This window comes from Streptomyces sp. NBC_01166, from assembly GCF_045039765.1.
In the GTDB taxonomy this organism is placed as follows: domain Bacteria; phylum Actinomycetota; class Actinomycetes; order Streptomycetales; family Streptomycetaceae; genus Streptomyces.
Window position 1 is genome coordinate 6266296 of the sequence record NZ_CP108613.1, and the last position, 57671, is coordinate 6323966.

45 protein-coding genes and 1 pseudogene (1 of these 46 running past the window's edge) are annotated in these 57671 nt (G+C 70.1%); 27 read left to right on the forward strand and 19 right to left on the reverse strand.

The features are described 5' to 3' along the window. From OG379_RS28880 to OG379_RS28895, 4 genes are all read left to right on the forward strand, one after another. Positions 1-1387 carry the 3' portion of an ATP-binding protein gene (locus tag OG379_RS28880; protein WP_393762078.1) on the forward strand. It extends 1157 nt beyond the left edge of the window, so only the last 1387 of its 2544 coding nucleotides appear in the window; the start codon falls outside the window, past its left edge; its stop codon occupies positions 1385-1387. 55 nt (positions 1388-1442) lie between these two features. Beyond that, positions 1443-2150 (forward strand): response regulator, encoded by a 708-nt coding sequence (locus OG379_RS28885; RefSeq protein WP_405665887.1) that lies wholly within the window; start codon positions 1443-1445, stop codon positions 2148-2150. A 70-nt stretch (positions 2151-2220) separates the two neighbouring features. Beyond that, positions 2221-2637 carry an OB-fold nucleic acid binding domain-containing protein gene (locus OG379_RS28890; RefSeq protein ID WP_393762080.1) on the forward strand — a complete coding sequence of 139 codons (417 nt, stop codon included), beginning with the start codon at positions 2221-2223 and terminating at the stop codon, positions 2635-2637. Positions 2638-2640: 3 nt separating this feature from the next. After that, positions 2641-3486 carry a DUF3159 domain-containing protein gene (locus OG379_RS28895; protein ID WP_405665888.1) on the forward strand — a complete coding sequence of 282 codons (846 nt, stop codon included), beginning with the start codon at positions 2641-2643 and terminating at the stop codon, positions 3484-3486. A gap of 116 nt (positions 3487-3602) precedes the next feature. Here the strand turns inward: OG379_RS28895 and OG379_RS28900 are convergent, their stop codons facing one another. Together OG379_RS28900 and OG379_RS28905 are read right to left on the reverse strand one after the other, a co-directional pair. After that, entirely contained in the window at positions 3603-4280 is a 678-nt protein-coding gene (locus OG379_RS28900; protein ID WP_322983383.1) for a TrkA family potassium uptake protein, read from the reverse strand. Continuing rightward, positions 4280-4948 carry a TrkA family potassium uptake protein gene (locus OG379_RS28905; RefSeq protein WP_014153600.1) on the reverse strand — a complete coding sequence of 223 codons (669 nt, stop codon included), beginning with the start codon at positions 4946-4948 and terminating at the stop codon, positions 4280-4282. The genes OG379_RS28900 and OG379_RS28905 overlap by 1 nt, the downstream gene beginning before the upstream one ends. A gap of 367 nt (positions 4949-5315) precedes the next feature. Between OG379_RS28905 and OG379_RS28910 the strand changes: the two genes are divergently transcribed. Next, complete coding sequence (locus OG379_RS28910; RefSeq protein WP_405665890.1) at positions 5316-7364, forward strand: APC family permease; 2049 nt, start codon at positions 5316-5318, stop codon at positions 7362-7364. 112 nt (positions 7365-7476) lie between these two features. Next, positions 7477-8835: a class I SAM-dependent RNA methyltransferase gene (locus OG379_RS28915; RefSeq protein ID WP_393762087.1), complete on the forward strand. Its 1359-nt coding sequence runs from the start codon at positions 7477-7479 to the stop codon at positions 8833-8835. An 812-nt stretch (positions 8836-9647) separates the two neighbouring features. Here OG379_RS28915 and OG379_RS28920 read toward each other — a convergent pair. Continuing rightward, positions 9648-11078, reverse strand: a complete 1431-nt coding sequence (locus OG379_RS28920; RefSeq protein ID WP_405665891.1) for an endo-1,4-beta-xylanase — start codon at positions 11076-11078, stop codon at positions 9648-9650. A gap of 1265 nt (positions 11079-12343) precedes the next feature. Here OG379_RS28920 and OG379_RS28925 point away from each other — a divergent pair. Together OG379_RS28925 and OG379_RS28930 are read left to right on the forward strand one after the other, a co-directional pair. Beyond that, positions 12344-13768 carry a non-reducing end alpha-L-arabinofuranosidase family hydrolase gene (locus tag OG379_RS28925; RefSeq protein ID WP_405665892.1) on the forward strand — a complete coding sequence of 475 codons (1425 nt, stop codon included), beginning with the start codon at positions 12344-12346 and terminating at the stop codon, positions 13766-13768. A gap of 517 nt (positions 13769-14285) precedes the next feature. Beyond that, positions 14286-16430, forward strand: a complete 2145-nt coding sequence (locus tag OG379_RS28930) for a DUF2075 domain-containing protein (protein ID WP_405665893.1) — start codon at positions 14286-14288, stop codon at positions 16428-16430. A 54-nt stretch (positions 16431-16484) separates the two neighbouring features. Here the strand turns inward: OG379_RS28930 and OG379_RS28935 are convergent, their stop codons facing one another. Continuing rightward, on the reverse strand, positions 16485-16613 hold the full coding sequence (locus OG379_RS28935; RefSeq protein ID WP_405665894.1) for a DUF6408 family protein: 129 nt from the start codon (positions 16611-16613) through the stop codon (positions 16485-16487). A gap of 196 nt (positions 16614-16809) precedes the next feature. After that, positions 16810-18672 (reverse strand): DNA/RNA helicase domain-containing protein, encoded by a 1863-nt coding sequence (locus OG379_RS28940; RefSeq protein ID WP_405665895.1) that lies wholly within the window; start codon positions 18670-18672, stop codon positions 16810-16812. 330 nt (positions 18673-19002) lie between these two features. Between OG379_RS28940 and OG379_RS28945 the strand changes: the two genes are divergently transcribed. Together OG379_RS28945 and OG379_RS28950 are read left to right on the forward strand one after the other, a co-directional pair. Further along, positions 19003-20040: a beta family protein gene (locus tag OG379_RS28945; protein WP_405665896.1), complete on the forward strand. Its 1038-nt coding sequence runs from the start codon at positions 19003-19005 to the stop codon at positions 20038-20040. 293 nt (positions 20041-20333) lie between these two features. After that, positions 20334-20678: pseudogene (locus tag OG379_RS28950) on the forward strand (hypothetical protein); the annotation flags it as partial. A 109-nt stretch (positions 20679-20787) separates the two neighbouring features. Here the strand turns inward: OG379_RS28950 and OG379_RS28955 are convergent. Then, positions 20788-21774, reverse strand: coding sequence for an alpha/beta fold hydrolase (locus OG379_RS28955; protein WP_405665897.1), 987 nt, complete (start codon positions 21772-21774; stop codon positions 20788-20790). Between the two features lie 142 nt (positions 21775-21916). Here OG379_RS28955 and OG379_RS28960 point away from each other — a divergent pair, with 142 nt between their 5' ends. The 4 genes from OG379_RS28960 to OG379_RS28975 all read left to right on the forward strand — a co-directional run bounded on the left by OG379_RS28960 (position 21917) and on the right by OG379_RS28975 (position 26992). Beyond that, a complete protein-coding gene (locus OG379_RS28960; RefSeq protein WP_405665898.1) occupies positions 21917-22528 on the forward strand; it encodes a helix-turn-helix domain-containing protein in 612 nt (203 codons plus the stop codon). 205 nt (positions 22529-22733) lie between these two features. Continuing rightward, the gene (locus OG379_RS28965) at positions 22734-23417 is read left to right on the forward strand and encodes an alpha/beta fold hydrolase (RefSeq protein ID WP_405665899.1); all 684 of its coding nucleotides are present in this window, start codon (positions 22734-22736) and stop codon (positions 23415-23417) included. A 219-nt stretch (positions 23418-23636) separates the two neighbouring features. After that, on the forward strand, positions 23637-24368 hold the full coding sequence (locus OG379_RS28970) for a type 1 glutamine amidotransferase domain-containing protein (protein WP_405665900.1): 732 nt from the start codon (positions 23637-23639) through the stop codon (positions 24366-24368). A gap of 260 nt (positions 24369-24628) precedes the next feature. After that, the gene (locus OG379_RS28975) at positions 24629-26992 is read left to right on the forward strand and encodes a SpoIIE family protein phosphatase (RefSeq protein WP_405665901.1); all 2364 of its coding nucleotides are present in this window, start codon (positions 24629-24631) and stop codon (positions 26990-26992) included. A gap of 49 nt (positions 26993-27041) precedes the next feature. Here the strand turns inward: OG379_RS28975 and glpK are convergent, their stop codons facing one another. The 3 genes from glpK to OG379_RS28990 all read right to left on the reverse strand — a co-directional run bounded on the left by glpK (position 27042) and on the right by OG379_RS28990 (position 30468). Next, positions 27042-28559: a glycerol kinase GlpK gene (gene glpK / locus OG379_RS28980; RefSeq protein WP_393762107.1), complete on the reverse strand. Its 1518-nt coding sequence runs from the start codon at positions 28557-28559 to the stop codon at positions 27042-27044. A gap of 24 nt (positions 28560-28583) precedes the next feature. After that, positions 28584-29432: an MIP/aquaporin family protein gene (locus OG379_RS28985; RefSeq protein ID WP_393762109.1), complete on the reverse strand. Its 849-nt coding sequence runs from the start codon at positions 29430-29432 to the stop codon at positions 28584-28586. 373 nt (positions 29433-29805) lie between these two features. After that, positions 29806-30468 (reverse strand): TetR/AcrR family transcriptional regulator, encoded by a 663-nt coding sequence (locus OG379_RS28990; RefSeq protein WP_393762111.1) that lies wholly within the window; start codon positions 30466-30468, stop codon positions 29806-29808. 110 nt (positions 30469-30578) lie between these two features. Here OG379_RS28990 and OG379_RS28995 point away from each other — a divergent pair, with 110 nt between their 5' ends. From OG379_RS28995 to OG379_RS29025, 7 genes are all read left to right on the forward strand, one after another. Further along, positions 30579-31625 (forward strand): medium chain dehydrogenase/reductase family protein, encoded by a 1047-nt coding sequence (locus tag OG379_RS28995; RefSeq protein WP_405665902.1) that lies wholly within the window; start codon positions 30579-30581, stop codon positions 31623-31625. Between the two features lie 103 nt (positions 31626-31728). Beyond that, positions 31729-31905: a hypothetical protein gene (locus tag OG379_RS29000; RefSeq protein ID WP_405665903.1), complete on the forward strand. Its 177-nt coding sequence runs from the start codon at positions 31729-31731 to the stop codon at positions 31903-31905. 157 nt (positions 31906-32062) lie between these two features. After that, complete coding sequence (locus OG379_RS29005) at positions 32063-32308, forward strand: hypothetical protein (RefSeq protein WP_405668689.1); 246 nt, start codon at positions 32063-32065, stop codon at positions 32306-32308. A gap of 49 nt (positions 32309-32357) precedes the next feature. Beyond that, positions 32358-32966, forward strand: coding sequence for an ABC transporter permease (locus tag OG379_RS29010; RefSeq protein WP_405665904.1), 609 nt, complete (start codon positions 32358-32360; stop codon positions 32964-32966). Positions 32967-33102: 136 nt separating this feature from the next. Continuing rightward, the gene (locus tag OG379_RS29015; RefSeq protein WP_405665905.1) at positions 33103-34044 is read left to right on the forward strand and encodes an SDR family oxidoreductase; all 942 of its coding nucleotides are present in this window, start codon (positions 33103-33105) and stop codon (positions 34042-34044) included. Positions 34045-34818: 774 nt separating this feature from the next. After that, positions 34819-36318, forward strand: coding sequence for an NCS1 family nucleobase:cation symporter-1 (locus tag OG379_RS29020; RefSeq protein WP_405665906.1), 1500 nt, complete (start codon positions 34819-34821; stop codon positions 36316-36318). Positions 36319-36353: 35 nt separating this feature from the next. Beyond that, the gene (locus OG379_RS29025; RefSeq protein ID WP_393762121.1) at positions 36354-37079 is read left to right on the forward strand and encodes an aspartate/glutamate racemase family protein; all 726 of its coding nucleotides are present in this window, start codon (positions 36354-36356) and stop codon (positions 37077-37079) included. 339 nt (positions 37080-37418) lie between these two features. Here the strand turns inward: OG379_RS29025 and OG379_RS29030 are convergent, their stop codons facing one another. The 9 genes from OG379_RS29030 to OG379_RS29070 all read right to left on the reverse strand — a co-directional run bounded on the left by OG379_RS29030 (position 37419) and on the right by OG379_RS29070 (position 48127). Next, positions 37419-38690, reverse strand: coding sequence for a DUF2201 family putative metallopeptidase (locus OG379_RS29030; RefSeq protein WP_405665907.1), 1272 nt, complete (start codon positions 38688-38690; stop codon positions 37419-37421). After that, positions 38687-40018 (reverse strand): AAA family ATPase, encoded by a 1332-nt coding sequence (locus tag OG379_RS29035; protein ID WP_405668691.1) that lies wholly within the window; start codon positions 40016-40018, stop codon positions 38687-38689. Before OG379_RS29035 ends, OG379_RS29030 begins: the two co-directional genes overlap by 4 nt. 146 nt (positions 40019-40164) lie before the next feature. Continuing rightward, positions 40165-41553, reverse strand: a complete 1389-nt coding sequence (locus OG379_RS29040) for a hypothetical protein (protein WP_405665908.1) — start codon at positions 41551-41553, stop codon at positions 40165-40167. A 163-nt stretch (positions 41554-41716) separates the two neighbouring features. Continuing rightward, entirely contained in the window at positions 41717-42787 is a 1071-nt protein-coding gene (locus OG379_RS29045) for a glycoside hydrolase family 43 protein (RefSeq protein WP_405665909.1), read from the reverse strand. A gap of 177 nt (positions 42788-42964) precedes the next feature. Then, complete coding sequence (locus tag OG379_RS29050) at positions 42965-43756, reverse strand: HpcH/HpaI aldolase/citrate lyase family protein (RefSeq protein ID WP_405665910.1); 792 nt, start codon at positions 43754-43756, stop codon at positions 42965-42967. After that, positions 43753-44616: a hypothetical protein gene (locus OG379_RS29055; RefSeq protein WP_405665911.1), complete on the reverse strand. Its 864-nt coding sequence runs from the start codon at positions 44614-44616 to the stop codon at positions 43753-43755. Before OG379_RS29055 ends, OG379_RS29050 begins: the two co-directional genes overlap by 4 nt. A gap of 18 nt (positions 44617-44634) precedes the next feature. Further along, positions 44635-46017 carry an MFS transporter gene (locus OG379_RS29060; protein ID WP_405665912.1) on the reverse strand — a complete coding sequence of 461 codons (1383 nt, stop codon included), beginning with the start codon at positions 46015-46017 and terminating at the stop codon, positions 44635-44637. Positions 46018-46320: 303 nt separating this feature from the next. Continuing rightward, the gene (locus tag OG379_RS29065; RefSeq protein WP_405665913.1) at positions 46321-47118 is read right to left on the reverse strand and encodes an alpha/beta fold hydrolase; all 798 of its coding nucleotides are present in this window, start codon (positions 47116-47118) and stop codon (positions 46321-46323) included. A 55-nt stretch (positions 47119-47173) separates the two neighbouring features. After that, the gene (locus OG379_RS29070) at positions 47174-48127 is read right to left on the reverse strand and encodes a LysR family transcriptional regulator (RefSeq protein ID WP_405665914.1); all 954 of its coding nucleotides are present in this window, start codon (positions 48125-48127) and stop codon (positions 47174-47176) included. Positions 48128-48253: 126 nt separating this feature from the next. Between OG379_RS29070 and OG379_RS29075 the strand changes: the two genes are divergently transcribed. The 4 genes from OG379_RS29075 (at position 48254) to OG379_RS29090 (ending at position 53907) form a co-directional block, all read left to right on the forward strand. Further along, positions 48254-49462 (forward strand): CaiB/BaiF CoA transferase family protein, encoded by a 1209-nt coding sequence (locus OG379_RS29075; protein ID WP_405665915.1) that lies wholly within the window; start codon positions 48254-48256, stop codon positions 49460-49462. 45 nt (positions 49463-49507) lie between these two features. Next, positions 49508-50674 carry an acyl-CoA dehydrogenase family protein gene (locus tag OG379_RS29080; protein ID WP_405665917.1) on the forward strand — a complete coding sequence of 389 codons (1167 nt, stop codon included), beginning with the start codon at positions 49508-49510 and terminating at the stop codon, positions 50672-50674. Positions 50675-51069: 395 nt separating this feature from the next. Continuing rightward, complete coding sequence (locus OG379_RS29085; protein ID WP_405665918.1) at positions 51070-52632, forward strand: polysaccharide lyase family 1 protein; 1563 nt, start codon at positions 51070-51072, stop codon at positions 52630-52632. 459 nt (positions 52633-53091) lie between these two features. Further along, positions 53092-53907 (forward strand): hypothetical protein, encoded by an 816-nt coding sequence (locus OG379_RS29090; protein ID WP_405665919.1) that lies wholly within the window; start codon positions 53092-53094, stop codon positions 53905-53907. A gap of 88 nt (positions 53908-53995) precedes the next feature. Here OG379_RS29090 and OG379_RS29095 read toward each other — a convergent pair whose 3' ends face one another. Further along, complete coding sequence (locus OG379_RS29095) at positions 53996-54502, reverse strand: MarR family winged helix-turn-helix transcriptional regulator (RefSeq protein WP_405665920.1); 507 nt, start codon at positions 54500-54502, stop codon at positions 53996-53998. Between the two features lie 57 nt (positions 54503-54559). Between OG379_RS29095 and OG379_RS29100 the strand changes: the two genes are divergently transcribed. Next, positions 54560-55843 (forward strand): multidrug effflux MFS transporter, encoded by a 1284-nt coding sequence (locus OG379_RS29100; protein ID WP_405665921.1) that lies wholly within the window; start codon positions 54560-54562, stop codon positions 55841-55843. Positions 55844-55977: 134 nt separating this feature from the next. Beyond that, entirely contained in the window at positions 55978-57453 is a 1476-nt protein-coding gene (locus tag OG379_RS29105; protein ID WP_405665922.1) for an aldehyde dehydrogenase family protein, read from the forward strand. Positions 57454-57671 lie beyond the last annotated feature (218 nt).

Consider the following 57671-nt stretch of genomic DNA (forward strand, 5'->3'; position numbering starts at 1 on the left):
CGTCGGCGGACCGGCCCTCCTGACCCTGCTCCTGCACGGAATGGAGAACGGGCCGGGACTCGCCAACGACGTCCTGCTCTTCCTCTTCCTGACCGTCGCCGCCGCGCTGCTCGGAGGCCTGGCCCCCGCGCTCGCCTCCGCCGCGGCGGGCTCCCTGCTCCTGAACTACTGGTTCACACCGCCCACCCACACCCTGACCGTCCAGGACCCCGAGAACTTCGTCGCCATCGTGATCTTCTTCGCGGTGGCGGTGGCGGTCGCCTCAGTGGTCGACCTGGCGGCCCGGCGCACCCACCAGGCCGCACGGCTGCGCGCCGAGTCGGAGATCCTCTCCACGCTCGCCGGCAGCGTCCTGCGGGGCGAGACGGCCCTGGACGCCCTCCTCGACCGGGTCCGTGAGACCTTCGGCATGGAATCCGTCGCCCTCCTGGAGCGGCAGAGCGACGTCGAGCCCTGGACCTGCGCCGGATCCGTCGGGCCCGCGCCGGTGGCACGGCCCGACGACGCGGACGTGGACATGCCCGTCGGCGACCACATGGCGCTGGCGCTCTCCGGCCGCGTGCTGCCCGCGGAGGACCGCCGGGTCCTCGGCGCCTTCGCCGCGCAGGCAGCCGTGGTGCTCGACCGGCAGCGGCTGGTGGGGGAGGCGGAGGCCGCCAGACGGCTCGCCGAGGGCAACCGGATCAGGACCGCGCTGCTCGCCGCCGTCAGCCACGACCTGCGTACCCCGCTGGCCGCCATCAAGGCCGCGGTCAGCTCCCTGCGCTCCGACGACGTCTCCTGGTCCGACGCGGACGAGGCGGAGCTCCTCGCGGCCATCGAGGACGGCGCGGATCGCCTGGACCACCTGGTCGGCAATCTGCTCGACATGTCGCGCCTGCAGACCGGCACGGTGACCCCGCTGATCCGCGAGCTCGACCTCGACGAGGTCGTCCCGATGGCCCTCGGCGGCGTACCCGAGGGCAGCGTCGACCTGGACATCCCCGAGACGCTGCCCATGGTCGCCGTGGACCCCGGACTGCTCGAGCGGGCGGTCGCCAACATCGTCGAGAACGCCGTCAAGTACAGCCCCGGCCGGGAACGCGTCACCGTCGCCGCGAGCGCCCTGGGCGAACGCGTCGAGCTGCGGGTGGCCGACCGCGGCCGCGGAGTCCCGGACGAGGCCAAGGAACGCATATTCGAGCCGTTCCAGCGCTACGGTGACGCCCCGCGCGGGGCCGGGGTCGGCCTCGGGCTCGCCGTCGCCCGCGGATTCGTGGAGTCCATGGGCGGCACGCTGGACGCCGAGGACACCCCGGGCGGCGGCCTCACCATGGTCCTCACGCTCACCGCCGCGCCGGGTCAGGTGCGGGCCGGCCCCGTACCGCCCGTGCGCGTCGCCTCGTGAGATCCCCGCGGCGCACCCCCCTCCCGTACACGTATTCAGGAAAGGCAGGTCCGCGATGACCCGGGTGCTCGTGGTCGACGACGAGCCGCAGATCGTGCGCGCCCTCGTGATCAATCTGAAGGCGCGCAGGTACGAGGTGGACGCGGCGCCCGACGGGGCGACCGCCCTCCAGCTCGCGGCGGCACGGCACCCCGACGTCGTCGTCCTCGACCTCGGCCTGCCGGACATGGACGGCGTCGAGGTGATCAGGGGCCTGCGCGGCTGGACCCGGGTGCCGATCCTCGTGCTCTCCGCACGCCACACCTCCGACGAGAAGGTGGAGGCCCTGGACGCCGGTGCCGACGACTACGTCACCAAGCCGTTCGGCATGGACGAGCTCCTGGCCCGGCTGCGCGCCGCAGTGCGCCGGGCGGAACCGGTCGGCCAGGACGTCGGCGACGACCTGGTGGTCGTCGAGACCGAGGGGTTCACCGTCGACCTGTCGGCGAAGAAGGTGCACCGTGAGGGCCGCGACGTGCGGCTCACTCCCACCGAGTGGCACCTGCTGGAGGTCCTCGTCCGCAACGCCGGACGGCTCGTCAGCCAGAAGCAGTTGCTCCAGGAGGTCTGGGGGCCCTCGTACGGCACCGAGACCAACTATCTGCGGGTATACATGGCGCAGCTGCGCCGCAAGCTGGAGGCCGACCCCTCGCACCCCAGGCACTTCGTGACCGAGCCCGGCATGGGCTACCGCTTCGAGCGGGGGCGGCCCGTCCCCGAGTGATCGGCGTCACTCGTTCGGGTGGCATCCGTCCGGGCCAGCCCCTACCACAGGGGACCGGTACCCTTCGGGTATGAGCGCTGTTCCCCGATCCGAGAAGTCAGGCGGGACCTCGAGGCCGTCCGGCCGCTTCCGCCGCATGCTCGACCGGCTGTCCAGCTCCCAGGAGGACCTGGAGTCCGAGGAGCTGCGGGAGGACACGCACGCTTCGGGCTGCACGCGCATTTCCGAGTGCTCGGACCGCCAGATCGTCAAGGTCACTGGTACCTTGCGGACGGTCACCCTGCGTCCGCGTGCCGGAGTGCCCGCCCTGGAGGCGGAGCTCTTCGACGGCACCGCGCCGCTCGACGTGGTCTGGCTGGGCCGGCGTTCCATCGTCGGCATCGAGCCGGGCCGCAAGCTCATCGCGTCGGGCCGCGTAGCCATGAGTCATGGTCGCCGGGTGCTGTTCAATCCCAAATACGAACTCCGACCGCTCGGCAAGGAGTAGCCGGTGACGTCTCTCGACAAGCCGACGTCCGAAACGGACCAGCCCCACCGCACCGACCAGCAGGACGCCGACGCGAAGGCGGTCACGGAAGCCGCGCTCTTCGAGGCCTTCGGCGGCGTGCGCGGCATGGTGGAGACAGTCCTGCCCGGGCTGCTCTTCGTCACGATCTTCACCATCAACAAGGACCTCAAGGCGTCGGCCATCGCCGCGCTGGTGGTCTCCCTGGCCCTCGTCGCCGTGCGGCTGATCCGCAAGGACACCGTCAAGCACGCCTTCAGCGGCGTATTCGGTGTGGGCTTCGGCGTGGTCTTCGCGATGATGACGGGCAACGCCAAGGACTTCTATCTGCCGGGCATGATCTACACGCTCGGACTCGCCCTCGCGTACCTCGTCACGACGGTCGCCGGGGTGCCGCTGATCGGGCTGATCCTCGGCCCGGTCTTCAAGGAGAACCTCTCCTGGCGCACCAGGAACCCCGGCCGCAAGAAGGCGTACGCCAAGGCCAGCTACGCCTGGGGGCTGATCCTGCTCGCCAAGTGCGCGATCCTCTTCCCGCTGTACTGGTGGGCCGACACCGCTCAGCTCGGATGGGTGCTGGTCGCGCTCAAGATCCCGCCGTTCCTGCTCGCCGTGTATCTGACGTGGGTCTTCCTGGCCAAGGCCCCGCCGCCCATCGACGTCTTCGCGGAGATGGAGGCGGAGGAGCAGGCGGAGAAGGACCGCAAGGACCGCAAGGCGGTCGAGGACAGCCTGGCCCCCGGATTCGCACAGGCCGAACAGGACCTGACCACGGGCTTCGCCGGCCCGGAGCGCGACGCCGGTCCCGCCGGGCACCGCCGTACGGACTGAGTCGGGCCGGACCGGGGCCTTCTCCGTCGCCCGCAGGAAGGGGCCCGGACCGTACGTCATCGACGTACGGTCCGGGCCCCTTCCGTGTGCTCGGGACGCCCTGCCTCAGCCCTGCCTCAGTCCTCGGCGGGCTCGCGGCGGACCGACAACAGGTCCTCCAGCTGCTCCTCGCGGGCCTGGGCGGCCACGAACAGCAGCTCGTCACCGGCCTCCAGGGTCTCCTCGGGGCTCGGCGTCAGCACCCGGGTGCCGCGGATGATCGTGACGAGCGAGGTGTCCTCGGGCCAGGCCACAGCACTCACCCGGATGCCGGCCAGCGCCGACTCCGGGGGCAGCGTCAGCTCGACCAGGTTGGCGTCGCCGTGGCTGAAGCGCAGCAGCCGGACGAGATCGCCGACGCTCACCGCCTCCTCGACCAGGGCGGACATCAGACGAGGAGTGGAGACCGCGACGTCGACGCCCCAGGACTCGTTGAACAGCCACTCGTTCTTCGGGTTGTTCACCCGGGCCACGACCCGCGGGACGCCGTACTCGGTCTTCGCGAGCAGTGAGACGACCAGGTTGACCTTGTCGTCACCCGTCGAGGCGATCACGACGTTGCACCGCTGGAGCGCCGCTTCGTCGAGCGACGTGATCTCGCAGGCGTCCGCGAGGAGCCACTCGGCCATCGGGACGCGCTCCACCGAGATGGCGGTCGGCGCCTTGTCGATCAGCAGCACCTCGTGCCCGTTCTCCAGGAGCTCGGCCGCGATGGAACGGCCCACCGCACCGGCCCCGGCAATCGCGACGCGCATCAGTGACCGCCCTCCTCGGGACCTTCGGCAAAGGCCTCCTCGACCTTCGCGATCTCGTCCGTACGCATCATCACGTGGACCAGGTCGCCCTCCTGCAGAACCGTCTGCGACGTGGGCAGTATGGCCTCACCCAACCGGGTGAGGAAGGCGACGCGGACGCCCGTCTCCTCCTGCAGTGTGCTGATCTTGTGCCCGATCCAGGACGGCGTGGTGTGCACCTCCGCGAGCTGCACACCGCCGCTCGGATCGCGCCACAGCGGCTCCGCGCCCGACGGCAGCAGCCGGCGCAGCATCTGGTCCGCCGTCCAGCGGACCGTGGCCACCGTGGGGATGCCCAGACGCTGATAGACCTCGGCACGCCGCGGGTCGTAGATACGCGCCGCGACGTTCTCGATGCCGAACATCTCGCGGGCCACCCGGGCGGCGATGATGTTGGAGTTGTCGCCGCTGCTGACGGCCGCGAACGCTCCGGCCTCCTCGATCCCCGCCTCACGCAGTGTGTCCTGGTCGAAGCCGACTCCGCTGACCCGCCTGCCGCCGAAGCCGGAACCGAGCCGGCGGAACGCCGTGGGGTCCTGGTCGATCACGGCGACCGTGTGGCCCTGCTGCTCCAGGGTCTGCGCGAGAGCGGCTCCGACGCGCCCGCAGCCCATGATGACGATGTGCACCTTGCGCCTACCCCGCCGTCCTGGTCGTCCGGATGACCTGCGAAAACACCCTGCTCACACTTCTCTCTCAGCTTGCGGGGCAAACAATCGGGCAACCACCTTCGGCGTTGCCCGTGGATGAGCTTATGCGGCGACGCCCGGACCGCCTCATCCGAGTGTGCGTATCCCACGGGCCGATGAGCAAAGCGAGGCGGGCCGCCGGGCGGGAGGGGGGAGCCACCGAGGGCCGCGGCCGGTCCGCACCGCAAGGATTTCGTTAAGGATTCCATGGACTTTTCCGGTGAGGGCGGGTAATTATGAAGGTTTTCCGGGTGCCGAGGGGGTGGTGCTTCGGCGGCGTGTCCCAGCAGCGCTTACGATCCTCACCGTGTCCAAACTGACCGACGTGCCCAAACGGATCCTGATCGGCCGGGCGCTGCGCAGCGACAAGCTGGGGGAGACGCTCCTCCCCAAGCGCATCGCGCTCCCCGTCTTCGCATCCGACCCGCTGTCCTCCGTTGCATACGCACCCGGAGAAGTCCTCCTCGTGCTGTCCATCGCGGGCGTGTCGGCATACCACTTCAGCCCGTGGATCGCGGTCGCGGTCGTGGTCCTGATGTTCACTGTCGTCGCCTCGTACCGGCAGAACGTCCGCGCCTACCCGAGCGGGGGAGGCGACTACGAGGTCGCCAACACCAACCTCGGCCCCAAGGCCGGGCTGACCGTCGCCAGCGCCCTCCTCGTGGACTACGTCCTCACCGTCGCCGTGTCGATCTCCTCGGGTGTGGAGAACCTCGGTTCCGCCATCCCCTTCGTCATCGAGCACAAGACGTTCTGCGCCATCGGCGCCATCGTGCTGCTGACGCTGATGAACCTCCGGGGCGTCAAGGAGTCGGGCAAGCTCTTCGCCATCCCGACCTACCTGTTCGTGGCCGGGGTCTTCGTGATGATCCTCTGGGGCGCCTTCCGCGGGCTGGCCCTCGGCGACACCATGCACGCGCCCACCTCGGACTACGAGATCAAGCCCGAGCACCAGGGGCTCGCGGGCTTCGCCCTCGTCTTCCTGCTCCTGCGCGCCTTCTCCTCCGGATGCGCGGCTCTCACCGGCGTCGAGGCGATCAGCAACGGCGTCCCCGCCTTCCGCAAGCCGAAGAGCAAGAACGCCGCGACCACCCTCGCGGCGATGGGCCTGCTGGCCGTCACCATGTTCTGCGGCATCATCGGCCTGGCCATGGCCACCGACGTGAAGATGGCGGAGAACCCCGCGAAGGACCTGCTCCACAACGGTGTCGCGGTCGGTGCGGGCTTCACCCAGGACCCGGTCATCTCCCAGGTCGCCGCGGCGGTCTTCGGTGACGGGACGTTCTTCTTCGTCTTCCTCGCGGCGGCCACCGCCCTCGTGCTCTTCCTCGCCGCGAACACCGCGTACAACGGCTTCCCGCTCCTCGGCTCGATCCTCGCCCAGGACCGCTACCTGCCCCGCCAGCTGCACACCCGCGGTGACCGGCTCGCCTTCTCCAACGGCATCGTGCTGCTCGCCGGGGCCGCGATCCTGCTCGTCTGGATCTACGGGGCCGACTCGACCCGGCTGATCCAGCTCTACATCGTCGGTGTCTTCGTCTCCTTCACGCTCAGCCAGACCGGCATGGTGCGGCACTGGAACCGCCATCTGCGTACCGAGAAGGACCCGGCCGCGCGCCGGCACATGGTCCGCTCCCGGGCGATCAACACCTTCGGCGCGTTCTTCACCGGACTGGTCCTGGTCGTCGTCCTGGCCACCAAGTTCACCCACGGTGCCTGGGTCGCGCTGCTCGGCATGGTGATCTTCTTCGGCACGATGACCGCGATCCGCAAGCACTACGACCGGGTCGCCGAGGAGATCGCCGCGTCCGACACCCCGTCCGACGACACCATGAGGCCTTCGCGGGTCCACTCGATCGTCCTGGTCTCCAAACTCCACCGGCCCACGCTGCGTGCACTCGCGTACGCCAAGCTGGTGCGCTCGGACCATCTGGAGGCGCTGTCCATCAGCGTCGACCCGGACGAGACGAAGGCACTCAGGAACGACTGGGAGCGGCGAGGCATCGACATCCCGTTGAAGATCCTGGACTCGCCCTACCGAGAGGTGACCCGGCCGGTCATCGACTACGTCAAGAGCCTGCGCAAGGACCGCCCGCGCGACGTGATCAGCGTCTACATCCCCGAGTACGTGGTCGGCCACTGGTACGAGCACCTGCTGCACAACCAGAGCGCGCTGCGGCTCAAGGGCAGGCTCCTCTTCACGCCGGGCGTGATGGTGACCTCGGTGCCCTACCAGCTGGAGTCCTCCGAGGCCGCGAAGGTGCGGGCCAGGAGGCGTGCGGACTGGATCGCCCCCGGATCGGTGCGTCGCGGTCCCGTGGAGCGGCGTCACAAGGATCCGAGTCATAAGGGCTGACTCCACGCTCCGCCTGTGGTAAGCGGCCGGCTTCCGCCCACGTAGACTGGTGGGCTGTTGTCCGGCCGTTTTGCCGTTTTCCTTTTTTCCTGACCTCTGGAGCCACCCCCTCATGCAGAACGAATCAACGTCGTCGCAGGCCGGGGAGTCACAGGCCGGGGAGGATCTGATCGGTCGGGAGTACGAGGTCGAGGTCGGCCCCGTCGCCCACGGCGGCCACTGCATCGCCCGTACGTCCGAGGGACAGGTGCTCTTCGTGCGCCACACCCTCCCCGGCGAGAAGGTCGTCGCCCGGGTGACCGAGGGCGGGAGCGACTCCCGTTTCCTGCGCGCCGACGCGGTCACGGTCATCGAGGCCTCCAAGGACCGGGTCGAGGCCCCCTGTCCGTACGCGGGGCCCGGCAAGTGCGGCGGCTGCGACTGGCAGCACGCCAAGCCCGGCGCCCAGCGCCGCCTCAAGGGCGAAGTGATCGCCGAGCAGCTCCAGCGCCTCGCGGGCCTCACGCCCGAGGAGGCCGGCTGGGACGGCACGGTCATGCCGGCCGAGGGCGACAAGCTCCCGCCGGGCGAGGTCCCCGCGTGGCGCACCCGCGTGCAGTACGCCGTCGACGCGGACGGCTTGGTCGGACTGCGCAAGCACCGTTCGCACGAGGTCCAGCCGATCGACCACTGCCTGATCGCCGCTCCCGGCGTCTCCGAGCTCGGCATCGAGAAGCAGGACTGGCCGCAGATGGCCACGGTGGAGGCCATCTCCGCCACGGGCTCCCACGACCGCCAGGTCATCCTGACCCCCCGCGAGGGCGGCCGCCTCCCGCTCGTCGAGCTCGACAAGCCCGTCTCCGTGCTCCGTGTCGACGAGAAGGACGGCGGCGTCCACCGTGTCCACGGCCGCGCCTTCGTCCGCGAGCGCGCCGACGACCGTACGTACCGCGTCGGCTCGGGCGGCTTCTGGCAGGTGCACCCGCAGGCGGCCGACACGCTGGTCCGCGCGGTCATGCAGGGCCTGCTGCCGCGCAAGAACGACATGGCCCTGGACCTCTACTGCGGTGTCGGCCTGTTCGCCGGCGCCATCGGCCAGCGCATCGGCGAGAAGGGTGCGGTGCTGGGCATCGAGTCCGGCAAGCGCGCCGTCGAGGACGCCCGCCACAACCTGAAGGACCTGGACCGGGTCCGCATCGAACACGGCAAGGTCGACCAGGTGCTGCCGCGCACGGGCATCACCGAGTGCGACCTGATCGTCCTGGACCCGCCGCGCGCGGGCGCGGGCAAGGCCACGGTCAAGCACCTGGCGTCGCTGGGCGCGCGCAAGATCGCGTACGTGGCGTGCGACCCGGCGGCGCTGGCGCGGGACATCGCGTACTTCCGGGACGGGGGGTACAAGGTGCGTACGCTGCGGGCGTTCGACCTGTTCCCGATGACTTCGCACGTGGAGTGCGTGGCGATTCTGGAGCCTGCGCAAAAGGACTCATGACCCGCGGTTTCGCTGCCTGAGTGGTTCGCTCGACCTGTTTGCGGCCATCCAACAGGTCGAGTGGACGGATTGGCTGCTGGAGGTGCTTTGGCCCGCGCGGAGCGGTGGTGATCTTCCGTCGCCCAGCCGGCCACCTCCCGCGCCGTGAGATCGATACAGGTCGCCGGATACAACTTCCCTTGCGGTGAAGTCCCGGCCGATCGGGTCAAGGGGGAACACCGCGCGGTTCGCCTGTCGGGTCAGGCCCTGGCGCCGACGCCGGGTGATTCCGACGATCCGGTGCTGCGCGTCAGCCGCTCGGCTTCTTGGAGTTCACCGTCCGCCCGGCCTGCCGTAGGGCAGCGCGGATCCTCGGCGTCCCGTAGGCGCCGCCCGATCCGGCGTGGATCACCCGGTCTCCGCCCACCATCACCTCCTCGACCCGCTCCCGCGCCGTCCGGGCCGGCCGCGACGCCCTGTGCGCGCCATAGGTGCACAATCACCGCGCCGTGGCCATCTACCGACGTTGACGGTGGAGGCGCTCTGCGCCTCCACCGCCTTGTTGCTGGTGCGGTTGATCAGCCGGGTGTGGCCTGCGTCGGGGTCGGCCGAGCGGAACCGCTGGTTGGACACGTGGTGGTCGGCCCAATTCTGGTGTCCACCGTCGCAGCCTCGACGGGCGCCGGATTCAGCGCGGCGAGGATGCCCGATCGCGAGGGTCGCCGCCACCGCTGTGGCGCCCCGGGACCGTCAACGATGTCGTCCTGGAGGGGCAGGGGAAGCCGCACTGTCGGCCCTCAATCGTTTCGCCCTTTTGTCGGTGGCAGGCCCCATCAGGTGCGGGTCCAGCGTTGGTTGCTGCCGTTCGAGCAGGAGTAGAGCTGGATCAGGGTTCCGTTGGCGGTGCCGTTGCCGACGGCGTCGAGGCAGAGGCCGGACTGGACGCCGACGATGGATCCGTCGGAGTTGAGGCGCCATTTCTGGTTGTCGCCGCCCCAGCAGCTGTAGATCTGGACTTTGGCCCCGTTGCCGGTCCCCGCGGCGTCCAGGCACTTGCTGCCGTAGACCTTGAGCTCACCGGCGTCGGTGTACGCCCACTGCTGGTTGGTGCTGCTGTTGCAGTCCCGCAGCTGCAGCTGGGTGCCGTCGGTGGTGCTGCTGCTTGGCACGTCCAGGCAGCGGCCCGACCCGACGCCCTTGATCTGTCCGGAACCCGAAGGGGGCGTGGTGGAGCCGCCGTTGAGTGCGTTGAGGACCGCGGTGTAGGCGGGCTTCTTGCTGCCGTCGCCGTTGAACAGCAGCGGCGTGTCCTGCGAGCGCCAGGAGTCGGTGTCGCGCACGCCCCAGACGGTGATGCCGAGGCAGCGAGAGACGGCCAGGCAGTCGTTGGTCACGCTGGCGTAGGTCGAGGCCGGGGCGCCCTGGATGTCGAGTTCGGTGATGGCCACGTCGACGCCGAGGGCGGCGAAGTTCTGCAGAGTGGTGCGAAAGTTGCTGTTGTAGGGACTGCCGCTGTTGAAGTGCGACTGGAAGCCGACGCAGTCGATGGGCACGCCGCGCTGCTTGAAGTCCCGGACCATGGCGTACATGGCCTGGGTCTTGGCCCAGGTCCAGTCCTCGACGTTGTAGTCGTTGTAGCAGAGCTTGGCCGCCGGGTCGGCGGCGCGCGCGGTGCGGAAGGCGACCTCGATCCAGTCGTTGCCGGAGCGCTGCAGGTTGGAGTCCCGCCGGGCTCCCGAGCTGCCGTCGGCGAAGGCCTCGTTCACGACGTCCCACTGGGTGATCTTGCCCTTGTAGTGGGCCATCACGCCGTTGATGTGGTCATTCATCGCCTGGCGCAGTGTGCTGCCGCTGAGGCTCTGCATCCAGCCGGGCTGCTGGGAGTGCCAGGCCAGGGTGTGGCCGCGCACCTGCTTGCCGTTCTGCACCGCCCAGTTGTAGACGCGATCAGCGGAGGTGAAGTTGAACTGGCCCCGCTGCGGTTCGGTGGCGTCGATCTTCATCTCGTTCTCGGCCGTCACCGAGTTGAACTCACGGCCGGCGATCGTCGTGTACGCCGAGTCGCCCAGCTTGCCCGAGGCGATGGCGGTGCCGAAGTACCGGCCGCTCTGCGCCGCCGCGGCGCCGAGCGTGCTCTCGGCGGCGTGTGCGGTCGGCGGGGCCACCAGTGTGGCGACCGCACCGAGGACTCCGACGACCAGCGCCAACAGCAGGCTGCGGATCTTCCGGCGGACAACGGGTCTGGGAAGGGCATACGAGCCCATGGCTGTGCCTCCAAGGTAGAAATCACGGAAGGGCTGAAGCGCAGGGGTTGCGTCCTCCGCGCCCAGTCGGCGGACGGACTGACTGACAGGGGGGGAAGGCCGGGCGGCACGGAATGACCGGACACCGCGGTCATGGGACGGGACGATCTTCGACACAGGCACGGGGGTACTCCATCGCGGCTCAGTCGGGGGACCACCACGCGGCGTCGCGTACCTCTCCAACTGCGTGAAGAGCCAGGATGCGCTGGTGCCAACCGCGCCGGAAAGAAAGGGTGGCGCAGGTGCTCCGCTGCTCGGATCTGATGTGCGGCACGGATTCCCCAAGGCCGGTGCGGTCGGAGTGTCGAGCTGCGGCCGGTTTCCCAGACACGAATGATTGGGGTGTTGACGGCGCATCGTCAATACTTCCGGCAGGAAAAGTTTCAGTACTCTGTTCGAAAGTTTCGAAACCTCCAGTGAGTTGAGCGGCGCCACTGTCGGCGGATGTCGTAGGGCTGAGGCCGGGGCGAGCGTGGGGGCGGCCGTCGAGCGGTGGATCCCGCCAGGCCTGCGTGGTGCGGCCGTTGGGCCGACAGGCCATGCGTCGGCCGTCGATCAGCGGATCCGCGATGCCGCCGCGGCTGGGTGAGCTCGTAGCTGCGGCGACGCGGCAGCGTGGTGTCGGAGGTCTGCTCGCCGACTTACCGCTTCGGCGCCGGCGTGAACCCTTTGGCGTCCGGGTCGCACCGTGTCACCTCCACTCCGGAGCTGCGTGGGGTGCGGCTCGGTCATTGGGCGGTGCGACGTGTGGCGTTTCGTGCACGGGGTTCATAAATGTTTCGGATTAGATGGCGACACATGCGAGAGGTATTGACGTCGTTTACTGGCTCCCTATCATTGAGCTCGCTCGACACTTCGACCCTTGTTCGATATCGCGAACATGTCGAGTCGCTCCATTCGTATACCAGGGCAACTCGAGGCCGCGTCACCGGAGGTGGGGCCGCAAGAGGTCATGTCGATATGTGTCATGACCTCATCAAACTCTTGTCGTTGCTCTTCGACCGTGCCACCCGGGCGCTCGGCCGTCCAAGCCTCCGCCCCCGGACGTCCATGCCGCCCGAAGGCGCCGAGCGCCACCGGTCCTTCCCGAGGTCGCGAAGGGCTGGGAAGTCACAAGCGGTACGCCGTGGTGCTCATGGAGCGCTGCACACCGCACCACACCGACAGCCCGGCCGACCTCTGGCGAGGTCGGCCGGAACCGTCCACTCGAGGTTGAGGAAGTCCCCATGTACGGAGGAAAATTCAGCCGCAGGCATCCGTCTGCGGTGCTCGCCACCGTGGTCGCGGCCCTCGCCGCTCTGGCGGCGATGCTCGTCGCCACCCCGGCTCAGGCGGCTGCCAGTGGCGCCTTGCGCGGTGTCGGTTCGGGTCGGTGCCTCGATGTCGCGGGTGCCGTCCAGACAGACGGCGCGTCCCTGCAGATCTACGACTGCTGGAACGGAACCAACCAGCAGTGGACGTTGACGGACGCCAACCAGCTGACCGTATACGGCAACAAGTGCCTGGATGTTCCGGGCCACGCCACCACGGCCGGTACCAAAGTGCAGATCTGGAGCTGTTCCGGCGGTGCGAACCAGCAGTGGCGGGTGAACTCCGAGGGCGCGGTCGTCGGCGTGGAGTCCGGGCTGTGCCTGGAGGTCGCGGGCGCCGGTACGGCCAACAGTACGGCGGTGCAGCTGGGGGCGTGCAACGGCGGCAGCAGCCAGAAGTGGACCGGCCTGACGGGGACGCCGCCGACAGGCGGCACGTGCTCTCTTCCGTCGACGTATCGCTGGACATCGACGGGTGTGCTGGCGCAGCCGGCGAACGGCTGGGCCGCGGTGAAGGACTTCACCACCGTGACGCACAACGGCAGGCACCTGGTCTACGCGTCGAACGTGTCGGGATCGTCGTACGGCTCGATGATGTTCAGTCCCTTCACGAACTGGTCGGACATGGCCACGGCCGGCCAGAGCGGGATGAACCAGGCCGCGGTGGCGCCCACGCTGTTCTACTTCGCGCCCAAGAACATCTGGGTGCTGGCGTACCAATGGGGTGCGTGGCCCTTCATCTACCGCACGTCGAGCGACCCCACCAACCCCAACGGCTGGTCCTCCCCGCAACCGCTGTTCACCGGGAGCATCTCAGGCTCCGACACCGGCCCGATCGATCAGACCCTGATCTCCGACGGCCAGAACATGCATCTGTTCTTCGGGGGTGACAACGGCAAGATCTACCGGGCGAGCATGCCGATCGGGGACTTCCCGGGCAACTTCGGATCGTCGTACACGACGATCATGAGCGACACGAAGGCCAACCTCTTCGAGGGCGTGCAGGTCTACAAGGTCCAGGGCCAGAGCCAGTACCTCATGATCGTCGAGGCGATGGGCGCGAACGGGCGCTACTTCCGCTCCTTCACGGCCTCCAGTCTGAACGGGGCGTGGACCCCGCAGGCAGCCAGTGAGAGCAACCCCTTCGCGGGCAAGGCCAACAGCGGCGCCGCCTGGACCAACGACATCAGCCACGGTGACCTCGTCCGCAACAACCCCGACCAGACCATGACCATCGACCCCTGCAACCTGCAGTTCCTCTATCAGGGCAAGGACCCCAACGCGGGCGGCGAATACAACCGACTGCCGTGGCGGCCGGGCGTCCTCACCCTGCAACGCTGACCTTCCCGATTCACGGCGGTCGGTTCCACTTGCCGGTCGACACCACCGCATCGAGGAACCCCAGCCGTTCGCAGGCCGGGGTTCCTCTCACCTCCCGGTGCGGGCTGGCGGGAGTGCCACTCGAAGCGGTTCGTGACCGGGCAGCCGGCGTACTCGATCCTGGTCCGCGACATCGAGGAGGCCATGCCGTCCACCGTGCGCCGCCACGACGTCGGCACCCTCACGTGTAGCCCGCTCTCCGGTCGCTACCGCGAGAACACCACTGAGGGCCCGCATTCGCGGTGCGCCCCGGGACCGCTTCGACGGGGGAGAGAGGGACGGACCAGGGAGGGGAGTTGCGGGTAGCAGTCGTGTGATCCGGCCACTCTGTCCACGGTTTCGGCCGCGGGCCGGGGTGGCGTTCTCGGTCGCCACGGCCTTGTTTAAGATCACTGCAACCGATTGCGGCCCGACGGGCTTCCCCACGAGGACATGCCCCCACCCGCACGAGCTACTCGTGCCCTGGGGGAACCACCTCGTGTCCTTGCTCCTGCTGAAACTTTCGGCGCAGGATCTGCTCACCTTGCATGCGCGCCGTCACATGGTGCCGCACCTTGCTGCGCGCTGGAAGCATTTCCGAGGCTCGGACGCCTCAGTCACCGAGCGCTCCGCATGGGCGGAGAGCTTGATCAGCCTTGCGAACGATCTGGTCGCCGCCGACCGCGGGAACGTGGAGATGGTGGTCGAGTGCGCGGCCACCATGGACGAGTCCAACCGCTCGGACCCCCGGCTCATCGACGTCGTGCTGGTCGGCCGCCATCGGCACGAGAACCGGCCATCCATTCAGCTCGTCGAATTGAAGCGCTGGTCCACAGTGACCAGGATCGAGCGAGCAACTGCGGAACTGGTGCATGTGCCGGGGTTAGGTGCCAAGAAGCATCCTGCGCTGCAGTTACGCGAGTACTACGAGGCGTTCACGAGCGAGAGGGGGCCCTTCGAGAACGAAGAATTCGAGTGCGGCGGGTTCGCCTACCTCCACAACGCCACGGAGGACTCCGTACGTCCGCTGCTGGGTGTGGACGCGCCCACGGGCGCGTACGCCCGGGTCTACACGGCCGACCGACGGGCCCAGTTCCTCGACGGCCTCAGGGAGAGCTTCGCTCCAGAGGGCGGTGCCTCCGAGGCCGCGACCATGTTGCGGACCATGGGGCTGAGCAATACACCGCTGCTCGACGCCATGAACTGGTCCCGGGGCGACGACACCGTCTTCCTCCTCCGCGGGCGCCAGCAGATGGTCGCGGAGCAGATCCTTGAAGCGGCTTCCAAGGTGCTTCCCGACCCGGAGCGTCCCGCGCTGGTTCCGGATGAGATGCGTGTGATCTTCCTGGTCACAGGTGGCGCCGGTACCGGCAAGAGTGCTATCGGCCTGCAGGTCAAGGCGCAACTCGAGGCGCAGGGGCGAACCGTGAAGTACGCCAGTGGGAGCAGGGCTTTCAACGCGGCCATTCAGGAGCATGTTGGTTACGGGGACGCACAGTTCAGGGAGACGTTCACGTACTTCAGTAACTTTGTCGACACCTCGGTTCCCCCGGTGGACGTTCTGATCTGCGACGAGGCACATCGCCTGCGCGATCGTTCGACGAATCGGTTCTGGACACCGGAGCAGCGGGCGAAGTGGGGGAAGGGAGCGCAGGTGGATGAGCTTCTCGACGCGTCACGCCTGACGGTGTTCTTCCTGGACGAGGGCCAATCCGTGCGGCCGAAGGAGGTCGGTACGGTCGAGCTGATCAAAGATGCAGCCGAGCGCCGCGGCGCCGACCTGGTCGAGTATGGCCTGCGCGAGCAGTTCCGCTGTGGAGGCAGTGGCTCCTACATCCGCTGGGTACGCGCCCTCCTGGGCATGACGTACGAGGAAGCGAAGCCTTGGCGGTCGGACGAGGAGCCGCAGTCCTGGAGGGCGGACGGGCTGATGCACGTCGAGGTGGCGGAGGCTCCGGAGGAGCTTGAACGGATCATTCGGACGGAGGCCGCGGCCGGAGCGTCTGCACGCATGGTCGCGGGGTACTGCTGGCCGTGGACGGAACCCGTGGGCGAGGAGAAGCGCCTGGAAGCTGATGTTCGCATCGGAGACTGGCACAAGCCGTGGAACGCGAAGAGCGAGACCTACTGCGCGGACGGGGTTCCACCGTCGGACATCTGGTCTGTCCACCCCAACGGCCTCGGTCAGATCGGCTGTGTCTACACGGCGCAGGGCCTGGAATGGGACTGGTGCGGGGTGATCATGGGCGACGACATGGTGCGTCGTGGCGATCAGTGGGTTTTCCAGCGCGGCAAGGAGCGCAAGGAAGGCCCGAATTCGGACATCAAGCGCGTAGATCTGCCCGGTTCGCTCGATCCGAAGGTCAGCTCGTCCAGCGTGGACGACGACGACTTCGCGCGGTTGGTCCGGCAGGCTTACCACGTGTTGTTGACCCGTGCGAGCCGTGCAATGGTGCTGTACTCGACGGACGAGGAGACCCGAATCTACCTGAAAAAGCTGGTTGGTCCGGTGGAGATTCACGGGCTTCGGCCCACCTGGCTGAACCTTCCGAAGGAGGCTCGCAACGCGCACCTGCCGCGGGCCAATGGGAGACGCAAGCGCAAGCGGGGCAGGTCGTCGGGCCCTGACCTGCGGCTCTTCTGATTCCGGGTGCCGGGCAGTGGAGTGGCGGGCTCTCCGGGCCCGCCACGTACCTGCTCAGAAGAACAGGTTTGCCACCGCGGTCAGCGCCGTCACCAGAAGACTGGAAACGACTCCGGCAGCGACGTCGATCAGGATTCCGAGAATCCGCTCACGACGTGCAGACTTGTATTCGACGGGGTTCATACGGCCACTCCAGGCTGTGAGTTCGGAATGGCAGGGGGCGCCCTACCGGGCAGCCACGCTCACGCCGTGTGTTGCCATACGACGGGCACAACCATTCCTCATTCACGGCCTGTTCGGCCTTGCGCATGAACTCTGTCTCGTACCCTCCGGGAAGGTGCGCAGCGAGATCATGGTAGTCGTCGACCGGGGTCGTGGCTCAGGGAATCAGCGAGCGGAGCTTCTCGCGGGTCTCAGGGTCCGTCGAGTAGATGGCCGTTCCGATCATGCCGCGGGACAGGAGCACCTTGTACGTGTTGCGGATAAGACGGTCGACATCGTCGTCCGGCGTCGCCTTCGTGAAGGAAGGATCCTTCGAGTTGGTGCGGTCGGCTACCCAGCGGTCGGTTCGCCAGACCAGGTCCGGTCCCATGATCACGCCCGACCAGTCGTACTCGAAGCCCTGGGCGGTGTAGACACAGCCGACCTGTCCGAAGCCTGCGGGATCAGTGGCCCACAGTGGTGCCGGCGGCGCGCCCAGAAGGGATCGGTCGCCGTACAGGTTCCACGGCCTTGACCAGTCGCCGATGACTACGTCTGGGGGCAGCGAGGTCATCGACGGAGTGATCTTCGTGGTCCACTTCCAGCAGTAGCCGGCGGAAAGCCGGGCGCCGTACGTCTGTGCACGCTTGTCGTTGAGGAGGTCCTCCAACTCCTGCGGGCTGTCCACCGCCAGCAGCTCTACCTTGCCGTCCGGCTCCCATTCGATCGGGCCCTCGCCCTCCAGGCCTAGGAGAGCGGTCACCCAACGCAGGTAGGCGTCACTGCCTCCGCACCGGAACTGACTGTCCAGCTCCACCAGCGCGAAGTCCACTTCTTGTTCGGCCGCAGCCTGCCTGATCTGCTCGACAGTTCCCATCTCGCCGGGACGTACCACCTGGTGTTGGTCGAGCAGGAACACCGGGACCCGGGCTGCGTCGATCAGCTCCGCCACCTGTGGACGTCCGGTGCGCAAGGTGGCCTTGGTGTAGCGGTTGGCGGAGGTTTTGCGGAGCCGGTGGGCTTCGTCGCAGACGAGCACGTCGATGTCGTTGGGCTCGGCCTCCATGAAGCTGTTGAAGTAGCGGAACAGGCGCTGGACCTCGGGTTTGCGGGCGCCCGCGACCTTACGCATGGTCTTCGTGAACGACTGCGATCCGGTGGCATGGAGGGCCGGTACCCCACGCCGGTACAGGTCGCCGAGCACGGACAGGGCGATCACGCTCTTGCCGGACCCGGGCCCGCCTGTCACGACGACCACCTGCTTGCGGTTGGAGCGACGGGCCTTGCGGACGGCGGCCATCACCGTCTCGTAGGCGAGCCTCTGCTCGTCCAGCAGTACGAACTGCTCCCGTTCGCGGACCTCGTCGGCGGCCACGGCCATCAACTGCTTGGACGGGCGCACCTTGGCCTGCAGGAGGTCGTCGGCGGCGGTAGCACCCGGCTTAGCGGCCAGCCTCGAGCGCAGGTAGTCAAGGAACGCACCGCGCTGCTCGGCGCTGAACAGGCGTCCGCGTCGATCCTCTTCGACTTCGCGCAGCCCGGCGACCCCGAACTCCGTCGCGTTGTGCAGGAAGGCCACTCCGGAGATCGAATCAGGGTTCTGCTCTAGAGCCCCGTTGAAGGAGACCATGTAGTCGCAGTAGCCCCGTACCTGCTCGATGGGGTTCAGCACGGGCTCGAGATAAGAGGAAACGATGCATCGCAGTGGATCTCCGTCCACGGGATGAGCCTCGCTCCACTGCTTGAGTTCCACGACGACGTAAGACGGTTCGCCGGAAACCGGATGCACCCCGGCCAGCACCACGTCCGCGCGCTTGCTCGTCAGCGGCAGCCCGTACTCCAGCAGCATCTCGACCTCACCCAGACCCGCTTCGACGAGGACGTGGGTGAGCGCGGGAATGCTCCGTTCCCAGGAGCGAACCTCGGCAGCGTGTGGCTTGTGACCATGCCGGTGAAGGAAGTTCTCGCTGAGAAGCTCCGCCAACCGTCCCTCCAGGGCAGTGCGGTTGGCCAAGGACGTGGCGGACTCACGGAACAGCAAGAAATCGCCCCCAGGCAGCACGGAGTAACTCGTGCGGGTGGGGGCATGTCCTTCGGTTCCACGGGACGTGGAGCGGAAGCCCGGCGGGCCGCTGAGATTGTCTTCGTCATCTTATGGCAGTACGCGAATCACGCCGCCAGGCGGTGAATCACGATCCGATGCGAGGGGCTTCGGCACTGTTCGCTGCAAGTGCAGGGCGGCACGGCGGTGCAGGCACTTGCGCGGAAGCCCGGATGGTGGCCGAAAGGGCACTCTTTCCCAGGTCGTCACAGCTGCCCACCCTGGTGCTAGAGGGGTAGCTCGCGTACAGCGCCACAGGGAGAGACCGCCATGACCGGACCGCTGTACGTTCCTGTCCTGCCGACCCGGCCGCACGCGGTCGCCGCCTACTCCCGACTCCAGCCGGACGCCCAGAACATGCTGGCGCCTGTTTGGAACCTGCCGCCGCGCCCAGGACTCCCGCCGACGGAACTTGCCGCGCAGGTCACCCGGGATCTGGCCGCGGTGTCCAAGGTTCAGCGGTACCGTGCGGCATGGGTGGATGCCCCCTTCGCGGGCGCTGAGGAGTTACCTGTACTCGCAGAGCTGATGCGGGAAGCCAGCTCCTTTGGACTGCTACGCCCGGTAACCGGGCCAGGAAGGCCCGAGGCGCAGAAGGCCATGGCACTGGAGACGGCCCGGACGAGCGGTGGCGGGTTGGGGATACGCGTTCGGGTTCTGGGAGAGTGGGACAGCCGTACCAGCGATGACGTCCGCGAACTGCTCGAGCGATCAGACCCGGCAGACCGAGTGGACCTCCTGCTGGACCTGGGCGCCGTAAGCGCCGACAGGCCTGACGCAGCAAAGGAGGCACTGCGTGCTTTGGATTCCCTCGTACCTCTCGCACCCTGGCGAACCGCCGCAGTCCTCAGCGGCGGATTCCCCAACGTCTCAGCCGATATGCTGGACCACGGATTGTGTGAAGTTCCCCGCGCGGATTGGCACGTGTGGCACGAGATAGGTGCCAGCGCTCGTTCCTACCGCAGACTGCTCAGCTACGGTGACTACGGGACGCAGCCCGCCATAGCCATCAGCCGGGTCCCCCGCTCAGGTGGTGGACCATCCTGGGGTTTTCTGCGCTACACACTGGACGATACTTTCGTGCTCGGCAGGATGCTGGCGTCGGGCAATGGCCGGACCGCCCACAACCGTGCAATTGCCGCTGAGTACCTCGCGCTTCCGGGCTTCCGGGGCCCGGCCGCCAGCAGCGGCGAAAGTTGGCTGCGTGACTGCACGCTGGGTGTAGGTCGAGGGGGGACGGGCAACTTCAGTACATGGCTGTGGGTCGGGAACGTACAGCACATGACCTATGCCGTGCGGCAAGTGTGACTGTAAAGCCCCGCGCCAACGCGCAGGACATCGATCTGCTCACGGGGGATCACCCGTAGGCGCGGCCGAGAAGCGCAAATAGGCTGCGGAGCACGGTGGAGATTGGGCAGAGAGCGCTGCGGCTGGACGGTATGCGAACCGCGGCCCGATCCTGAGGGGGGTTGTAGCCGGTGATGGTCGACCGCCGTCAAACTGCGTTTGTGGTTCTGGGCGGTGCGCAGGCTGGTCATTTAGTTGGTGAACTCGTACTTCAGCGTCAATGGTCCCAGGGACGTGGCCGTCACCCTCGGGGCGCCGGGGTCGAGCATCTAGTGTCCTTCCCGGAGGAGGGCGCCGCGCTGGACGGTGCCGCCGTGGCCAGGGACGTGCACACGATCATTGGCCTGGCGGCCTGGCGGCCTGGCGGCCTGGCGGCCTGGCGGCCTGCGGAGTAGGCGTGGGCCTCCGGCCCTCTCGCATGCGGTCGGCCGCGACCAGGGATCCGGTTCTGCGAGGTGTTCCCTAAGGTGAATCTGCCTGACCTGGCCCTGTCCTTCGCCGACCGGGACCGCTCCCCGGCGTTGGGCGCTTTCCTCGACACCGTCCGCAGATCCTGCCCCGACGTCGGTACCGCCCTTGACCGGCGCCTGGGCCACGCATCAGTACTGCACCGGTTGTCCTCAGGCGTGACGGTGCACCCAAGCGTGTGGGAACGCCGCATCGCTCATGTGAGGGGGTGTCCGGGACCGGGTGCCCGGCGTGTCCGGTTCAGTCCTGGAGGGTGATGAGCCAGTCGGTCAGCAGGCGGTTGACCTCAGCGGGGCGTTCCTGCTGGATCCAGTGACCGCAGCCTTCCAGCAGGTGGGAGGCGAACAGGGCGGGGAGGGTGGTGGGGTAGGCGGCGATGGCGTCGGCCATCCAGGTGGTGGAGGCGTCGAGGGCGCCGCCGATGAACAGGGACGGCTGCTTGATCGGGGCTCCGCGATGAGGGGCGAGGTCTTCCCAGTCGCGGTCCATGTTGCGGTAGCGGTTGAGAGCGCCGGTCAGGCCGGTGCGCTCGAACTCAGCGGCGTAGACGTCGAGGTCGTCCTCGCTCAGCCAGGCAGGGAGCCTGCCTGCGGGGAAGCGGTCGCGCAGCCGGCCGCCGTGGGTGACGAAGTGCGGGTCGGGGTCGCCCTGGGCGGGCATGGTGTCGGCGGACAGCGCCGCGTAGAAGCCGGCGAGCCAGCCCCGGACGTCGGGCTCGATCTCCGCTTCGGCGCGCCCGGGCTCCTGGAAGTAGGAGACGTAGAACTCCTGCTCAGGGCCGCCGATCTGGCCGAAGATGTCGGTGGGGCGGGGACCGCCCGGCGGTGCGTAGGGGACGCTCAGCAGGCCGACGGCGCGGAAGACTTCGGGGTGGAGCAGGGCGGAGGAAGCAGCGATGTCGGCTCCCCAGTCGTGGCCGATGACCACCGCGCTCTCCTCCCCGAGGGCGTGCACCGCGGCCACGTTGTCCTGCACCAGGTCGAGCATCCGGTAGGCGTCGGTCGCGGCGGGCTTGGAGGAGCGGCCGTAGCCGCGCACGTCGATCGCCACCGCCCGGTAGCCGGCGGCGGCGAGGGCCGGGAGCTGCCGGCGCCAGGAGTACCAGGACTCGGGGAAGCCGTGAACGAGCAGGACCAGCGGGCCGGTGCCCTGCTCGACCAGGTGCAGGCGCCCGGCCGGGGTCTCGACGGTGCGGTGGCGGAGCTCGGCGGTCGGTTCGGGCTGCATGGCCTTCTCCTCGGTTCGCGGGTCGGACGCGGTTACCTGTCGATCATGCGCTGCGGCGGCCCCACGACGCGATCAGCATTGCCATTCTGGCAAGCTCGCAGTTCAGGGCGGTTGAGCGCTGAGGCTGGGAGGAGCGGGAACGGTGGCAGGCGACGACCTGGACGGCACTACGGCGGCGATGGGACCCAGACTGCGAGCCGCGCGCGAGCAGCGCGGCGCCACGCTCGCCGGTATCAGCCGTGCGACCGGCATCTCGCCGAGCACGCTGTCGCGGATCGAGACCGGTCGGCGCAAGCCCACCCTGGAGGTCGTGTTGCAGCTGGCGAAGGAGTACGGCGTCTCCCTGGACGAGCTCGCCGGTACCTCTCCCGCCCCCGCGGTCGCGCGCCGCACCACGGCGCCACACAGTTTCGGGGACGACAAGGCGGTGCTGCCGCTCACCCGGTACGTGGGCGGCCTGCACGCCCACAAGCATGTGCTGCCCGCCGTCGAGGAATTGCCCGCGCGGCCCCGGCAGGTCTCCCACGAGGGCTACGAGTGGCTGTGCGTTCTGTACGGGCGACTGTGGCTCGCGCTCGGCGACCAAGATCTGGTCCTGGCCGCCGGGGACGTCACCGAGTTCGACACCCGCACCCTGCACGGGGTGGCGAACGCGGGCCCCGGCGAGCCGGTCGAGTACCTGATCCTGTTCGGGCCGCAGGGCGAACGACTGCGGCCGCGGACCCCGCCGGCCCCCGGCCGCCGGGCGTGGTAACGCGCGGCCCCCGCGGCCTGAAGCGCATTGCGTGGCGGCATCCCCGCTGAGCGGCTCCTGGTGTTGTGCAGCGTAGGTCCGCCGGGTGGGGCCGGGTTGGGGCGAGTCGCCGTTCTCGAGAACCCCATTCCGGCCGGAGCCCGGTGTCAGAGCCTCCCGGTAGCGTGACGGCAACCAGATGCGACTCCACTGCGGGAGAACCACCATGGACATTCTGCTCATCGGCGGCTTGTGGCTCGACGGATCCGCCTGGGACGAGGTCGTGCCCGAACTCACCGCGCTCGGCCACCATCCCGTGCCGCTCACCCTCCCGGGCCAGGGCGACGGCGTCGTATCCGCGACGTTCGACGACCAGCTGAAAGCAGTTGTCGCCGCAGTTGACGCGGCCCCCGGACCGCCCTTGGTGGTAGGGCACTCCGCAGCATCGACCCTGGCCTGGCTGGCCGCCGACGCACGACCGGAGAAGGTGGCCAAGGTCGCCCTGGTCGGCGGCTTCCCCGCCGACGACGGGCGGGCCTACGCCGATCACTTCGCGATCGAGGGCGGCGCCATGCCCTTCCCCGGCTGGGATCCCTTCGAGGGCGCGGACGCCGCCGACCTGGACCAGCACACCCGGGACCGCTTCGCGGCCGCCGCCGTCCCCGTCCCCGAGGCGGTCGCCAGGGGAGTCGTACGCCTGACCGACGAGCGCCGCTTCGACGTACCCGTTGTCGTTGTCTGCCCTGAATTCACGCCTGCCCAGGCCGAGGAGTGGATCGCCGCCGGTGAGAGCCCTGAGCTCGCCCGCGTCACCCACCTCGAGTACGTGGACCTCGACTCCGGCCATTGGCCGATGGTCACCCGCCCCCACGAACTCGCCCGCGTCCTCGGAGCGGTCGCCAACTCCTAGATTCCGCGGTGCCGGCGGGCGTCACGGTTCCGGGGCCCGGACCATGCGGTGCACGGTGCCGATCGTTCCCATTCGGAGTTCCGATGGCCCGGATCGATAACACTGTTGGTACTCCCACGGCGTACGGGTCTAACGTCGTGGGAGTCGCCACGGTGCTGCCCGGCGACGGCCTCCGTCGCGGCAGGTGACCACGCGGAGCGGAACCCTTCCAGGAGAGACATGGCGAAGATTCTTTTTGTGATGACCGGTGCTGACCAGCGGACGCTGGCCGACGGTGGCAAGAAGCGCACCGGTTTCTGGGCCGACGAGGCGGTCATCCCGTACGAGGCGTTCAAGGCCGCGGGCCACGAGATCACCGTGGCCACTCCGGGCGGAGTGGTGCCGCCGGTGGACCCGGCCAGTCTCAGCGCCGGGGCCAACGGCAGTGACGAGAACGCCGCTGCGGTCCGGGCCGTGGTGGAAGGCGCTGCGGAGTTCGGTAACCCGTCGGCGCTCTCAGAGGTGCGGGTGGGGGACTTCGACGCGGTGTACGTTCCCGGCGGGCAGGGCCCGATGGAGGACCTGGCGGTCGACGCCGACTCCGGCCGCATCCTCACCCAGGCGATGGAGTCCGGCCTTCCGGTCGGCGTGGTGTGCCACGGTCCGGCCGCGCTGCTGGCCGCAGTCAAGGAGGACGGGACGAACGCCTACGCCGGCTACCGGATCACAGCCTTCAGCAACACCGAGGAGCGGCTGGCCGGAAACGCCGACACCGCGAGGTGGCTGCTGCAGGACCGGCTCACCGAAGCGGGTCTGAAGGTCGAGGTGGGCGAGCCGTGGGCGCCGCACGTCCAGGTCGACCGCAACGTCGTCACCGGCCAGAACCCCGCCTCATCCGGTTCGCTCGCCGCCGAGTTGCTCAAGAAACTCGCCGCTCCGGCGTCGGTGACCCCGTCAGGGCCGGGCAGCTGAGAGACGCGCTGACCTCCCGGCGCGCGTGGCCGGCGGGAGGTCGGCGCGTCTTCACGGGTGGGCTCGCCGAAAGGCGGACACGCAGGGGCTGCGGAACAATGACCGGGGAGAGCCGGCAGGGGCTGCGCGCGCACGGTCCCGGGAGAGATGCCGATACGCAGGTGACGCAGCCGGTGTGACCGCAGCCCGGGAGTGATCGACGAGTGAGCGGAAGCGACCAGACTCCAGGCCCGGACCCCGGGTGCCCGGAGGACACCGCCGTGCTCGTGATCGACCAGGACGGGACGATCCAGGGGTGCACAGCCGATGCCGCGGCACTGATCGGGGTCGTTGCCGAAGAGCTGCGCGGCGCCAGTGCCGACGGCCTCTTCGCCGAGCCGGGCGTCTGGGAAATGTTGCGCGAGCGCGCGACGGGGCGGTCCTGCGTCTCCGTGCGGGCCGAGTTCCGGCGCGGGTCCGGGGAGTCGCCGGCCGTGCGTCTGGACCTGCTTCCGTTGGAAGCCTCGCCACGGCCGGCCTTCCTCGTACGGGTCATGTCGCTGGCCGTCGCCGATCGTCGTGACGAGGACGAAGCACTGTTGCGGGCCATGTTCACCCAGAGCGGTATGGGCATCGCCATTCATGACGCCGACCTCCGTATGACCAGGGCCAATCCCGTCCCGGGCGAGCCCGGCCCGGTGCTTTCGCAGGCGGACGGGGGTCCGCTGGGGCAGAGCCTGAGGAGTCTGCTCGTACCCGAGGACGGTGCCCGTATCGAAGGACGCCTGCGCCGGGTCGTCGAAACCGGCGAAGCACTCACCGACTTCGTGAGCAGTGCCCGGCTCGCCGAGAGTCCCCACCGTGAGCGGAGCGTGTCCGTCTCGGCGCTGCCGCTGCGGGGCAGGGACGGGACGTTGCACGGTGTCGTGGTCACGTTCACCGACGTGACGGAGCAGGAGCGCTCACGCCGGCACTCGGCTCTGGTGGCGGCAGCCTCCTCCAGCCTCGGTCAGTCCCTGGACGTCCGGCGCAACGCGGAGGTGCTGGCCGACCTGCTCGTCCCCGAGTTCGCGGATTTCGCCGCGGTGGACGTGACGGAGACGGTCCTGGTGGGCAAGGAGCCGGGCGATCTGCTGGCCGGCTCGCCGCTGCTGCGTGTGGCGGCGGCCGCGCGTGACGGTCACTGGCCCCCTGCGCTGTATCCCCTCGACTCGGTCGTCCGGGTCCAGGAGACGGAGAGCGAGATGCTGCGCGCGGGCTCCGCGCGCTTCGCCCGGGACATCTCCGAGCTCAGGGAGCGGATCGGGGACGACGAGAGCCGCAAGCGGCTGCTGCTGGCTCCGGGTGCCACCTCGTTCATGGTCGTGCCCCTGCACGCCAGGGGCCGGGTGCTCGGTGCGGTCGCGCTCTGGCGCACGGGGGAGCGGGCGCCGTTCGACGACGAGGCCGCGGTGCTCGCCGAGGACATCGGTTCCCGGGCGGGCCTGGCGATCGACAACGCCCGCCGCTACACCCGGGAGCGCCGCATGGCCGAGGCACTGCAGCGCAGCCTTCTCCCGCAGCCGGTGCTGGCGGTGACCGCGGCGGACACCGCGGGCTTCTACGTACCGGGGCGCACGGCGGCCGGTACCGGCGGGAGCTGGTTCGACGTCATCACCCTGTCCTCCACCCAGGTGGCGTTCGTGGTCGGCACCGTCGTCGGTCATGGACTGAACGCCGCCGCTGCCATGGGGCGCCTCCAGACCGCCGTACGTACCCTCGCCGACCTCGACCCCGCCCCCGACGAGCTGCTGACTCTCCTCGACGACCTGGTCGTACGGCTCGCCGACCAGCAGCTGCCGGAAGCGAAGGACGGCTCCGTGCGCGGCGCCACCTGCCTGTACGCGGTGTACGACCCCGTCGGTGGCCGCTGCTCCATGGCGAGCGCCGGGCATCCGGCCCCGCTGCTGGCACCCGCGGACGGCGGTGCAGCCGAAACGGTGAAGCTCCCCGCGGGGGCTGCCCTGGGGCTCGGTGGTGCTCCGTTCGAACCCGTAGAACTGGACATCGCACCCGGAGACGTCCTCGCGTTCCTGGCCGGCTCGCTCGCCCAGGACGGTGCGCGTGAGGCTGTCGCCGAGCGGTTCGGGACCGGGCCGGCGCCCGGTGGGCGGCACCCGCTGCCGGTGCAGGATCTGGGGCAGGCCCTCCTCGCACCCTTCCTCGGCGAGCCGCCGGACGACGACGCGGCGCTGCTGGTGGCGCGCGTACGGGCTTCGGCCGGAGGGGCGGTGGCCGCGTGGGAGTTTCCCGCGGACATGGAGCGGGTCGCGGATGCCCGGGCCGAGACGGCCGGCCAGCTGACCCGGTGGGGGCTCGACGAGCTCGTGTTCACCACGGAACTGATCGTCAGTGAACTCGTCACCAACGCCATGCGCTACGCCGGTGGTCCGGTGCTGCTCCGTCTCATCAAGGACCGAAGGCTGATCTGCGAGGTGTCCGACACCAGCCAGACGCAGCCCCATCTGCGCAGGGCCCGTCTCACCGACGAGGGCGGCCGCGGGCTGTTCCTCGTCGCCCAGCTCACCCACCGCTGGGGCAGCCGGTACACAGCTTCAGGCAAGACCATCTGGACGGAGCAGCTCATCGAGGGCCCGGAAGAATGACCATCAGGGACGACCGGGCCCTCCGCACATCTCTCGGCTGCGCCGACGCTCAGGGGACCTTCACCCAGTCCAGAGTGCGTTCCACGGCCCTCTTCCAGCCCGCGTAACCGTCCGCGCGCTGTTCGTCGGACCACTGGGGCTCCCACCGTTCGGACTCGTGCCAGTGGGTGCGCAGTTCGTCGGTGTCCCGCCAGAAGCCCGTTGCCAGTCCGGCCGCGTAGGCGGCACCGAGTGCTGTCGTCTCCGCGACGGCGGGACGGCTGACGGGGACGCCGAGGACGTCTGCCTGGATCTGCATGCAGAGGTTGTTGGCGGTGACACCGCCGTCGACCCTGAGCACATCGAGGTGGACGCCGGAGTCCTGTTCCATGGCCTCGACCACATCGCGGCTCTGGTAACAGATGGCTTCCAGGGTGGCTCGTGCCAGGTGCGCGTTGTCGTTGTACCTGGCCAGGCCGACGATCGCTCCCCGGGCATCGGAGCGCCAGTAGGGGGCGAACAGGCCCGAGAACGCGGGGACGAAGTACATTCCGCCGTTGTCGTCGACCATACGGGCGAGGTCCTCGCTCTCGGCCGCGGTCTTGATGATCTTCATCTGGTCGCGCAGCCACTGCACCGCGGAGCCGGTCACCGCGATGGAACCTTCCAGCGCGTAGACCACGGGGCTGTCCCCGAACTGGTAGGCCACGGTGGTGAGGAGACCGTGCTGGGAGCGGACCAGCTCCGTGCCGGTGTTGAGCAACAGGAAGTTGCCCGTGCCGTAGGTGTTCTTGGCCTCGCCGGGGGAGAAACAGACCTGTCCGACCGTCGCCGCCTGCTGGTCGCCGAGGACCCCGCCGATGGGGACGGCGGCGCGCAGCGGCCGGGAGGTGCGTGTGGCGCCGAAGGCTTCCGGGTGCGACGAGGGGTTGATCGTGGGCAGCATCGCCCGGGGGATGCCGAAGAAGCCCAGGAGTTCGTCGTCCCAGTCGAGGGTTTCCAGGTTCATCAGCATGGTGCGGCTCGCGTTGGTCACGTCGGTGGCGTGGATGCCGCCGTCGGGGCCGCCCGTCAGGTTCCACAGGACCCAGGCGTCCGTGTTGCCGAAGAGGGCGTGGCCCGCCTCCGCCGCTTCCCGTACACCGTCGACGTTCTCCAGGATCCACTGGATCTTGCCGGCGGAGAAGTAGGTGGCCGGGGGCAGCCCGGCCTTACGGCGGATGACCTCGCCCTGGCCCGTGCGTTCGAGATTCGCCGCGATGGCGTCGGTCCGGGTGTCCTGCCAGACGATCGCGTTGTAGTAGGGCCGCCCGTTGCGCGGGTCCCAGACCACCGTGGTCTCACGCTGGTTGGTGATTCCGATGGCCGCCAGGTCCTGGGGGGACAGGCCGCCGTAGCGCAGGGCGTTCTGCATCACCGAGTTGGTGCGCTCCCAGATCTCCACCGGGTCGTGCTCCACCCAGCCGGAGCGGGGGAGGATCTGGGCGTGCTCCAGCTGGTGCTTGGCGACTTCGTTGCCGCCGTGGTCGAAGATCATGAATCGGGTGCTGGTGGTTCCTTGATCCACCGCGCCGATGAAGTCCGCCATGATGTGCCACCTCTCCGGCCGGTGTTATCGGTCTTCGCTCGCCGGGACCCGTCCCGGCGGTTCGGGCTCGGCGGTCGGCAGGAACCGGCCGACGAAGCCCTTGTACAGCCCCGCGCCGAGCAGCCCGCCGACCAGGGGGCCGACGATGGGTACCCAGAAGTAGAGATTGCCGTACTGGTCCCGCCAGGCTCCGTTGTACCCGGTGATGAAGCTCGCCAGCCGGGGGCCGAAGTCACGGGCAGGGTTGATCGCGTAGCCCGCGTTGGTCCCCCACGCCATTCCGATCGCGACCACGACCAAGCCGATGACGAACGGGGCCAGATTCGCACCCGGCGGGGTGTTCAGCATGTCGGTGATGGCCATGATCAGCAGCAGCAGGATGGCGGTGCCGATGACCTGGTCGCGGAAGGCGCCCCATTCGTGAACCGGCAGGGCGGGGTTGCCGTTGGCCGGGAGAGTGGAGAACACGGTCTGCGTCTTGACGGTGTGTCCGGGGTCGGCCTTCGCCAGCGCCTCGCTGTAGTTCCAGCGCACGAGGAGGGCGGCCACGAATGCTCCGGCCGTCTGGGCCAGCGCGTACGGAGCCACCTTGCTCCACGGGAAGCCCTTGAACGCGGCAAGTGAGACAGTCACCGCGGGATTGAGATGGGCCCCGCTCAGCCGCGCCGCGACGTAGACGCCCAAAGTGACTCCCAGGCCCCAGGCCCAGGCGATGCTGTCGTGGTCCCCGAGTCCGCCGGGCGGATCGGTCAGTGCGCCGCCCGCCGCCACTTGGGCCACCACACCGCATCCGAAGAGGATGAGGATCATCGTTCCTGCGAACTCTGCTGACAACTCACCCAGCAAACCGGACCCTGCACGGCGCTCAGCCATGGAAGCTCGCCCTCCGCCGGCCGGACCGGCTGTCGATTATCACCCGGCAATATGAGCAGGCTAAGACGTCTCGCACGAAGGTGCATATCGGGATGAATGCACCCCGTCGCATTCCGTGGCGGTGAGTGCGGCGGCTCCACCGTCGAGCGGGGAGTGCAGGGCGGTACCCCGGGGTGATGGCGCGGAACGGCTGCGGAGCCGATGTGCTGGATCGACTGCGGCGGCTGTGGGCCTTCTGCCGGTATCCAGCCCTCTCGCCGGCGCTCGCGAGGGGTACTGCGGCGGCCTCGCGTCGAGGGGGTCCGCGCTCGGCAGCGGGACGGCGGCTCGGAGGAGCCGGTGGAGGGTGCCGCCCTGCCCGCTGCGGCCGGGCTCATGCGTCGGCGGTGTCCAGGTGCGCGAGTGTGGTGATGATGCGGTCCTCGATGTCTTCCGGCCAGGGGAAGGCGCGGGTCACGGCGCGCTGGTGGGCGAGTCCGTGCAGGCCCAGCCAGAGCGCGACGGCGTCGGCGGAGGGGTCTGTGCTGGTGGAGTAACCGCCGGCGACGCAGTCGCCGAGGGTGTCGACCAGGATCTGCATGGTCTCCATGCCGAGGGTGGCCAGATCCTGCTTGGTCAGCGAGCTGTCGCCCAGGTCCGGCACCCAGAGGCCGCCGAACATCGTGCGGTAGCGCTCGGGGTGGAGCCGGGCGAATTCGAGATAGGTGTTGCACACGGCGTACAGGCGCTGCCGTGGGTCGTCCTCGGTCTCGCCCAGTATGGAGCGCAGCTTGTTCTCCAGTCCGGTGAACTCCTGGCGCACGACGGCGAGCATGATGGCCGGCTGGTCGGGGAAGTGCGGGTAGATCGACGGGGCGGCGATCCCCACCTTGCGTGCGACCGACCGCAGGGTGATGGCGCGTTCGTCGCCGGCCTCGTCGAGCAGCTCCACCGCGGCGGCGATGATGTCGTCGCGCAGGCGGCCGCCCTCGCCGCGGCGGTTGCGCGCGCGTGCCGGTCCAGGCGTGGATGAGGCGGCTGTTCCAGTGTGTTCCATGCTGTCACCTTACACAGTGAAGTTTATTGCGGCAGCCCCTTGCGGGCATCGGCTGACGCTTGTAGGTTTACGGCTGTAAGCAAACAGGCGAAGCGTCAGGAAGCCCCGCGATGACCAGCACAGCCATCACCCGTGCCACTGAAATTGTCCTGCCCGGCACCGTCGGGCCGGAGGGCCTCGAGCTCCGCACCCGTGACCTTCCGGCCCCCGCCGAAGGTCAGGTCCTCCTGGAGATGAACGCGACCGGCGTCGCGTTCGCCGAGCAGCAGATGCGGCGCGGGAAGTACTACGACCAGCCGCCGTTCCCCTTCGTGCCCGGCTACGACCTCGTGGGGACGGTCACCGCCACCGGTCCAGGCGTGGAAACGGAGCTGACGGGGCGCCGATTCGCCGCGGTGACCAAGACGGGAGCATGGGCCAGTCACCTCCTCATCGACGTGACGGAGTTGCTGCCGGTGCCGGACGGAGTGGACGCGGCCGCCGCCGCGACCCTGGTCGTCAACGGCATCACCGCCTGGCAGATGTTGCACCGGATCGCCAAGACCCCTACAGGCGGGACCATCGTGGTCCTGGGCGCCAACGGCGGGGTCGGCTCCACGCTCGTGCAACTGGCCAGCCATGCCGGCATCACGGTGATCGGTACGGCCTCGAAGCGTCACCACGAAACCGTGCGCGAGCTGGGTGCGGCCCCTGTCGACTACCACGACCCCGACCTGTACGGCCGAATCCGGCAGCACGCGCCGGACGGGGTGGACGCCGTCTTCGACCATGTCGGAGGTGACGGACTGGAGCAGTCCTGGCAGTTGCTGCGCCGCGGCGGAACGCTGGTTTCGTACGGCACCGCCGCGACCAAGGACGAGGAGGGCAACTCCCAACTACCGGTCCTGAAGCTGTTCGGCCGGATAGCCGCCTGGAACACCCTGCCCAACGGCAGGAGTGCACACTTCTACAACTTCTGGGCGGGCCGCCGGCTCCGCCGGGCCGCCTGGCACGGCCGCCTCAGTGAGGACCTCACCCACGTGCTGCGACTGCTGGCCGACGGCTCCCTCGCCCCGCAGATCGCTGCCCGATTCCCCCTGACCGACACCGCCTCGGCACTTGCCCTCGCCGAATCCCGCACCGTCATCGGCAAGGTCGTCATCCTCCCGGATGCCTGACGGCATGGGCACTCCGGCTCATGCGGCGCGGTCCCGGCGGGCTGTCCGCCCGCGCAGCCGCCGAGGCGAGGGTGACCATCTGCGCACCGAGATCCTTGTTTCCGTGGCCGACCTGCTCGATCACGGCGACGAACGGACGGCGACCCTGCGCGCCGTGGCGCGGGCGGCTGGGACCGCCGCTCCCTCGAACTACCCGCTCTTCTCCGACTCGCAGGTCATCATGCTCGCCGTCGTCCGTGAAGCCTTCGCCGACCTGACGGGCCGGCTCGAGTCGCTGTGAAAGGCGCCGACGGCGCCGAACGGGGCCTCTAGGCCGCCTGCCACACCTGTCTCGGTTTCGCCGCTGCCCACCAGGACCGCTACCGCGCCATGTTCGGTGGACTCCGGAACCCGTCGTCGCCGACGACCTGGCCCGCCTCGGCGCGGAAACCCCACGGATCCTCGCCGGTGTCCTGGCCGACTGCGTCATCGCCGGTCGCTCGACCGGCGCCGCCCCCTGCGCCGACGCGGTCGCCCTCTGGCTGGGGCTGCACGGACTCGCTCACCAGCGTGCTGTTTCCCGCGCCTTCCCCTGGCCCGCCGATTTCGTGCGGCGCTGCGTTGCCCCGCTGTCCCACACCGCCCCGACCCGGGCCCGAACCCGCCCGAACGACGCACTCGAGCACGGTAGTTGCTCGGCGTGAGCTCCGTGCGCTTCTGATGCCCCAGCCCACACTCTCGGAGGAATCGACCATGTCCATCGCCGCCCCTGTCCCGCCGGCCACTGCTCACCGCCCCGCCCTCGCGCCTCTCCCGGGGGACGTGGACAACCGGGCCACCTACATCAGCTTCGGCCTCGCCTACGTACTCGGGCACGGCTCGGCCGCGGTCTCCCAGGGGGCCACCCCCTTATTGGAGCTGCCCGGCTGGCTGCCCATGACGTTCCTTGGGGCCGGGCTTGCGGCCGGTACCCTCCAGGCCACGGCCGCCGCCATGCGGGCGCAGCGCGCCGCCGAGAAGCCTGATGACATCCTCTCCGGCAAGCTGCTCGGTGTCGCCTGGGTGACTGCCTTCACCGGCCTCTTCCTCGCCATAACCGGCCTGGCTTCCACCCTTGACGCGCCCGACCTGCAGTCCATGCTCTGGCCCACCGGTTCAGGCTTCGTCGTCGGCCTGCTCTATGTCGCGGAAGGAGCCGTCCGCCGCAACCTGCTGCACTACGGCCTCGGCACCTGGCTGGCGCTGACCTCCACCGCGGCCCTCCTGCTCGGCAGCCCCGGCCTGTACTGGGCGCTGACCGTGGCCGGCGGTGGCGCCTACGCCCTCGCCGCGACGCTCGAACGCCGCCGTCTCGTGCGGTGACGGCCGGCCGTCGGCGGGCGAGCCAGTGCATGCGATGACAGGTGCTGTCATCAACTGCTACGCTGATGTCAGTCACTGACATTGCTGGATTTTCGTACCGCCCGTAATACAAGGCGGTACAAGGAGGTCGTTTCACATGCGTGTTTTCGTCACCGGCGCATCCGGCTGGATCGGCTCCGCTGTCGTCCCCGACCTGATCGGGGCAGGGCATCAGGTCGTCGGACTCGCCCGTTCGGACGCCTCCGCCGACGCTCTGACCGCGGCCGGGGTCACCGTGGTCCGCGGCAGCCTCGACGATCTGGAGGTCCTGAGCAGCGCGTCCGCAGCCGCGGACGGCGTGATCCACCTCGCGTTCGACCACGAAGTCGCCTTTCTGGGAGGGGACTTCAAGGGGGCGGCCGACAGGGACCGGCGCGCGGTCGAGGCGATGGGAGAGGCGCTGACCGGTTCGGACAAGCCGTTCGTCCTCGCTTCCGGCACGCCCGCGGTGCCCGGATCGGTGGCGACGGAGCTCGACGGGCACGAGATTCCCCCGGGCGCCGCCGATGATCCGGTGCTCGCGGGCCCGATGGCCCGGATGGCCACCGCCGAGTGGGTGCTCTCACTCGCCTCCCGCGGCGTACGTTCGTCCGTCGTGCGCCTGCCGCGGACCAATCACGGAGAGGGGGACCAAGGCTTCGTCGCGACTCTGGTCCGCACGGCCCGTGAGAAGGGTGTGGCGGGCTACTACGGCGATGGGGGCAACCGCTGGCCCGCTGTCCATCGCCTGGATTCCGCGGACATGTTCCGCATCGCGCTGGAGAAGGCCCCGGCGGCGTCTACGTTGCACGCCGTCTCCGACGAGGGCGTGTCCCTCCGCGACATCGCCGAGGTCATCGGCCGGCACCTGGACGTGCCGGTGGCCTCCGTGCCGCGGGAGGAGGCCGAAGAGCACTTCGGCTGGCTCGCCATGGTGCTCTCCACCGACCAGCCGGCTTCCAGTGCGGTGACACGCGAGCTGACGGGGTGGCTGCCGACGCAGCCGGGGCTCATCGATGATCTCGACAAGGGCCACTACTTCCGCACCCCGTCCGTCTGAGTCGCCGCTGGTACGAAGCCCCGCCCGTCCGGTACGAAATGTTGTGGGCCGCGGGGTAGGGGTGGCTCTCCGGGTGCTGGCATCCCTGGAGACGCCGCCCTCAGCTTGCGGCCGGGCCCCGGCTCGCCGTACAGGGTCTGCTTGGTCGGCCGGCGGATGATGCCGAGGCTTTCGCGCCCGGTCGTGTCCTCAATCCGCTGCGCGTCCGTCATGCCGGATGTCTTCGCTGCCGCCGTCCGCCGTCCGCGGTCCGCCGTCCGCCGTCCGCCGTCCGCGGTCCGCCATCCGCGCACGCGTCCCCGGGCGTTGTTCGCCTGTGGACGGGGGTGTCGAGCAGCCGGGGCGGCAGCGAGTCTCACGTGCCTCTACCCGTGAGCGACTCCGCCAGGCGGTCAGGAACGCCTGGTCATCCTCGTGAGCGAACGCCCCGCGCCCCCGCGTAAGTGCGCCCCCATCCGGTCACGAGGGCCCTCGCAACTGTCCCTTCCGCGGCCGCACATGGCCTGTGCTGCCTGGCGAGGTCGGTCGTGTGAGCGCTCCCCGCGTCCGTGCTGTCGGCAGTCTCGCTCACTCCGCGTCGAAGTCACCTGCCCGTAACTCTTGACGCTGCGCTTTGGTGAAAACTACGTTTTGGTTTGCGGAAATCAACTTCCACTTGGTGGAAACCTCTGAAACCTCTCTCGGTCGCCAGGGCCCGTGGTGCGCAGCCTTCTTCTGAAGTAGGCCATCGACAGGCCTCGTTGCGACCCCTAGCGAATACTCGAGGGTCGATCGATGACTGCTGTGGAGGACCGGCCGCCCGAGACGGCCACCGGGGACACCGGGGAGGCCGGTGTAGCCAGCTCCGTCCTGTACACCTACGACCTGGCCCCGACGAAGAAGCAGGGGCGTCGTTGGGGCGCGTACAACGTCTTCACGCTCTGGGCCAACGACGTCCACAGCCTCGGCAACTACGCTTTCGCGATCGGCCTCTTCGCTCTGGGGCTGAACGTGTGGGGCATCCTGGCGGCCTTCGCGCTCGCGTCGGTGCTGCTCTTCCTGCTGCTGACACTGTCAGGGTTCATGGGGCACAAGACGGGTGTCCCCTTCCCTGTCATGAGCCGCATCGCGTTCGGCATCAGGGGCGCGAAAATACCGGCTGCCGTCCGTGGCGTCGTCGCCATCGCCTGGTTCGGCATCCAGACCTACCTCGCCTCGGCGGTCCTGAGCACGTTGCTGATCGCGCTGTTCCCCGGACTTCGCGGTCTGGACTCGAATTCCTTCCTCGGGCAGTCGACCCTCGGCTGGATCTCCTTCCTCTTCCTGTGGGCCCTGCAACTCCTCATCGTGAGTTACGGCATGCAGATGATCCGGAGGTACATGGCCTTCGCGGCGCCCACGACCCTGATCACCATGCTCGCCCTCGCGATCTGGATGTTCGTACGGGCTGACGGTTCCATCTCCCTGTCCGTCGACGCGCCGCTCACCGGTGGAGAGATGTGGCTGCAGATCCTGCAGGCCGCCGCACTGTGGGTGGTGATCTACGGGACGTTCGTACTGAACTTCTGCGACTTCACCCGGTCCGCCAGGAGCCGTGGCTCCATCGTCCGCGGCAACGTGATCGGGATCCCGCTCAACATGCTCTTCTTCGCCGTGATCGTGGTGGTCCTGAGCGGAGCGCAGTTCAAGCTCGACGGGCGCGTCATCACAAGCCCCACGGACATCGTCCGGACCATCCCGAACATGTTCCTCCTGGCGACGGCCTCGCTCGCCCTCATCGCGCTGACCGTCGCGGTGAACCTGCTGGCCAACTTCGTCGCGCCGATCTACGCCCTCATCGACCTCTTCCCGCGCCGGCTGAACTTCCGCCGGGCAGGCGTGGTCAGCGCGGTCGCCGGGCTGGTGATCCTGCCGTGGAATCTCTACAACAGCCCGGTGATCGTGAACTACTTCCTCGGCGGGCTCGGCGCCCTCCTCGGACCGCTCTTCGGCGTGATCATGGCGGACTACTGGCTGCTGCGGAAGTCCAGGATCAACGTGCCCGATCTCTACAGCGAGGACCCGCAGGGCGAGTACCACTACAGCCGCGGCTTCAACCCCCGCGCCGTGGCGGCCTTCGTCCCCAGTGCCGCTGTCGCCGTCGTCGTGGCCCTCGTGCCCTTCTTCCACGCCGCGGCCGGATTCTCCTGGTTCGTGGGCGCCTTCCTCGCCGCCGGGCTGTACGCGATCGTCGCGGACCGCGGCGCGCAGATCCGGGACGTGGACGGCGAGGCCATCGCCGTCGCCGCCGAATGAACCACCGAACGATCCGCCGAACCGAAGGCCGTGACATGCGCATCCTCGTCGTCAACGTCAACACCACGCAGTCGATCACCGACTCGATCGGCAGGCAGGCAGCCGGTGCGGCGGCGCTCGGTACCGAGATCGTCCCGCTGACCCCCTCCTTCGGGGCGGAGTCCGTCGAGGGCAACTACGAGAGCTACCTCGCCGCGATCGCCGTGATGGAAGCGGTCCGTGCCTACCCGGAACCGTTCGACGCCGTGATTCAGGCCGGCTACGGCGAGCACGGCCGGGAAGGTCTGCAGGAACTGCTCGACGTACCCGTCGTCGACATCACCGAGGCGGCTGCGAGCACCGCACAGTTCCTCGGCCGCAGTTACTCCGTCGTCACGAGCCTCGACCGCACGGTCCCGCTGATCGAAGAACGTCTCCACACCGCGGGTCTCAGTGCGCGCTGTGCCTCCGTGCGGGCCAGCGGTCTCGCGGTGCTCGATCTGGAACGGGACGAGAAGGCGGCTGTCGACGCCATCGTGGAGCAGGCCGCCCAGGCCGTGGAGGTCGACCGGGCGGAGGTGATCTGCCTGGGATGCGGCGGCATGTCCGGTCTCACCGAACGCGTCGTCGAACGCACCGGGGTCCCCGTCGTCGACGGTGTGAGCGCCGCGGTGACCATCGCCGAGTCCCTCGTCCGCCTCGGACTGACCACCTCGAAGGTGCGCACGTACGCGCCGCCGCGCCCCAAGAGGATCGTCAACTGGCCCCCGTCGGCACACTGACGCGGATCAGGCGGGGGCGTGGAGTCGCACCCCTCACCGACGCCCCCGCCCCCCGGCTCCCTCATGCCGGGCGTGGCGGCCGACTGGGACACGTTGGTGCTGTGGCTGTTCGAGAAGGATCCCGGCCGGACGGCACCGGAGTGCCGCGGAACTCGCAGCGGCGCTGGGGCAACTGGCCCGCACCCTGAACGGCCTGGTGCACGCAGAGATCTACGGCTTCGCGCTCCGCATCGTGCTGATCCTGCCGGCGATCGTGGCCGTCGGCATCACGGTCCGCGCCGCCCTTCCGCCGGGTGGCCCCCGCCGACCGGCCTGAATCACGGCCGGCGGCCTTCGCCCTCATCCGATGGCCACCACCCGCGCCCACGCGGGTGGCCCGTCCGGGACGTATTCGGGATCGGACTCGTTGTAGGACGAGCGGCGGTTGTCGCGGCCGAACAGGCCCACCACGGTCCGGCACGGCGGGCGTCGGGACGGCCACGGGGTCTGGCCGTCCGTCAGCATCACCACGACGTCCGGGCGTGGACGGGACTCCAGGGCGCGGGCGAAGCCCGTACGCAGGTCGGTCCCGCCGCCGCCGAGCAGCTCGACGCCCTCCGTGCCGCCGCACAGGGGGCGGACCCGGCCGGCCGCCGCGTCGCACGGCAGTACGCCGACGAGGTCGCGGCGGCCGCCCACGGCCCGGGAGATCGCCGCCACCTCCAGCAGCGCGCTGCCCAGCTCCGCGTCGCTGACCGAGCCCGAGGTGTCGATCACCACGACGACCCGCGTCGGCCTGCGCCGCAGGCTCGGCAGGATCGCGCCGGGGACCGCCGCCGACCGGCGCGCCGGCCTGCCGTACACATAGTCCTCGCCCGTGCCCGGTGCGGTGGCTGCCGACCGCACAGCTGCTCCGAGCAACTCCCGCCACGGCTGCGGCGGGTGGAACGCCTCCTCCGCCCACCGCCGCCACCCCGCAGGCGCGCTCCCCGGACGGCCGACGATGCCCTGCGCCACCCGGAAGCGGACCGCGTCCCGTTCCTGCGTGCTGAGTCCGCGCGCCCCGTCCGGCCCCAGATCCCACGGGCGCGGCAGGCCGTCCGCGCCGCTGCCGCACTCCAGCCACGCCAGGTGGGCGGTGTGCGGACCGAGCCGGAACTGGCGGAGGTAGTCCTCCATCAGCTCCCCGTCCTTCAGTCCGAGTGACCCCGGACGGACGGCTCCTTCGGGCCCCACCAGCCCCTCGCCGAAGATGTCGTCATTGATCTCGCAGTCGGCCGCGATGTTCATCCGCAACCGCTCCGCCGGGCCGCTCAGCCGGTGGCGATCCGCATAGCGGTCGCTGCGCCCGTGGTGGTCGCGCAGCAGGTGCGACACCTCGTGCACCCAGACACCGGCCAGCTCCTCCACCGGTGTGCGGTCGACGAAGGCGGGTGACACGTAGCACCGCCAGTACGGATCGACCGCCATCGTCGGTACGTCGCGGGACTCCACAGGGTGCAGGGCGAACAGTGCCGTCGCCAGGTACGGCCGCACCCGGGCCGCCTGAAGGCGGGCCGCGAAGAGCTTCCCGGTGTCCAGCCCGCTCTCGGGGACGTGGCAGGCCGGCCGGCCGGGGGCGGACGCGTTCACCGGCCCACCCGTGTGACGTCGAGGGCACGGACCTTCGCCCGGTCGGCCCGCTGCGACACGGACACCGCCCCGGCGAGCCCCTCGATCGACACCGGCACCTCCCAGTCGTCGCGGCGCAAGGTCGCGAGCGTCGTCGCCGGAACGACCAGCAGGTCCGGAGCGCCGGTCTCCGCCGCCCTCGCCAACAGAGCCCAGGCGGCATCCCACCGGGCCCGCTCGGGACGCGTGCGGACCGCGGCGACCACCGCGTCCAGCGTCGCCTGTCGCAGGTCCCCGCGCTCCGGCAGCTCCGCACTTCCCGGATCGGCCAGCAGGTCTTCCGGATCAGGCAGGTCCATCCTGTCCAGGTAGGCCAGGAACTCCAGCCCGGGACCATCCCCGACCGTGCCCCTGACCAGCATCGACAGGACATCGCGCGAGGCACCGGCGGCGGTCGCGAAGGCGGTCAGGCACAGCGCCATGTCCCAGCTGCGCGGTGAGGGCCACGCACCGCCGCGCCCGGCCTCGCCCGAGGGCAGCCGGTGCACCAGGGCGGGCCGGGCGCCCAGCAGCCCGCACACCGCGCGGCGGGCGAACGCCACGGACTCGGGCAGCCTGCCGGCATCGAGCACCGGCAGCGTGGCCCGGGGCCAGACTCCGCCGAGGCCCCGCACCACCACGTCGGTGTCGTGGACCCACTGCAGGTGGACGAAGCGGTTGGCGAGCGGCGGACTCAGCTCCCAGCCGTCGGCGGCGGAGGACCGGGGATTGGCGGCGGCCACGATCCGTACGCCCGGCGGCAGGCGCAGGGCGCCGACCCGGCGTTCGAGTACGAGGCGCAGGAGCGCCGCCTGCACGGCGGGCGGGGCGGTGGACAGTTCGTCGAGGAACAGCAGGCCGCGGCCCGCCCGCACCAGCCGTACCGCCCAGTCCGGCGGTGCCATCGGGACCCCGTTCTCAGCCGGGTCGTCCCCGATGACGGGGAGGCCGGAGAAGTCCGAGGGTTCATGGACGCTGGCGATCACCGTGGTCAGCGGCAGGTCCAGGGTGGTGGCGAGCTGGGTGAGCGCAGCCGTCTTGCCGATGCCGGGCTCACCCCACAGCAGCACCGGAAGATCCGCTGACACGGCCAGGGTGAGCGCCTCCAGCTGGGGGTCCGGCCGGGGCGCGGTGGTCGTGTCACGCAGCAGAGCCAGGAGCTCGCCGGACAGGTCGAGGCGGGAGGCCTGGGCGGAGGGGGCCAGGGCGTCGGACGGGTCCGGCGTTCGCAGGGTCTCGGAAATCAGGGTCTCGGAAAGCAGGGTCTCGGAAGGCGCGGTCACGGAAGGCGGGGTCTCGGCGAGCGGCATCTCGGAAGGCGCGGTCTCGGCGAGCGGAGCGTACGTGGACATGAGGCATCACCTGTGGGGTCGTCGAAGGCGGTCGGTGCCCGGTGGCGCGGGCGCGCGAGGGCACGGCGGGAAGGGCGGCGGCCCTGCCGAACCGCCGCATGAGGTCAGAGAGAGGCCGCTTGCCGTGTTCGGGAGCGGTGGGGCGCGGGCCGGGAAGGCTTCTGCCCGGGTGGTTCCCGCCCGGGGCCGGTGAGACCGGCTCTGAACAAGCCATGGGTCACCCGCTGTCGGGCGGCCTCGTGCAGGACGTCGCGGAGGTCCCCGTCCCTCAGATGCGCCCCGGCGCCGAGCACGCTCTCGATACGGGCCAGGGCACCTGCCGCGTCCCCGTGGGCCAGCCGGTCACGGACGTCGGTGAGGCAGTCCGGCCGGCGATGCGCAACGTCGATGACCTGGAGACAGGGGAGGGGCGTGCCGGTGAGTGCGGCGAGCAGTTCCTCCCGCCGGATCTCGGCGGGATCGTGGTCCAGCGGGACCAGCACCCCGTCGACCAGGCCGATCCGGTGCCGGGCGCCCCGGCAGTCCACCAGCCTCGGCGCGGCCCGTCCGTCCCCGTCCGCGGAGGGGCGGGCGGTGGAGCGCCGTGGTGTTCCGGGCTCCAGGGCCGCCGCCACCAGTGGATGCAGCCGCTCGGCCGGGATCCAGCCACCGCGCAGCAGTTCGAGATCGGGCAGGACCCATGTGGCGGCGTCGGGCAGGACCGGAAGTCCCGCGCAGGCACCGGCTCGTGCGAACACGGCGGACCGCACCTCGGCCGTCCTGTCGCCCTCCTCCGAGGCCGCCGCGGAGGTTCCCACGTCCAGGAGGAGACGTCTCCGGGCGCCGAGGCGGACCGCGACACGGCCCCCTCCCGGTCGCCTGTCCGCCCTCAGCAACAGGGCCGCCTCGGCTGCCCACCTGCCCGACGCGAACCGCTCCGTGCCCGGCAAGGACGAGGCCCACCGCGGTGCCGGCCCACCGGCCACAGAACGCGCGTGCAGTTCACCGCTGCGGCTCGCGTCCCACAGATGGCGGTGCAGATCCAGACGGAACCGCCGGTCGGGGGGCCGGTAGCCGGGCGGTCCGGGCGACGCGGGGCCGTCCCACAGCGCCAGGCTGATCCGCTGTCCGGCATCCGCCCACGCGGGCGCGGTACGCGCGACGAGGTGGACCGGGCGTGCGCGCCCGGGATCGTCGTACCGGACGAGCGTGAGAGTCGTACCGGGCCGCAGGAAACCGTCAGGTGCGGTCCTAGGCATGTGCCACCGCAGCAGATCGGGTGCGAGCCGGCGCAGGTCAGCCCGGAGCAGGGCGGCCATTTCGCTGCCATGGAGGCGTCTGACGGTACGCAGGTCGAGGTCGACGTCGAATCCGGCGGCGGCACACGCCCCCGCCCAGTCGCCGGCGTCACGCCGGGCCGTCGCGGTCTCGATCACGGAGGGCGGCACGGCGATCTCGCGCACGCGCAGCCAGAAGGAAAGGCGGGAATCCTCGAACGCGGTCTCGGTGAGCATCAGCACTCACCTTGCGCGGACGGGACCCCCAATCTGCGGACACATTGAGTAGTCATCGGCGGGAGCGTAACCCGGACCCGCGCGGAGGGCCACACCTTTTCCGAACGGCGCCGGCCGGGGCTCACGTACCCAAGAGACCTACGGAGCGCCGGACTTGTGCCCGTCACTCGAAGAACTTGAGGCTCCAGCCGGTGCTGGTCCCCGCGCCCGGGACGTTCGCACGGCTGTAGGTGATGTCGCCCCACCAGCTGAACGTACCCGTGTACCAGTACCGGTTGGCCCACGAGTAGGGCGTCCCCTTCGCGACCGCGTGGAACATCAGCGGGAACCGCGGGCCGGCCGGCGGGCTCGTACCGATGTCGCCGTCGAGCAGGACGAAGCTGTGGTGGCCGGGTCCGTCGACGTACAGCGTGGGATCCCAGCCGGACATCATCGTCGCGCGGTTGGAGCCGAACAGGCAGCCGTTCGACTTGTACCAGTCCCAGACGTACGTCGGGTCGCCGCCGGACCGGAGCCTCAGATCCGCCAGGCAGTACTGGTCGCTCCAGCTGCCGTTGGCGGAGTACACGATGTGCAGCTGTCCGTTCGGGTCCTTGATCGCCTCGGGTGCCTCGTTGATGAAGGGGTTGCCGACCACTCGCTCCCAGCTCTCCCGGGGCTGGGAGATGACGTACCGCGCGCCGGTCGGTGCGGTCGGGCTGCTCATCCTGGTGATGTAGAGGTTCTGCTCGACGTCGGTGTCGCCGGCCCAGCCGGACCAGACGAACCAGCGCTGCCCGCCGAAGGTGAACAGGGTGCCGTCGATGGCCCACTTGTCGTCGGCGAGCGCGAGCTTCGTCTCGGCGGTGTAGCCGCTGTCGGGTGAGGCCGAGCTGATGACGTACATCCGGTGGGCCGCACCTCGCCCGGCCGCGAAGTAGACGTAGTAGCGCCCGCCGTCCCTCACGATCTCCGGGGCCCAGACCTCCCCGAGGCCGCGGGAGTCCGACCAGACCTGGCGAGCGGGGGCAGAGGCAAGGGCCTCCGTCGACGAGGCCTGACGCACGGCGATGCCGCCACCGGTCGACTGCACCGAGATGTACGTACCCCCGACACGGAGCACGCTGGGGTCCGCGGCCCGCAGACCGGTCTGGCCGGCGTGCGCGGACTCGGCGGAGGAAAGCGACATCGCAGCGGCGAGCACGACGGACAGCACGAAGGCGGCGGCACCGGAAAGACAACGAGAAAGCCTCATCATCCCGCTCCAACAGTCGGCCTCGGCGCCGACGCGGCGCCGGGGGAGGGGGCTGCCGACTGCTCAGCCAGCATGTACATCGATGCAAAGAGCGCTCTCACAGCATCCTGAATGGGCCTGCACATGTCAATCGTGCGGTGTGTGGCGCCCATGAGGGGTCCCATGGCCCCGGAGCCTCTAGGGCCGCGCCAGGAGCCGGCGGGCGCGCTCCAGGACCGGCTTGTCGACCATGTGTCCGTCGACGGTCGTGACCGTCTGCCCGGCCCCCAGGACCGCTCGTGCCCAGCGCAGTTCGCTCTCCGTCGGGGCGAAACCGGCGGCTGCCGGGGCGATCTGCGCCGGATGGATGCAGAGCTTCCCCGAGAAGCCGAGCCGGCGGGCGTGTGCCGTGTCCGTGGCCAGCGCGTCGGCGTCCCGCACCGCGGTCGTGACGCCGTCCACCGGTGGACTGATACCCGCTGCCGCCGACGCCAGGACGAGGCGGGAGCGGACGTGGGCCAGGGCGAGGATGTCGTCGTGGGCGACGCCGAGCTGCGCGGCGAGGTCCACGTTGCCGAACGCGGAGCGGACGACGCCCGGAACGGAACACACCTCGTAGGCCCGCTCGGCGCCGAGCGCCGTCTCGACGAGGGCGATCGTCGTGCAGCGGGCGGCGATCTCCGCGAGGACCGCCGGGTCCTCGGCCTTCGGCACCATCACCGGGCAGCCGAGACCGGCGGCCATGCGCAGGTCCGCCTCGAACCACGGGGTGCCGGGCGCGTTGACGCGTACGACCGTGCGGTCGCCGAGCCCCGGCCACTCGGCGGCGGCCCGGCGGGCCCGGTCCTTGTCCTCGGCGGCGACCGCGTCCTCCAGGTCCACGATGACGAGGTCGGCGCCGGAGCTCGCGGCCTTGTCGAAGCGGTCGGGGCGGTGGCCCGGTACGAAGAGCAGGGTGCGGGCGGCCGCGATCCGGGTGTGCGTGTTCATGCGAAGGTCACCTCGGCGGTGGCGTGGCGCGCGTCGCGGTGGGTGGCGGTGCGCAGTCGGGCACCCGCGCCCGAGGGGCCGCCCTCCGCGAGGAGGTGCTCGCCCGCGAACGCAGGCCGCAGCAGCTTGAAGGAGAGCGCGCCCACCTGGCGCCCGGGGGACTCACGCCTGACCACCTCCAGCATGAGCAGGGCGAGCAGCGGGCCGTGGACGACGAGGCCCGGATAGCCCTCCGTGTCACGGCAGTACGGAGCGTCGTAGTGAATGCGGTGCGCGTTGGCCGTGAGCGCGCTCAGCCGGAACAGCAGCGTCGGATCCGGCTGGAGGCGGAGCTGCCAGGGCTCCTCCGAGTCCGGGGCCGTGCGGTCGTCGACGGCGGCCGGGTGCTGCCCGCTCCCGCGCCCGGACCGGTAGACGATGTCCTGTTCCTCGACCAGGCAGGTGCGGCCGGACTGACGGAACTCCTGACGTTCCGTCACGAAGAGCAGCTCTCCGCTGCGCCCGTGCTTCGGGGTCACCGAGCCCAGGCTGCTGACGCGTTCGGCGGGCTCGCCCAGGCGCAGGGGCCGGAGGAACCGGCAGCGCCCGCCGGCGAACATGCGCTGGCGGTCGGGGAGCAGCGGGAGGAAACGCGCGTCGCGCAGGTGTCCGTCCGGGCCCAGCTCGTGCTGGGCGGGCCAGTGCAGGAAGTGGAACCACTGCCACAGAGGGGGCAGGGGGTCACCGGCCCCGGCGGCCGGTGAGGGCAGGTCGAGCAGGGCGGAGACGGCGGCGGTGGGGTCCGGGTCCATCGGGTCGTGGGCCGTGACGGGTCCGGGGTGCCAGGTCTCGACGTAGGAGCTGAGGGGGGCGGGCTGCATGGGATCGGACCTCGGGTTTCAGGCGAGTGGTGCGGTCTTCGACGGTCGCGGGGCGCCCGCGGGTGCCTCCATGACGTCGAGATGGGAGGCGCGGGACGGTTCCCGTACGAGAAGGGTCGCCAGGAAGGTCAGACCGACGCATCCGGTGACGTACCAGAAGAAGAGGTTCTCCTGGCCGCCGTCCTTGAGGGCGAGCGCGATGGGCTCGGTCAGCCCGCCGAAGGTGGCGGTGACGAGGGCGTGCGGCAGGCCGACGCCGAGGGCCCGGACCTTCGTGGGGAACATCTCCGCCTTGATGATGGCGGCCAGGGCGGAGTAGCCGGTGACGAAGGTCAGGGCCACGGTCATGAGGAGGAAGGCGATCCAGGGATTGCTGGTGCGGCCGAGGAGCGTCATGAGCGGAACCGTCAGCAGCATGCAGCCGCCGGAGAAGGCGAACATGACGGGGCGACGGCCGATGCGGTCGGACAGGGCGCCCACGGCAGGCTGCATCAGCATGTAGACGAACAGCGCGGCGAAGCCGATCAGGGTGACGGTCGACTGGGGGATGCCGGCGGTGTTCACCAGGTACTTCTGCAGATACGTCGTGTACGTGTAGAAGGCGACGGTGCCGCCGATGGCGAGGCCGAAGACGGCGAGGAGCTGGCGCGGGTACTCGGCGAACAGGGCGACGAGGCCCTTGCGTTCAGGGGCTCCGGGCTCGGCACCCTGCCTGGCGGTGCGCGCCTGCTCCTTCTCGAAGTGCTCGGACTCCTCCATGCTGCGGCGCAGGTACATCACGACCAGACCGGCCACGGCACCGATCACGAAGGGGATGCGCCATCCCCAGTCGTGCAGCTGGTCCTCGCTGAGCAGGTTCTGCAGGACGATCGCCACGAGCAGCGCGGCCAGCTGGCCCATCACGATGGAGACGTACTGGAAGCTGGAGTAGAAGCCACGCCGGCCCTCGGGAGCGACCTCGGAGAGGTACGAGGCGCTGGAGCCGAACTCCCCACCCACGGAAAGGCCTTGTGCCAGCCGGGCAAGGATCAGCAGGGCAGGGGCCCAGAGGCCGATGGCCTCGTGCCCGGGGGCGAGGGCGATGGTCAGGGATCCGGCACTCATGAGTGTCACGGACAGGGTCAGCGCGCGGCGCCGGCCGAACCGGTCCGCGTACGCGCCGAGCAGCCAGCCGCCGAGGGGGCGCATGAAGAAACCGACGGCGAAGACGACGGCTGTGGAGAGCAGCTGGGCCGTCCGGTCGCCCTCGGGGAAGAACACCGACGCGAAGTAGATGCTGAACGTGGCGTAGGCGAACCAGTCGTACCACTCGACGAGGTTGCCGAGACAGCCGCGTACGACGTTCGCGGTGACGCGGGAGCGGTCGGGGGCGGGGGGTGCGGGTGTGCGGCTCTGGGGCATGAGGAGCTCCGTTGCTTTCGTCGCCCAGGTGGTGCTGCGGCTCGGGCGGCCCTTCGGCGCGGGAAAGAAGGGGGTGGTCGGTGAGAAGCGTGTCGTGCGCCGAGGGCTCCCGCCGACGGGGGCGGTTGCCGGGAACCGGGTTCGTCCGTGGCGACTCCAGGTGCTCGGCGGCTCACGTGCCACACATCATGAGCGCTGATCGGCACGGAAGAACAATAGAAATTGGTGATGCGTGCATGACTCGACCGCATGGCGGGTGCCGGCACCGCCTGCGGGCCACGGGGCCGGCCGGTTTCGGTCCGCTCAGCCGAGGAACCCGCGGACCAGGGCGCCGGCCGTCTCCCGGCACTCCTCGAAGTAGGCGTGCCGGGCGCCGGGGAGGAGGCGGGCCGTGGCGTCCGGGATGCGGGCCGCGAGCAGCGGGACGTTCTCCGGCGGGGTGAGCCGGTCCTGGTCGCCGTGCAGGATCAGAGTGGGGGCGGCGACGGAGGGGAGCGCGTCCCACGCGTCGTGGCGGTTGCTGGCGGTCAGGTGCCCGCGCCGGGCGTGCGGCGGCATATGGGGATCGCCGAGGGTCCCGTACGGACCGGGGTGCCCGGCGATCCAGCCGGGGCTGTACATCAGCTCGGTCAGGGTCTGCCGTACGGCGTCCGGGTCGGGCAGCGCCAGGGCCCGGCGCACCGAGGCGTCGCGTTCGACGGCTGCCGGCCCGCCGGGCGAGGTGCATCCGAGGACGAGGCGCCGGACCCGTTCGGGGTGGCGGGCGGCGACCCACTGGGCGACGCGGCCGCCCATCGAGGTGCCGTACACATCGGCCCGCTCGATGCCCAGGGAGTCGAGGACAGCCACCACGTCCTCGGCGAAGCGCCGGGTGGAGTAGCCCTCCCGCGGCGCGTCGCTCGCGCCCGTGCCGCGGTAGTCCATGGTGATCGTGGAGTGGGTGCCGTGGAAGTCCTCGCGTACGCCGTCCCACCAGTGGTGGTTGTTCGCCTGCCCCGCCAGGAGGACGAGCGGGAGGCCGGTGCCGCGGCTCTGGTACGCCACCGACACGCCGTCGTCGGTCCGGACGAAGGCGTCAGGGCGTTCATCGGTGTCGGTCAAGGAGTCCTCTCAGGGGCGTGGGGCCGGGCCGGCCCCGGTGGATGCGGTGCCGCCGTCAGGCGCCGGTGCCGGGGTCGTCGGGCGCGGGCAACTCGGCCGAGGGCCACTGCCCCTGCGCCACGGCCGCATCGATGCGGCGGGCCAGGTGGCCGGCGACGACCTCCACGGCGGGCGGGACCCTTCGGTACCGGGGGGTGCCCAGGACGATCTGCCGCCACACGTCGGGTTCGCACAGCGGCGCCGCGCTGAGCGTGCCGTTCGCGACGTCCTCCGCGATGCCGACGCCGGGCAGAACGGTCCACCCGTGCCCGGCCAGCACGAGTTGCTTCTGCACGCGCATCGCGTTGGTCTGCACGGCGATGTCCATCGCGCTTCCGGACCGGGCCGCCGCCGCGTCGATCAGGGTCCGCAGGGCATGACCCGCTGCGGGCATCACCAGGGGATGCGCCGCCACGTCGGAGAAGGCGACCGGGCGGTCGGCACGCAGCCCGGCCGCCGCGGGGGCCACCGCCCACAGACGCTCCCGCACCAGGGGACGGGCGTTGAGGGAGGGGGAGCTGTCCAGGTTGTACAGCAGGGTCAGGTCCAGGTCACCGTCGTCGAGCCACTGCTGGAGATGGCCGGAGTAACCCGTCATCAGCCGTAGTTCCACGCCTGGGTGGGCCGCGCCGACAGCCGACACCAGCGGCTCGGCGAGCAGGTCGCTCGTGCTCTCCAGCAGCCCGACCGTGACGATGCCCGTCACCTCTCCGGGGCTGGGCTGCACCTCGGCGCGCGCCCGCTCCAGCTCGTTCAGGGCCCGGCGCGCCCGGTCGACCATGATGCGGCCGGCCTCGGTGGGCCGCATGCCCTGTCTGGTGCGCTGGAAGAGCGCGACACCGAGCTCCTCCTCCAGGGTGCGAATCTGCCGGGTGACGGCCGGCTGGACCAGGTGGAGCAGCTCGGCGGCGCGCGTCACGCTGCCCACCTCGGCGACCGTGATGAGTGCCTTGAGCTGCTTGACGTCCATGGTGCGTCCTCTTCCGGCATCCGCGGCCCGCATGGCAGCATCACGGATTGTTATTTCCCTTGGCTTCACATGAATGCACATGATGGTACTCCCGCTCGGGTCACCGACATCTCCGGAGGACAACGCATGGCCGAGAACGCAGCGCCCGCCGATGACCTGCCGCTGTCCGGCATCACGGTGGTGAGCATCGAGCAGGCGGTGGCCGCCCCCTTCGCCACCCGCCAGCTCGCCGACCTCGGAGCTCGGGTGATCAAGGTGGAGCGTCCGGGCGAGGGCGACTTCGCGCGCCGGTACGACACCACGGTGCACGGTCAGTCCAGTTACTTCGTCTGGCTGAACCGCTCCAAGGAATCGGTGACCCTGGATCTCAAGTCGGAACAGGGGCGGGAGGTCCTGGAGGAACTCCTGGCGCAGGCGGACGTGTTCGTCCAGAACCTGGCGCCCGGCGCGGCCGCCCGTATGGGCCTGGGTGCCGACGCCCTGGCGAAGCGGTTCCCGTCGCTGATCCCGTGTTCGGTCACGGGCTACGGATCGAGCGGACCGTGGGCCGACCGCAAGGCCTACGACCTGCTGGTGCAGTGCCAGACCGGTCTGGTCTCCCTGACCGGCAGCGCCCAGGAGGCCGCGCGCGTCGGGGTGTCGGTCGCCGACATCGCTGCCGGCATGTACGCCTACAGCGGCATCCTCACCGCGCTGTTCACGCGGGCGACCCGCGGTTCCGTACGCGCCGTGGAGGTCTCCCTCTTCGAGGCGCTGGCCGAATGGATGAGCCAGCCCGCCTACTACACGGCGTACAGCGGGGCGCAGCCGCCCCGGGTCGGTACCCGGCATGCCACCATCGCCCCGTACGGCACCTACACCGCGGCCGACGGCAAGGACGTACTGCTCTCCGTGCAGAACGAACGCGAATGGGCGGCCCTCTGCGAGAAGTTCCTCGGCGACCCCGGACTCACCGACGACCCGCGCTTCGCCGGAGGTTCCGCCCGGGTGAGCCACCGCGAGGAGGTCGACGCGCTCCTGGCCGGGCGGATCGCCGCCTCGGACAGCGGTGAGGTGATGGAGCTGCTCGACGCGATCGGCATCGCCAACGCCCCCGTCAACGACGTGAAGCAGTTCCTGGAACACCCCGTGCTGGCCGGCCGGGACCGCTGGCGCCAGGTGTCCGTACCCGGCGGGGAGACGATGTCGGCCCTGCTGCCGCCCGTCGACCTGGCCGGCACCACCCCGCGTATGGGCGCGGTCCCCGCAGTGGGCGAGCACACCGAGCCGATCCTGGCCGAGCTGGGCCGCACACCCGAGCGGATCGACGCCCTGCGGGCCGACGGCGCCATCTGACCACCCGACACGCGAGCAGGACCGCGGCGAGGAGGCCGCCCCCACATGAGCACCCTCGACATCCTTTCCGAGGACGAGCAGTTCATCGTCAGCACGGTGCACGACTTCGTCGACAAGGACATCAAGCCCGTGGCGAGGGAACTCGACCACGCCAACACCTACCCCGAGGCCCTCATCGAGCAGATGAAGGAGCTCGGGATCTTCGGCCTCGCCGTCCCCGAGGAGTACGGCGGCACGCCGGTGTCGACCCCCTGCTACGTCCTCATCACCGAGGAACTGGCGCGCGGCTGGATGAGCCTGGCCGGCGCGATGGGCGGACACACGGTGGTCGCCAAGCTGCTGCTCCGCTTCGGCACCGAGGAGCAGAAGCGGCGTTACCTCCCGCGGATGGCCACCGGCGAGATCCGGGCCACCATGGCCCTGACCGAGCCGGGAGGCGGCTCCGACCTCCAGGCCATGCGCACCGTCGCCCGTAAGGACGGCGAGGGGTACGTGGTGGACGGCGCGAAGACCTGGATCACCAACTCCCGCCGCTCGCAGCTGATCGCCCTGCTGTGCAAGACGGACCCTCAGGCGTCCCCGGCGCACAAGGGGATCTCCATCCTGCTCGTCGAACACGGACCCGGACTGACGGTCTCCCGCGACCTTCCCAAGCTGGGCTACAAGGGTGTGGAGAGCTGTGAGCTGTCCTTCGAGGGCTACCGGGCACCGGCCGACGCGGTGCTCGGCGGGACCGAGGGCAACGGATTCGGCCAGATGATGAAGGGCCTGGAGACCGGCCGTCTCCAGGTCGCCGCCCGCGCGCTCGGCGTCGGCAGGGCCGCGCTGGAGGACTCCCTCGCCTACGCCCAGGAGCGGGAGACCTTCGGGAAGCCGATCTGGAAGCACCAGTCCGTCGGCAACTACCTCGCCGACATGGCGACCTCACTCACCGCCGCCCGTCAGCTCACCCTGTACGCGGCCCGCGAGGCGGACGCCGGACGGCGCGTGGACATGGAGGCGGGCATGGCCAAGCTCTTCGCCTCCGAGACGGCCATGCAGATCGCTCTCAACGCCGTACGCATCCACGGAGGTTACGGCTACTCGACCGAGTTCGACGTGGAGCGCTACTTCCGTGACGCCCCGCTGATGATCGTCGGCGAGGGCACCAACGAGATCCAGCGCAACGTCATCGCGAGCCAACTGGTCAAGCGGGGAGGGCTCGACGCCTGAACGCGTGGGGCGGCCTCACCGCGGCCGCCCCACGGCGTCTCGCTCATGCCGTGTCCCGTGTGGGCCGGTCTGCGCCGAACTCCGGTGATCCGGGCGGACGTTGCCGTTCCGCGCCGTCGGGCGGGCCTGGATTCCGTACGTGTCATGAACCTTGTCAGTTGACGGCGGGCGCTCTATTGTCGCGGGCAGAAAGCGCTTTCCCCTCCTGATTCCGCCCGGTGGAAGCGTCCGCCGCGACGGCCGTCGCGACGGACACGCACGAGCCGCCACCGGTCCGGCGCAGGGCTCACGCACAACCCCCGACGAGGCTGCCCGGTGACCACCGGCAGTCCCCGCCGGTCCGCCGTTGCGACCGCGGCGAAACCCAGCACGTGAAGACGAATGGGGACACGAACATGAGACGACCACTCGCACTGCGACTCAACGCCGCGCTGGCCACACTGGCCGTGGCGGCCGCGACCGGTGTGGTGATGTCGATGCCCGAGGCCGCAGCGGCGGTGGCCGGTGGCGCCACCGGCTACGCGACGCAGAACGGCGGGACCACCGGCGGATCCGGCGGGCAGACGGTGCGTGCCACCACGGGGACCGCGATCCACGCGGCCCTGTGCGGCCGGGCCAGCAGCAGCACCCCGATCACCATCGAGGTCGAGGGCACGATCAACCACGGCAACACCACGAAGGTGTCGGGCGACAGCTGCAACACCGCCGCCGGTGTGATCGAGCTCAAGCAGATCAGCAACGTCACGATCGTCGGCGTCGGCAGCGGGGCCGTCTTCGACCAGCTGGGCATCCACATCCGTCAGTCCAGCAACATCATCATCCAGAACGTGACCGTCAAGAACGTCAAGAAGTCCGGCTCGCCCACGTCCAACGGCGGTGACGCCATCGGCATGGAGAGCGACGTCCGCAACGTGTGGGTCGACCACACCACGCTCGAGGCGTCCGGCGGTGAGTCGGAGGGGTACGACGGCCTCTTCGACATGAAGGACAACACCCAGTACGTCACGCTGTCCTACAGCACCCTGCGCAACTCCGGCCGTGGCGGACTCGTCGGCTCCAGCGAGACCGAGCTGTCGAACGGCTACATCACGTACCACCACAACCTGTACGAGAACATCGACTCGCGCGCGCCCCTGCTGCGTGGCGGTATCGCTCACATCTACAACAACTACTACGTGAAGCTCAACGAGTCGGGCATCAACTCCCGCGCCGGCGCACGGGCCAAGGTGGACAACAACTACTTCAAGGACTCCAAGGACGTCCTGGGCACCTTCTACACCGACGCGGCCGGATACTGGCAGGTCAGCGGCAACACCTTCGACAACGTGACCTGGTCCGCCCCGGGCAGCGAGAACAACCCCGCCGGTCCCGACCCGAAGTCCAACACCACCGTCAGCATCCCCTACGCCTACACCCTGGACAGCGCGAGCTGTGTCCCGGCGATCGTGGGCGCGACGGCCGGTGCGGGCAAGGGTCTGAAGGTGTCCGACGGCAGCTGCTCGCCGACGACGCCGACCCCCACGCCGACGCCGGACCCGACGGACCCGACGCCGGACCCGACGGACCCCACGCCCGACCCCACCCAGCCCAGTGGCACCAACCTCAGCCTCGGGGCCGGAGCCGACGGCTCCAGCAAGGCCAGTGGATCCAGCTACGGCAATGTGCGGGACGGTGACATGAGCACCTTCTGGTCGCCGGCCGGTTCGACCGGTTCCGTCTCGGTCAAGTGGGGAACCGCCACCTCGGTCGCCAAGATCAATGTCCGCGAGGCGTCGGGCTCCACCGGCAGCATCGGATCCTGGAGGGTCGTCAACGGTGACACCGGTGCCGTCCTGACCTCCGGCAGCGGCGCGGGCGTCATCACGGTCCCGCAGACCTCGCTGAAGAAGATCACCTTCGAGATCACCGGCTCGACCGGTACCCCGAAGGTCGCCGAATTCGAGACGTACGCCGGATAGCGGCGAGGTCCCGGTGGCCGTCCGCCGCCCCGCCGGATCCTCGCGATCCTGCGGGGCGGCGGAAACGCGCGCGGCTGCGGCGCCTCGGACCGCGGCCGGCTGCTGCTCGCCCGGACGGGGGCCGTCGAACGCGACGGCCCCCGTCCCGTGTGCCGGGGTGGGGGCCCCGGCACCTCCCGGCCGGGCCGTCCGGCCGTTCCCAGCTGCCCCGGTAGGCGCCCGTCCTGACCGCGATGCCCGGCCGGCATCCGCTACGGCCTCGGTCCGGTGGCGGATCCGGCCACAAACCGGCCAGTTCCGGCTCGTTGCCCCTCGGAGCGGTCTCCGGATCCCAATCATGGGAGGGGCCAGTGGCGACGCGGGGTTGCGGAGTCCTCCGGGACACGCGTGACGCACGGGGCCTGGCAGAGGGTGAGCCCCGCCGGCGAGCGGCCGGGGAACGCAGAGGGGGAGACACGCATGGGCATACGCGGTTCGACAGTGGACGACGTACGGGGCGACGGCACCACGGCCGAGGAAGGGGACGGCCACCCGGCCACCCGCACGCGAGGGGCCGGCATCCCGAAGGCGGTCAAGGGCTCGGCCGTGAACGACGTAGCCTCCGTTCACAGTTCGGACCCGGGCGGCGTCGCGTCGCCCACTCGGCCGGTCTTCGTCGACGCCACCGGGAAGCGCGGCCGGACCTGGCGCCGTACAGGGATCATCACGGCGCTCTGCTGCGTCTGCTACGCCACGGCTCTGACCGCCGCGCTGGTCGGAGGCGACTCCGGGGCGCCCTATCTGCAACTGCCCCTGTCGCTGGGTCCGGATCGCGGGGCGGAGGAGCAGTCGCCGCGGAGTCGGGACGGGGGCCGGGCGGCCGTGGCGGCGGAATCCACGCCCGGCACGCCCGGTCCGGTGGCATCCGGGCCGGTCGCATTCGGTCCGGCGGGGCCGTCGGCGCCCGTGCGGTCCGCTGTCCCGCACTCCCTCCAAGCTTCCGGCGATGCCGCCGGCGTCCCCGCCGTGGGTGCGAGGTCCGCCGCGCCCACCTCCGGGCCCCGGCCCTCCGCCCCGGTGGCCGGCGCATCCGGCGGGAGCGCGCAGAGCGATGAGGGAACCGCGGATGCCCCCTCCTCGCCCGCCCCCGACGACGGAAGCGGCTCCGGAGCCGGGGGTGCGACCGTCGGCGGTGACGACGCCCAGGGGCAGGAGCCCGAGGAGACCGATGCGCCGGACGGGCCGCTCGGTGATCTGCTCGGTGATCTGCTCGGCGGGCTGCTGGGAGGCGCCTGACCGGCGGCCGACGGGCGTTTCGGCGGTGCCGTCACGCGCCGGTCCGGGGCTGCGGTCCTCGCAGAGCTCCGCCCCGGCTGTCAGGGGATCAGCGGGAGTCCGGGGAACCGGTGAGGTGGCGTTCCATGACCCGGGCCAGTGTGGTCAGTGCCTCCAGCACCTCGGCGCGGTCCTCGCCCAGGCCGGACAGGAGTTCTCTCTCGACGGCGAGCTGACGGGGGAACAGGTTGTCCACGGCTTCCGCGCCCGCGGGGGTCACGGTGACCAGTGCGGCACGCCGGTCCGCAGGATTGGGGACGCGTTCGATGAAACCGCGCCTCTCCAGCTTGGCCAGGGACTTGCTGATCCCCGCGCGGGAGAGCTGCAGCTGGTCCGCGAGGCGGCGGGCGATGACCGGGCCGGTCGCGTGCCGCAGCGGAATGAGCAGGTCCAGCTCGGGCGCGGTCAGTGACGCTCCGTCGTAGAGCGGTTCGACCGCGTATTCGATCAGCGCGTTGATCTGTTTGACCAGCGCCACGACCTCCATCGGGGAGGTGTCCAGCTCCGGGTTGTGCGCAGCCCACTGCTTGTGGACATCGGCGGGAGAGGGCAGCACGACCGGCTCCTTCGTCGGAGTTTTGTTAGCTAGTGAACTATTGGTTACCTTTATTGGATGGTAGCTCCTTCTCCCGCCCCGCGTTCCGGCACCGTGCCCCCGGTCGCCGCTTCGGATCCGGCTCCTGCCCCGAAGCGTGCGGCGGCCCTGATCGCCGTGCTCGGGGCGCTCACCGCGGTGGCGCCGCTCGCCACCGACATGTACGTGCCGGGCTTCCCCTCCATGGGGGACTCGCTGCACGCCAGCAGTTCATCGGTCCAGCTCACGATGACGGCCTTCCTGGCCGGCCTGGTCTTCGGGCAACTGCTGTTCGGCCCGCTCAGCGACAGTCTCGGCCGCCGCAGGCTGCTGATATCGGGGGCCGTCGGTTTCACCGTCTTCTCCGTGCTGTGCGCCCTGGCGCCGAACGTCCAGATGCTCGTCGGCGCCCGGTTCCTCCAGGGACTGACAGGAGCAGCCGGCATGGTGCTGACCCGGGCGGTGATCACCGACCGCTTCCACGGTCCTGACATCCCCCGCTACTTCGCCGTGCTGTCACAGATCCTGGGCGTCGCCCCCGTCGTGGCGCCCGTCCTCGGCGGTGTCATCCTGGCGGTCTCCACCTGGCAGGCGGTCTTCGTCGTCCTCGCCGTGATCGGCATCGCGCTCCTGCTGTCCGTGCTGGTCGCGGTGCCGGAGTCGCTGCCCGTCGAGCGGCGCGCCGCCGGCGGGGTCGCCGCCTCCTTCAGGGCGATGGGGGCGCTGCTCGGAAACCGTGCCTTCATGGGCTACGTATGTGTCCTCGGCTTCAGCGGTGCGGCGCTGTTCGCCTACATCAGCGGTTCCAGCTTCGTCTTCGAGAATCTGCACGGCGTCTCCTCGACGACGTACTCGCTCATCTTCGCCACCAACGCCGTCGGCATGCTGCTCGCCGGAGCGGTCTTCGCCCGGCTGTCCCGTCGGCTGCCGCTCAACACGCTGCTCGTCGCCGGCGTCGGTGTCGCGGCGCTCGGAGCCCTGGCCCGGGTCCTCCTGGTGGCCGGGGCGGGGGAGACCCTCGCCGGGACGTGGATCTGCCTGTTCATGACCATGAGCGGCATCGGGATGGTCTTCCCCGCCACGATGAGCCTCGGGCAGACGCTGGGCCGCGGCGCCCCCGGGGCGGCCTCCGCGCTCATGGGCGGATTCCAGTTCACGTTCGGCGCGATCGCCTCGCCGCTCGTGGGACTGTTCGGCGCGGACAGCTCCCTGCCGATGGCGTTCGTCATGCTGATCGCGCTCGCCGGTGCGGGGCTCTCCCTGGCCGTCCTGGCCCGGCCGTGGCGCGGCGACGGAGAGGTGACGGCCCGCTCCGGGACGTGAGGTTCCGGGGCGCCGGCCGTTCGTCCCGCCCCCGGGGGAACCTCCGCGGATGGGCCCTGTGGTGGAATCGACGGGCGGGCCGACCGAACCCCCCGACGACCGGCCTGATCCCGACTCGCGTGGAGGAACGCCTCATGACCAGCACAGACTCCGCCCCCTCGGCGTCCGCGCCGATCTGGTCCGCGAAGATCTTCGACGGCTCCTGGCGCGCTGCGGCCGGCGGCACCATCGACGTGACGGCCCCCGCCACAGGTGAGGTCGTCGCGACCGTGGGCGCGGCCACCGCCGAGGACGTCGACGCGTCGGTCGCTTCCGCGAGGACGGCGCAGCGTGCCTGGGCGAAGCTCGGCTACGCCGAGCGGGCCCAGGTCTTCATCAAGGCCTCCGCCCTGCTGGCCGCCGACCCCGACCGCATCGTGCGGTGGCTCGTCCCGGAATCGGGCTCCGGGCAGGGCAAGGCGCAGTTCGAGGTCGGACTGCTCGTCTCCGAGCTCAACGAGGCCGCGGCGCTGACCTCCGAGCCCTACGGTGAGCTGCTGCGGAGCTCCAAGCCCCGCCTCTCCGCGGTGCGCCGGCTCCCGCTCGGTGTCGTGGGCGTCATCAGCCCGTTCAACTTCCCCGCCATCCTCGCCCTGCGCTCGGTGGCCCCCGCGCTGGCCGCGGGCAACGCGGTGGTCCTCAAGCCCGATCCCCGCACTCCGGTGTCCGGAGGCCTCGCGCTTGCCGAACTGCTGGCCGACGCCGGGCTGCCCGAAGGCCTGCTGCACGTCCTGCCGGGCGGCACCGAAATCGGCGAGGCCCTGGTCGCGCACCCGGACGTGCCCTGCATCTCCTTCACGGGCTCCACCCCGGCCGGCCGCGCGATCGGCACGGCGGCGGCCCCTCTGCTCAAGAAGGTCCACCTGGAGCTGGGTGGCAACAACGCCCTCCTGGTCCTCCCGGACGCCGACCTGGACGCAGCGGTCTCGGCCGGTGCCTGGGGGTCCTTCCTGCACCAGGGGCAGATCTGCATGACCACCGGACGCCACCTGGTGCACGTCTCCCAAGCCGCCGAGTACGCCGCCAAGCTCGCCGAGAAGGCGAACGGAATCCCGGTCGGCGACCCGGTGGACCCGGCGAACGTGCTCGGACCGGTCATCGACGAGCGGCAGCGCGACAGGATCCACTCGATCGTCACGCGCACCGTCGAGCAGGGCGCGGAGCTCGCGGCGGGCGGCACCTACGACGGTCTGTTCTACCGGCCCACCGTCCTCACGGGTGTTCCGGCGGACTCGCCGGCGTTCGCCGAGGAGGTGTTCGGGCCGGTCGCCCCCGTCGTCGCGTACGAGACCGTCGACGAGGCCGTGGACATCATCAACTCGTCCGAGCACGGGCTGTCCGTGTCGATCCTCACGGGCAACGCCTTCGCCGCGTGGGAACTCGCCGACCGGATCGAGTCGGGCGCCGTACACATCAACGACCAGACGGTGGACGACGAGGCGGTCGCCCCCTTCGGCGGCACCAAGGCGTCCGGGACGGGCGGCCGCTTCGGAGGCAGGGCGAGCCTGGACACCTTCTCCGACGTGCAGTGGATCACCGCTCAGGCCCAGATCGAGCGCTACCCGTTCTGACGGTCCGGTGCGCGCCGTGAGCCAGGAACACGGGGCGAGCGCCTTGCAGTAACGGCTTGTTCAGGGCGGGCCCTTCGTGCCCGTCGTCGACCCGGCCGGTGCTGCGATCATGTGCCTCGAGTCCCTGGTCCGGCTCGGCGTGCGTCCGAGCCGGCTGCCGTCCGCGCCGGGCGACGGAGCGCGTCGGCCGACCCGCACCGTCCCGCCGCCCGGCTTCC

What these genes read in the sequence shown, in the direction of transcription:
- OG379_RS28885 (WP_405665887.1), top strand. Translation starts at nt 1,443, where the DNA reads ATGACCCGGGTGCTCGTGGTCGACGACGAGCCGCAGATCGTGCGCGCC.
- OG379_RS28890 (WP_393762080.1), top strand. Translation starts at nt 2,221, where the DNA reads ATGAGCGCTGTTCCCCGATCCGAGAAGTCAGGCGGGACCTCGAGGCCG.
- OG379_RS28900 (WP_322983383.1), bottom strand. Translation starts at nt 4,280, where the DNA reads ATGCGCGTCGCGATTGCCGGGGCCGGTGCGGTGGGCCGTTCCATCGCG.
- OG379_RS28915 (WP_393762087.1), top strand. Translation starts at nt 7,477, where the DNA reads ATGCAGAACGAATCAACGTCGTCGCAGGCCGGGGAGTCACAGGCCGGG.
- OG379_RS28920 (WP_405665891.1), bottom strand. Translation starts at nt 11,078, where the DNA reads ATGGGCTCGTATGCCCTTCCCAGACCCGTTGTCCGCCGGAAGATCCGC.
- OG379_RS28925 (WP_405665892.1), top strand. Translation starts at nt 12,344, where the DNA reads ATGTACGGAGGAAAATTCAGCCGCAGGCATCCGTCTGCGGTGCTCGCC.
- OG379_RS28935 (WP_405665894.1), bottom strand. Translation starts at nt 16,613, where the DNA reads ATGAACCCCGTCGAATACAAGTCTGCACGTCGTGAGCGGATTCTCGGA.
- OG379_RS28945 (WP_405665896.1), top strand. Translation starts at nt 19,003, where the DNA reads ATGACCGGACCGCTGTACGTTCCTGTCCTGCCGACCCGGCCGCACGCG.
- OG379_RS28955 (WP_405665897.1), bottom strand. Translation starts at nt 21,774, where the DNA reads ATGCAGCCCGAACCGACCGCCGAGCTCCGCCACCGCACCGTCGAGACC.
- OG379_RS28965 (WP_405665899.1), top strand. Translation starts at nt 22,734, where the DNA reads ATGGACATTCTGCTCATCGGCGGCTTGTGGCTCGACGGATCCGCCTGG.
- OG379_RS28970 (WP_405665900.1), top strand. Translation starts at nt 23,637, where the DNA reads ATGGCGAAGATTCTTTTTGTGATGACCGGTGCTGACCAGCGGACGCTG.
- glpK (WP_393762107.1), bottom strand. Translation starts at nt 28,559, where the DNA reads ATGGCGGACTTCATCGGCGCGGTGGATCAAGGAACCACCAGCACCCGA.
- OG379_RS28985 (WP_393762109.1), bottom strand. Translation starts at nt 29,432, where the DNA reads ATGGCTGAGCGCCGTGCAGGGTCCGGTTTGCTGGGTGAGTTGTCAGCA.
- OG379_RS28990 (WP_393762111.1), bottom strand. Translation starts at nt 30,468, where the DNA reads ATGGAACACACTGGAACAGCCGCCTCATCCACGCCTGGACCGGCACGC.
- OG379_RS28995 (WP_405665902.1), top strand. Translation starts at nt 30,579, where the DNA reads ATGACCAGCACAGCCATCACCCGTGCCACTGAAATTGTCCTGCCCGGC.
- OG379_RS29010 (WP_405665904.1), top strand. Translation starts at nt 32,358, where the DNA reads ATGTCCATCGCCGCCCCTGTCCCGCCGGCCACTGCTCACCGCCCCGCC.
- OG379_RS29015 (WP_405665905.1), top strand. Translation starts at nt 33,103, where the DNA reads ATGCGTGTTTTCGTCACCGGCGCATCCGGCTGGATCGGCTCCGCTGTC.
- OG379_RS29020 (WP_405665906.1), top strand. Translation starts at nt 34,819, where the DNA reads ATGACTGCTGTGGAGGACCGGCCGCCCGAGACGGCCACCGGGGACACC.
- OG379_RS29025 (WP_393762121.1), top strand. Translation starts at nt 36,354, where the DNA reads ATGCGCATCCTCGTCGTCAACGTCAACACCACGCAGTCGATCACCGAC.
- OG379_RS29035 (WP_405668691.1), bottom strand. Translation starts at nt 40,018, where the DNA reads ATGCCGCTCGCCGAGACCCCGCCTTCCGTGACCGCGCCTTCCGAGACC.
- OG379_RS29040 (WP_405665908.1), bottom strand. Translation starts at nt 41,553, where the DNA reads ATGCTCACCGAGACCGCGTTCGAGGATTCCCGCCTTTCCTTCTGGCTG.
- OG379_RS29045 (WP_405665909.1), bottom strand. Translation starts at nt 42,787, where the DNA reads ATGAGGCTTTCTCGTTGTCTTTCCGGTGCCGCCGCCTTCGTGCTGTCC.
- OG379_RS29050 (WP_405665910.1), bottom strand. Translation starts at nt 43,756, where the DNA reads ATGAACACGCACACCCGGATCGCGGCCGCCCGCACCCTGCTCTTCGTA.
- OG379_RS29055 (WP_405665911.1), bottom strand. Translation starts at nt 44,616, where the DNA reads ATGCAGCCCGCCCCCCTCAGCTCCTACGTCGAGACCTGGCACCCCGGA.
- OG379_RS29060 (WP_405665912.1), bottom strand. Translation starts at nt 46,017, where the DNA reads ATGCCCCAGAGCCGCACACCCGCACCCCCCGCCCCCGACCGCTCCCGC.
- OG379_RS29070 (WP_405665914.1), bottom strand. Translation starts at nt 48,127, where the DNA reads ATGGACGTCAAGCAGCTCAAGGCACTCATCACGGTCGCCGAGGTGGGC.
- OG379_RS29075 (WP_405665915.1), top strand. Translation starts at nt 48,254, where the DNA reads ATGGCCGAGAACGCAGCGCCCGCCGATGACCTGCCGCTGTCCGGCATC.
- OG379_RS29080 (WP_405665917.1), top strand. Translation starts at nt 49,508, where the DNA reads ATGAGCACCCTCGACATCCTTTCCGAGGACGAGCAGTTCATCGTCAGC.
- OG379_RS29085 (WP_405665918.1), top strand. Translation starts at nt 51,070, where the DNA reads ATGAGACGACCACTCGCACTGCGACTCAACGCCGCGCTGGCCACACTG.
- OG379_RS29090 (WP_405665919.1), top strand. Translation starts at nt 53,092, where the DNA reads ATGGGCATACGCGGTTCGACAGTGGACGACGTACGGGGCGACGGCACC.
- OG379_RS29100 (WP_405665921.1), top strand. Translation starts at nt 54,560, where the DNA reads ATGGTAGCTCCTTCTCCCGCCCCGCGTTCCGGCACCGTGCCCCCGGTC.
- OG379_RS29105 (WP_405665922.1), top strand. Translation starts at nt 55,978, where the DNA reads ATGACCAGCACAGACTCCGCCCCCTCGGCGTCCGCGCCGATCTGGTCC.